Origin of the sequence: Desertibaculum subflavum, assembly GCA_003576705.1 — a bacterium.
Taxonomy (GTDB): Bacteria; Pseudomonadota; Alphaproteobacteria; order Ferrovibrionales; family Ferrovibrionaceae; genus Desertibaculum; species Desertibaculum subflavum.
The window spans coordinates 1-55,766 of record QOZS01000003.1 but is presented as its reverse complement, the minus strand read 5'-3'; the positions used below and the strand labels follow the sequence as shown (position 1 = coordinate 55,766).

General features: G+C 69.0%; 53 protein-coding genes and 1 tRNA gene (1 of these 54 running past the window's edge). 38 read left to right on the top strand and 16 right to left on the bottom strand.

Annotated features, from left to right (window positions below; all coding sequences use genetic code 11):
• A protein-coding gene (locus DT074_RS02420) for a glutathione S-transferase family protein (RefSeq protein WP_119418206.1) crosses the window boundary here: on the top strand, window positions 1–650 show its 3' portion. The gene continues 10 nt to the left of window position 1, outside the view; 650 of the gene's 660 nt are visible here — the last part of the coding sequence; its start codon lies off the left edge, out of view; it ends in the stop codon at window positions 648–650.
• Between the two features lie 27 nt (window positions 651–677).
• Here the strand turns inward: DT074_RS02420 and DT074_RS02415 are convergent, their stop codons facing one another.
• Window positions 678–1,457: a DUF4394 domain-containing protein gene (locus DT074_RS02415; RefSeq protein WP_119418205.1), complete on the bottom strand. Its 780-nt coding sequence runs from the start codon at window positions 1,455–1,457 to the stop codon at window positions 678–680.
• A gap of 218 nt (window positions 1,458–1,675) precedes the next feature.
• Between DT074_RS02415 and DT074_RS02410 the strand changes: the two genes are divergently transcribed.
• The 5 genes from DT074_RS02410 (at window position 1,676) to DT074_RS02390 (ending at window position 5,052) form a co-directional block, all read left to right on the top strand.
• On the top strand, window positions 1,676–2,251 hold the full coding sequence (locus tag DT074_RS02410) for a sigma-70 family RNA polymerase sigma factor (protein WP_119418309.1): 576 nt from the start codon (window positions 1,676–1,678) through the stop codon (window positions 2,249–2,251).
• A complete protein-coding gene (locus tag DT074_RS02405; protein ID WP_119418204.1) occupies window positions 2,248–2,967 on the top strand; it encodes an anti-sigma factor in 720 nt (239 codons plus the stop codon). The genes DT074_RS02410 and DT074_RS02405 overlap by 4 nt, the downstream gene beginning before the upstream one ends.
• Window positions 2,968–3,019: 52 nt before the next feature.
• Entirely contained in the window at window positions 3,020–3,928 is a 909-nt protein-coding gene (locus DT074_RS02400; RefSeq protein WP_119418203.1) for an LLM class flavin-dependent oxidoreductase, read from the top strand.
• A gap of 69 nt (window positions 3,929–3,997) precedes the next feature.
• A complete protein-coding gene (locus DT074_RS02395) occupies window positions 3,998–4,723 on the top strand; it encodes an SDR family NAD(P)-dependent oxidoreductase (protein WP_119418202.1) in 726 nt (241 codons plus the stop codon).
• 59 nt (window positions 4,724–4,782) lie between these two features.
• Entirely contained in the window at window positions 4,783–5,052 is a 270-nt protein-coding gene (locus tag DT074_RS02390) for a hypothetical protein (RefSeq protein ID WP_119418201.1), read from the top strand.
• Window position 5,053: 1 nt separating this feature from the next.
• Here DT074_RS02390 and DT074_RS02385 read toward each other — a convergent pair whose 3' ends face one another.
• Window positions 5,054–5,554 (bottom strand): DUF6306 domain-containing protein, encoded by a 501-nt coding sequence (locus DT074_RS02385; protein ID WP_119418200.1) that lies wholly within the window; start codon window positions 5,552–5,554, stop codon window positions 5,054–5,056.
• Between the two features lie 77 nt (window positions 5,555–5,631).
• Window positions 5,632–6,870 (bottom strand): aminotransferase class III-fold pyridoxal phosphate-dependent enzyme, encoded by a 1,239-nt coding sequence (locus DT074_RS02380; protein ID WP_119418199.1) that lies wholly within the window; start codon window positions 6,868–6,870, stop codon window positions 5,632–5,634.
• 95 nt (window positions 6,871–6,965) lie between these two features.
• Between DT074_RS02380 and DT074_RS02375 the strand changes: the two genes are divergently transcribed.
• A complete protein-coding gene (locus tag DT074_RS02375) occupies window positions 6,966–8,096 on the top strand; it encodes an LLM class flavin-dependent oxidoreductase (protein ID WP_119418198.1) in 1,131 nt (376 codons plus the stop codon).
• A 135-nt stretch (window positions 8,097–8,231) separates the two neighbouring features.
• Window positions 8,232–9,698 (top strand): M81 family metallopeptidase, encoded by a 1,467-nt coding sequence (locus DT074_RS02370; RefSeq protein ID WP_119418197.1) that lies wholly within the window; start codon window positions 8,232–8,234, stop codon window positions 9,696–9,698.
• A gap of 10 nt (window positions 9,699–9,708) precedes the next feature.
• Here DT074_RS02370 and DT074_RS02365 read toward each other — a convergent pair whose 3' ends face one another.
• On the bottom strand, window positions 9,709–10,569 hold the full coding sequence (locus DT074_RS02365; protein WP_119418196.1) for a metallophosphoesterase family protein: 861 nt from the start codon (window positions 10,567–10,569) through the stop codon (window positions 9,709–9,711).
• Window positions 10,570–10,618: 49 nt separating this feature from the next.
• Entirely contained in the window at window positions 10,619–12,013 is a 1,395-nt protein-coding gene (locus DT074_RS02360) for an amidase (RefSeq protein ID WP_119418195.1), read from the bottom strand.
• A 681-nt stretch (window positions 12,014–12,694) separates the two neighbouring features.
• Between DT074_RS02360 and DT074_RS02350 the strand changes: the two genes are divergently transcribed.
• Window positions 12,695–14,593 (top strand): pyrroloquinoline quinone-dependent dehydrogenase, encoded by a 1,899-nt coding sequence (locus DT074_RS02350; protein ID WP_119418193.1) that lies wholly within the window; start codon window positions 12,695–12,697, stop codon window positions 14,591–14,593.
• Here the strand turns inward: DT074_RS02350 and DT074_RS02345 are convergent.
• The 3 genes from DT074_RS02345 to DT074_RS02335 are packed head-to-tail and all read right to left on the bottom strand — an operon-like array spanning window position 14,563 to window position 17,387.
• Window positions 14,563–15,534, bottom strand: coding sequence for a LytR/AlgR family response regulator transcription factor (locus DT074_RS02345; protein WP_119418192.1), 972 nt, complete (start codon window positions 15,532–15,534; stop codon window positions 14,563–14,565). The genes DT074_RS02350 and DT074_RS02345 overlap by 31 nt on opposite strands.
• A 14-nt stretch (window positions 15,535–15,548) precedes the next feature.
• Window positions 15,549–16,313 carry an SDR family oxidoreductase gene (locus DT074_RS02340; RefSeq protein WP_119418191.1) on the bottom strand — a complete coding sequence of 255 codons (765 nt, stop codon included), beginning with the start codon at window positions 16,311–16,313 and terminating at the stop codon, window positions 15,549–15,551.
• A gap of 12 nt (window positions 16,314–16,325) precedes the next feature.
• Window positions 16,326–17,387 carry a TauD/TfdA family dioxygenase gene (locus DT074_RS02335; RefSeq protein ID WP_119418190.1) on the bottom strand — a complete coding sequence of 354 codons (1,062 nt, stop codon included), beginning with the start codon at window positions 17,385–17,387 and terminating at the stop codon, window positions 16,326–16,328.
• Window positions 17,388–17,466: 79 nt separating this feature from the next.
• On the opposite strand from DT074_RS02335, the gene DT074_RS02330 reads away from it, so the two are divergent.
• Window positions 17,467–18,240, top strand: a complete 774-nt coding sequence (locus DT074_RS02330) for an enoyl-CoA hydratase-related protein (protein WP_119418189.1) — start codon at window positions 17,467–17,469, stop codon at window positions 18,238–18,240.
• Here the strand turns inward: DT074_RS02330 and DT074_RS02325 are convergent.
• From DT074_RS02325 to DT074_RS02315, 3 genes are read right to left on the bottom strand one after another with little or no spacing between them, the layout of a single operon-like run.
• On the bottom strand, window positions 18,237–18,650 hold the full coding sequence (locus DT074_RS02325) for a PaaI family thioesterase (RefSeq protein WP_119418188.1): 414 nt from the start codon (window positions 18,648–18,650) through the stop codon (window positions 18,237–18,239). The genes DT074_RS02330 and DT074_RS02325 overlap by 4 nt on opposite strands.
• Window positions 18,647–20,188 carry a class I adenylate-forming enzyme family protein gene (locus DT074_RS02320; protein WP_119418187.1) on the bottom strand — a complete coding sequence of 514 codons (1,542 nt, stop codon included), beginning with the start codon at window positions 20,186–20,188 and terminating at the stop codon, window positions 18,647–18,649. Before DT074_RS02320 ends, DT074_RS02325 begins: the two co-directional genes overlap by 4 nt.
• A 57-nt stretch (window positions 20,189–20,245) precedes the next feature.
• On the bottom strand, window positions 20,246–22,942 hold the full coding sequence (locus DT074_RS02315; protein ID WP_119418186.1) for a bifunctional acetate--CoA ligase family protein/GNAT family N-acetyltransferase: 2,697 nt from the start codon (window positions 22,940–22,942) through the stop codon (window positions 20,246–20,248).
• Between the two features lie 313 nt (window positions 22,943–23,255).
• On the opposite strand from DT074_RS02315, the gene DT074_RS02310 reads away from it, so the two are divergent.
• The 19 genes from DT074_RS02310 (at window position 23,256) to ggt (ending at window position 44,105) form a co-directional block, all read left to right on the top strand.
• Window positions 23,256–23,750, top strand: coding sequence for an Hsp20/alpha crystallin family protein (locus DT074_RS02310; protein WP_119418185.1), 495 nt, complete (start codon window positions 23,256–23,258; stop codon window positions 23,748–23,750).
• A gap of 169 nt (window positions 23,751–23,919) precedes the next feature.
• Window positions 23,920–24,909, top strand: coding sequence for a YVTN family beta-propeller repeat protein (locus tag DT074_RS02305; protein ID WP_162914569.1), 990 nt, complete (start codon window positions 23,920–23,922; stop codon window positions 24,907–24,909).
• Window positions 24,910–24,913: 4 nt separating this feature from the next.
• On the top strand, window positions 24,914–25,684 hold the full coding sequence (locus tag DT074_RS02300) for a polysaccharide deacetylase family protein (RefSeq protein WP_119418183.1): 771 nt from the start codon (window positions 24,914–24,916) through the stop codon (window positions 25,682–25,684).
• The gene (locus DT074_RS02295) at window positions 25,681–26,658 is read left to right on the top strand and encodes a sterol desaturase family protein (protein WP_368744384.1); all 978 of its coding nucleotides are present in this window, start codon (window positions 25,681–25,683) and stop codon (window positions 26,656–26,658) included. The genes DT074_RS02300 and DT074_RS02295 overlap by 4 nt, the downstream gene beginning before the upstream one ends.
• On the top strand, window positions 26,645–27,433 hold the full coding sequence (locus tag DT074_RS02290) for an SPOR domain-containing protein (RefSeq protein ID WP_119418182.1): 789 nt from the start codon (window positions 26,645–26,647) through the stop codon (window positions 27,431–27,433). The genes DT074_RS02295 and DT074_RS02290 overlap by 14 nt, the downstream gene beginning before the upstream one ends.
• A 103-nt stretch (window positions 27,434–27,536) precedes the next feature.
• On the top strand, window positions 27,537–28,688 hold the full coding sequence (locus DT074_RS02285; protein WP_119418181.1) for an acyl-CoA dehydrogenase family protein: 1,152 nt from the start codon (window positions 27,537–27,539) through the stop codon (window positions 28,686–28,688).
• Window positions 28,685–29,755 (top strand): acyl-CoA dehydrogenase family protein, encoded by a 1,071-nt coding sequence (locus tag DT074_RS02280; protein ID WP_119418180.1) that lies wholly within the window; start codon window positions 28,685–28,687, stop codon window positions 29,753–29,755. The genes DT074_RS02285 and DT074_RS02280 overlap by 4 nt, the downstream gene beginning before the upstream one ends.
• 5 nt (window positions 29,756–29,760) lie before the next feature.
• Window positions 29,761–30,936, top strand: a complete 1,176-nt coding sequence (locus DT074_RS02275; RefSeq protein WP_119418179.1) for an iron-containing alcohol dehydrogenase — start codon at window positions 29,761–29,763, stop codon at window positions 30,934–30,936.
• 88 nt (window positions 30,937–31,024) lie between these two features.
• On the top strand, window positions 31,025–31,648 hold the full coding sequence (rnhB, locus tag DT074_RS02270) for a ribonuclease HII (RefSeq protein WP_368744383.1): 624 nt from the start codon (window positions 31,025–31,027) through the stop codon (window positions 31,646–31,648).
• Window positions 31,649–31,735: 87 nt separating this feature from the next.
• Window positions 31,736–31,811, top strand: a tRNA-Lys gene (locus DT074_RS02265).
• 136 nt (window positions 31,812–31,947) lie between these two features.
• Complete coding sequence (locus DT074_RS02260; protein WP_119418178.1) at window positions 31,948–34,845, top strand: glycoside hydrolase family 113; 2,898 nt, start codon at window positions 31,948–31,950, stop codon at window positions 34,843–34,845.
• Between the two features lie 250 nt (window positions 34,846–35,095).
• A complete protein-coding gene (locus DT074_RS02255) occupies window positions 35,096–35,845 on the top strand; it encodes an electron transfer flavoprotein subunit beta/FixA family protein (protein ID WP_119418177.1) in 750 nt (249 codons plus the stop codon).
• A 2-nt stretch (window positions 35,846–35,847) separates the two neighbouring features.
• Window positions 35,848–36,792 carry an electron transfer flavoprotein subunit alpha/FixB family protein gene (locus DT074_RS02250; RefSeq protein WP_119418176.1) on the top strand — a complete coding sequence of 315 codons (945 nt, stop codon included), beginning with the start codon at window positions 35,848–35,850 and terminating at the stop codon, window positions 36,790–36,792.
• Window positions 36,793–36,817: 25 nt separating this feature from the next.
• Window positions 36,818–37,690, top strand: coding sequence for a 3-hydroxybutyryl-CoA dehydrogenase (locus tag DT074_RS02245; protein WP_119418306.1), 873 nt, complete (start codon window positions 36,818–36,820; stop codon window positions 37,688–37,690).
• A 14-nt stretch (window positions 37,691–37,704) separates the two neighbouring features.
• Window positions 37,705–38,247, top strand: a complete 543-nt coding sequence (locus tag DT074_RS02240; protein WP_119418175.1) for a DUF924 family protein — start codon at window positions 37,705–37,707, stop codon at window positions 38,245–38,247.
• 112 nt (window positions 38,248–38,359) lie between these two features.
• Window positions 38,360–39,796, top strand: coding sequence for a polysaccharide pyruvyl transferase family protein (locus DT074_RS02235; protein WP_162914568.1), 1,437 nt, complete (start codon window positions 38,360–38,362; stop codon window positions 39,794–39,796).
• 4 nt (window positions 39,797–39,800) lie between these two features.
• Complete coding sequence (locus DT074_RS02230) at window positions 39,801–40,946, top strand: hypothetical protein (protein ID WP_119418173.1); 1,146 nt, start codon at window positions 39,801–39,803, stop codon at window positions 40,944–40,946.
• 31 nt (window positions 40,947–40,977) lie between these two features.
• Window positions 40,978–42,378, top strand: a complete 1,401-nt coding sequence (locus DT074_RS02225; protein WP_119418172.1) for a M20 family metallopeptidase — start codon at window positions 40,978–40,980, stop codon at window positions 42,376–42,378.
• Window positions 42,375–44,105, top strand: coding sequence for a gamma-glutamyltransferase (gene ggt / locus DT074_RS02220; RefSeq protein WP_368744382.1), 1,731 nt, complete (start codon window positions 42,375–42,377; stop codon window positions 44,103–44,105). Before DT074_RS02225 ends, ggt begins: the two co-directional genes overlap by 4 nt.
• Window position 44,106: 1 nt before the next feature.
• Here ggt and DT074_RS02215 read toward each other — a convergent pair whose 3' ends face one another.
• The 3 genes from DT074_RS02215 to DT074_RS02205 form a co-directional block, all read right to left on the bottom strand.
• On the bottom strand, window positions 44,107–44,727 hold the full coding sequence (locus DT074_RS02215; protein ID WP_119418171.1) for a cation efflux transmembrane domain-containing protein: 621 nt from the start codon (window positions 44,725–44,727) through the stop codon (window positions 44,107–44,109).
• Window positions 44,724–45,062 carry an ArsR/SmtB family transcription factor gene (locus DT074_RS02210; RefSeq protein ID WP_119418170.1) on the bottom strand — a complete coding sequence of 113 codons (339 nt, stop codon included), beginning with the start codon at window positions 45,060–45,062 and terminating at the stop codon, window positions 44,724–44,726. The genes DT074_RS02215 and DT074_RS02210 overlap by 4 nt, the downstream gene beginning before the upstream one ends.
• 68 nt (window positions 45,063–45,130) lie before the next feature.
• Entirely contained in the window at window positions 45,131–46,003 is an 873-nt protein-coding gene (locus tag DT074_RS02205) for an alpha/beta fold hydrolase (protein WP_162914567.1), read from the bottom strand.
• Window positions 46,004–46,142: 139 nt separating this feature from the next.
• Between DT074_RS02205 and DT074_RS02200 the strand changes: the two genes are divergently transcribed.
• From DT074_RS02200 to DT074_RS02170, 6 genes are all read left to right on the top strand, one after another.
• Window positions 46,143–47,123 carry an NAD(P)H-dependent flavin oxidoreductase gene (locus tag DT074_RS02200; protein ID WP_119418169.1) on the top strand — a complete coding sequence of 327 codons (981 nt, stop codon included), beginning with the start codon at window positions 46,143–46,145 and terminating at the stop codon, window positions 47,121–47,123.
• 163 nt (window positions 47,124–47,286) lie between these two features.
• Window positions 47,287–47,658, top strand: a complete 372-nt coding sequence (locus DT074_RS02195; protein ID WP_119418168.1) for a PRC-barrel domain-containing protein — start codon at window positions 47,287–47,289, stop codon at window positions 47,656–47,658.
• Between the two features lie 367 nt (window positions 47,659–48,025).
• A complete protein-coding gene (gene rfbC / locus DT074_RS02185) occupies window positions 48,026–48,583 on the top strand; it encodes a dTDP-4-dehydrorhamnose 3,5-epimerase (RefSeq protein WP_368744381.1) in 558 nt (185 codons plus the stop codon).
• On the top strand, window positions 48,580–49,629 hold the full coding sequence (gene rfbB, locus DT074_RS02180) for a dTDP-glucose 4,6-dehydratase (RefSeq protein WP_119418165.1): 1,050 nt from the start codon (window positions 48,580–48,582) through the stop codon (window positions 49,627–49,629). Before rfbC ends, rfbB begins: the two co-directional genes overlap by 4 nt.
• Before the next feature lie 53 nt (window positions 49,630–49,682).
• Entirely contained in the window at window positions 49,683–50,474 is a 792-nt protein-coding gene (locus DT074_RS02175; protein ID WP_119418164.1) for an SDR family NAD(P)-dependent oxidoreductase, read from the top strand.
• Window positions 50,475–50,505: 31 nt separating this feature from the next.
• Window positions 50,506–52,035, top strand: a complete 1,530-nt coding sequence (locus DT074_RS02170) for an AMP-binding protein (protein ID WP_119418163.1) — start codon at window positions 50,506–50,508, stop codon at window positions 52,033–52,035.
• Here DT074_RS02170 and DT074_RS02165 read toward each other — a convergent pair.
• Both DT074_RS02165 and DT074_RS02160 read right to left on the bottom strand, forming a co-directional pair.
• Window positions 52,032–52,424: a DUF3775 domain-containing protein gene (locus tag DT074_RS02165; RefSeq protein WP_119418162.1), complete on the bottom strand. Its 393-nt coding sequence runs from the start codon at window positions 52,422–52,424 to the stop codon at window positions 52,032–52,034. The genes DT074_RS02170 and DT074_RS02165 overlap by 4 nt on opposite strands.
• Window positions 52,425–52,495: 71 nt before the next feature.
• A complete protein-coding gene (locus DT074_RS02160; protein ID WP_162914566.1) occupies window positions 52,496–53,344 on the bottom strand; it encodes a glutathione S-transferase family protein in 849 nt (282 codons plus the stop codon).
• Between the two features lie 73 nt (window positions 53,345–53,417).
• Between DT074_RS02160 and mtgA the strand changes: the two genes are divergently transcribed.
• The 3 genes from mtgA (at window position 53,418) to DT074_RS02145 (ending at window position 55,687) form a co-directional block, all read left to right on the top strand.
• Window positions 53,418–54,089, top strand: coding sequence for a monofunctional biosynthetic peptidoglycan transglycosylase (mtgA, locus tag DT074_RS02155; RefSeq protein WP_368744380.1), 672 nt, complete (start codon window positions 53,418–53,420; stop codon window positions 54,087–54,089).
• 81 nt (window positions 54,090–54,170) lie between these two features.
• A complete protein-coding gene (locus DT074_RS02150; RefSeq protein ID WP_119418161.1) occupies window positions 54,171–54,518 on the top strand; it encodes a DUF7508 domain-containing protein in 348 nt (115 codons plus the stop codon).
• Between the two features lie 2 nt (window positions 54,519–54,520).
• Entirely contained in the window at window positions 54,521–55,687 is a 1,167-nt protein-coding gene (locus DT074_RS02145; RefSeq protein WP_119418160.1) for an acyl-CoA dehydrogenase family protein, read from the top strand.
• Window positions 55,688–55,766: the final 79 nt, after the last annotated feature.

The following is a 55,766-nucleotide window of genomic DNA, read 5'->3' as shown; positions in this document are numbered from 1 at the left end:
CGGCGACTCTCACCATCAGTTCCAAGAACTATTCGTCCTGGTCGCTGCGCGGCTGGCTGCTCTGCAGGATGGCGGGCATCGAGTTCGAGGAGCAGGTCAAGCCCTCGGACGACCCCTCCACCCGGGCCGAGCTGTTGCTGCTCTCGCCCTCCTTCCTGGTGCCCAAGCTGACGCATGACGGCATCGCCGTCTGGGACACGCTGGCGATCGGGGAATACCTGAACGAGATCCGGCCCGGGGCGGGCCTGCTGCCGGCCGACCGCGCGGCGCGGGCGCATTGCCGGTCGATCTGCGGCGAGATGCATTCCGGCTTCGCCAACCTGCGCTCGGCGCTGGCCATGAACCTCAAGGCGCGGCACCCGAAGTTCAAGGTCTGGGCCGGTGCCCAGGCCGATATCGACCGCGTCGCCACCATCTGGCGCGAATGCCTGACCAAGTACGGCGGGCCCTTCCTGTTCGGCGCGGCGCCGACCATGGCGGACGCCATGTATGCCCCGGTCTGCACCCGCTTCGTCACCTATGACGTGAAGCTCGACGGCGCCTGCGCCGAGTACTGCAAGCGCATCATGTCGCTGCCGCATATGCAGGAATGGATCAAGGCGGCCCAGGCCGAGCCCGACGAGGTGGAAGAGCTCGACGTCGAGTTCTGACCTCGGCCGCCCTCTCCTAAATCGCCGTCACGGCAGGATGGCGATGTCGCGCACCGGGCCGCCGAGGCCGGTGATCTTGCGGGCGCCCTTGGCGGCGCCGCTGGTCAGGTCCACCGCATGCAGCATGTCGCCGACCATCAGCCAGGCGGCGTTGCCGCCCTGCGCATCGGTCGCGATGTCGAAGCCGGCCAGCTGCAAGGTGAGCCCGAGCTTGCCCACCGCGTTCAGCACGCCGTCATTGGGCGGCGCCTGGCGGATCAGGCCGCCGATCGTCGCGTCGATGTCGTAGAGCGTGGTCGCCTTCGCGCCGGCGACCGAATTGGTATAGGCGCCGGCGACGATGTTCGGCGTCTCGCCCTTGTGCATGTCGGTGGCCGCGAAGGCGAGCCTGCCGTCGGTGACCGCCTTGCCGTCGTCCACGTTGACCCTGAGATTTGTGCCGTCGCTGCCCATCAGCCGGAGCCGGTCGGCCACCGGGTTGAAGTCGACCGTCGCCACCGCGCCGGCCGGCAAGGGGGTCGACAGCGTGCTCTTCTTGCTTGCCGCGCCGGTCTTCGCGTCGATGGTAGCAATGCTGCCATCGGCGAACACGCCGTAGAGCTGGCCGTCGGCCGGGCGCCGGTCGATGCCGAGCAGCCGGCCGCCGGGGCCGCTCACGCGCACGGTCGCCTTCACGGCGCCGGCATCGGTGTCGATCCAGGCCAGCGTGTTGTCGCCGGTCAGCGCGACCACCGTGGCGGCGGCGGCCGGGCCGGTCAGCAAACCGCCGGCGAGCAGAAGGGCGAGAGGGGTGAGACGCGAGATCATCCGGAAGCTCCCTTGAGTTTGGATGTGATCGTTGCGGACGCTGCCGGATAGCCGCCCCGAAAGCCGCCGGATGCGCCGCCGATTTCTTTTTCCGCACCCGCATCCGCCTCGATCCCCGATGCGTAACCAGCAGGAACAGGGCGGGTGTGCCAGGCGCGCCGCCGGCCGTTGGAATGCCAAGGAACGGTGACCTGGAAGGATCGATGCCGATGCCGGGCATGGCGTCCACGTTGCGGCCGGCGGCGACCGGCACGGCCACCGGGCCGGATCTGACGGCGCTGCTGCGCGGCTGCGCCGCCGGCGACCGCGCGGCCTTGCGCGCGCTGTACGACAGCGAAGCGCCGCGCCTGCTCGGCGTCGCATGGCGCATCCTGCGCCGGCGGGACATCGCGGAAGAGGCGCTGCAGGACACCTTCGTGCAGATCTGGACCCGCGCCGCCACCTTCGACCCGGCGCTCGGCAGCGCACGTGCCTGGATGTTCGCGGTGCTGCGCCACCGCGCGTTGCACATCCTGCGGCACAGCGCCCGCGAGGTGATCAGCGACGACGAGACCCTGTTCGAGCGCGCCGACGATGCGCCGGATCCGGAGGCGATCGTCAGCCGCCTCGCCGAAGGCGCTCGGCTGCGCCGCTGCCTCGAAGGCCTGGCGCCGGACCGGCGGCAGGCCATCGTGCTCGCCTATGCCGGCGGTCTGACGCATGGCGAGATCGCCGGCCGCATGGGGCGGCCGCTCGGCACGGTGAAGGCGTGGCTCCGCCGCTCGCTGCTCGCGCTTAAGGGGTGCATGCAATGAGCCCCGCTGCGACCGAGCGCGATCTTCTCGCGGCCGAATACGTCGCCGGCCTGCTCGACCAGGCGGAGATGACGGCGGTCGAGGCACGGCTGGCCGGCGAGCCGGCGCTGGCCGCGGCGGTCGCCGAATGGTGCGACCGCCTGGTCGCGCTCGACGACACCGCACTGCCGGCGCGGCCCGGTCTGCAGGTCTGGCACAATATCGAAGCAGCGCTCGACCGCCCCGTCACGCGGCCCGCCGCCAGGCCGTCGCTCAAGGCGCGGCTCGCCGGCCTCTGGGCCGATCTCGCCTTCTGGCGCGTGTCCGGTCTTGCCGGCGCCGCCGCGGCGCTCGCGCTCGCGGTTGTCCTGGCGCTGACCTTGGCGCGCGATGCGCGCGCGCCGACCCTGATCGCCGTGCTGGTCTCCGAGACCGGCCGCGCCGGCGCCGTCGTGCAGGTCTATGGCGACGGCAGCGCCGCGCTGCTGGCGCTGGAGCACGTGGCGGTGCCGGAAGGCCGCGCGCTGCAGGTCTGGACCAAGTGGAGCGATGCGCGCGGCCCGGTCTCGATCGGCCTCCTCGGCCGCGCGGCGAGCGCCCCGCTCGCAACCGCCGACCTCCCGGCGGCGCGGCGCGACCAGCTGTTCGAGATCACCTTGGAACCGGCCGCCGGTTCGCCCACCGGCCGCCCCACCGGCCCGATCCTCTACAAGGGCCTCGCCGCCGACCCGCTCTAGAAACCCTCGGCGCAAATCGGGCTAGACTGGCCTCCCTAGGGAGAGAAGAGCCATGCCCGACCAGAAACCCGCCGTCAGCCTTGCGGCCCTGCCCGGCCGCCGCCTCGCCACCTTGGAGATTGCCCGCCAGATCGAAGCACGCGGGTTCGCCGGCATCTACACGCCGTCCCTGCAGGACAACATGTCGCTCTGCCTCAGCCTCGCGCATGTGACCAAGACGATCCCGTTCGGCACCACCATCGCGCCGATCTATTTCCGCACGCCGCACGATTGGGGCCAGGCGGCGGCCTATCTGCACGAGGTGTCGGGCGGCCGGTTCCGCTTCGGCATCGGCGTCAGCCATGGCCCGACGCTCAAGCGGATCGGCGCCAATGCGGGCAAGCCGCTCGCCGATACCCGCAAGTTCGTCGAGGAGCTGCGCGCACTGCCGCGCATCGGCCAGCTGCCGCCGATCACGCTGGCGACCCTGCGGCAGAAGATGATCGCGCTTGCGGGCGAGATCGCCGAGGGCATGGTCTTCGCCAACGGCGCGCGCACCCATATGCAGGCCTCGCTTGGCGCGCTGCCGGGGGCGAAGCGCCGGGACCCGAATTTCTTCATCGGCTGCATGACGCCGACGACGATCTCCGACGATGTCGAGGCAGCCAAGGCGGTGAACCGGCGCACCTTGACCGGCTATGTGCAGCTGCCGAACTACCGCGAATACTGGAAGGAAGCCGGCTACGTGGAGGAGATGACGGCGATCGAGGCCGCCATCGCCAAGGGCGAGCTGGACCGCCTGCCGTCGCTGATGAGCGACAAGTGGCTCGCCGATGTCACCCTGTTCGGCCCGGCGGCCAAGGTGCGCGACGGCCTCGCTGCCTGGCGCGAGGCCGGCATCACCACGCCGATTTTGGTGCCCTCCTCGGTCGGCGGCAACCAGATGCAGGCGCTGGACGAAATGTTCCGCGCATTTGCGTAGGTAAGCCAAGAGCCCTCCCCCACGTTGCTTCGCAACGCGAGGGAGGGCTTGAAACAACGGAGTTGAATCATGTCCCTGATCCCCGATCTCAAGGGCCGCGTCGCGCTGGTCACCGGCGCCTCGCGCGGCATCGGCAAGGCGGTGGCGCTGGCGCTGGCCGAGGTCGGCGCCGATGTCGCGATCAACTATCGCCACCGCGGCGTGGAGGCGGCGTCGGTCGCGAGCCAGGTGCAGGCGCTGAGCCGCCGCGCCCTCAGCATTGCCGCCGACGTGTCGAACGGTCGCGAGGTCAAGCGGCTGGTCGAGCAGGTCACGGCCGAGCTCGGCCCCGTCGACATCCTGGTCAACAATGCCGGCATCGGCCCGCGCGCCGGGCTCGACGACATGACCGAGGCGATGTTCGACGAGACAATCGCGGTCAACCTCAAATCGGCCTTCCTCTGCTCCCAGGCGGTCTATTCCGGCATGCGCAGCCGCAAATGGGGCCGCATCGTCAACATCACCTCGGGCGCGGCGCGCGGCGCCGGCGCCATCGGGGCGCATTACAATGCGTCCAAGGCCGGGATGGAGGGGCTGACCCGCGGCTACGCGGCGCGCCTGGTCAAGGACGGCGTGACCGTCAACGCGGTCGCGCCCTCGCTGATCGATACCGAGATGATGGGCGATGCCAACAACGCCACTTTCGGCCGCCGCGGCAAGCCGGAGGAGGTGGCGCAGGCGGTGCTGCTGGTGCTGGGCAATCCCTACATGACCGGCCAGACGGTCGCGGTGAACGGCGGCCTTCACTTCAGCTGAAGCCGGATGTCAGCTGAAGGTTAACGCCGTCTTCACCATGTCGGGTGCAGGTTCCGGCCATGGAAGACCTGGCCCTGCTGGTGCTGATTCTGGTGCCGCCGCTCGGTTACGTGCTGGCGCAACGCGCTGCCCTGCGTTGGCAGGGCGGCTGGCGCCTGGCCGGCATGCTGCCGCTGGCCGGCTGGGCGCTGTGGACGCTGGTCTTTGCCATCGACGTGGCGCGCGACCCCACCTCGCACAACCTCCTGCCGTTCGAGATCCTGATCGGCGTGGCGCTCGCGCTCGGCTGGCTCGGCGCGGTGGGGCTCGGCAGGCGGCTGTTCGGCTGACCTAGTGCGAAACCGCCCGCGCCGCCTCGGCGCAGCGGGCGATGTTCACCTCGTGGCCGCGATGCATCTCGGTGAGGAAAGCGCGCAGCTCGGCGTCGCGGATCCGGGGCAGCATCTCCGCCACCTTGTCGGCCACCCAGCGCTGGCCCTTGTCCAGGAAGGCGAAGCGGGCCTGCCAGTCGGTCATCGTCATCGCCTTGTCGAAGAAGCGCCCGGTGGCGCCGCTCGGCTCGGCGCCGAGCTTGCGCACCGCCTTGGCGAGCCCGGCGACATAGCGCGCCTCGTCGCGCTGCACCTCGCCGAGGAAGGCGCCGTCGACGCCCGGTGCGCCCTCGCGCGCCCAGGCGAGCAGGGTCTTGGCGCCGGCCCGCTCGCTCTCGATCAACACGTTGAGGAGGGCCACCAGCTCGTCCTTCGGCATCTCGGGCGCGAACATGTAGCTCGGGTCCACCTCGTGCGCGCTGCAGGCGGGCGAGGCGAACGGCTTGCGTTCATCGCTCATCGCGCGTTTCTCCCGTTGTTCTTGCTTCGCATTATAGGGCGATGGCGGATAAAGGGCAGGCCGTGCGGCGAGACGCCTCAATCCCGGCCGAACTCGCGCTTCACCGCCGTGAACGCCTCGTCGGTCGCCGCTAGGGCGGCGTCGATATCGGCTTCCGTATGCGCGGCCGACAGGAACATGTTGTGCTGAGGATGCAGATAGGCGCCGCGCTTCAAGGCTTCCTCGACGAAGCGGAAGCCCTTGCGGCATTCCGGATCGTCCTCGAACAGCACCATCGGCATCTGCGCCGGCCCGGTCTGCCTGAGGCCCAGATTGTGCGACCGTGCCTGCTCGGCGAGGCCTTTGCGCAAACGCTCGCCCAGCGCCGCCATGCGGGGGATCGCGTCCTGCCGCTCCAGCAGCTCGAGCGTCTTCAGCGAGGCCGCCATGGCGCCAGCGCCGCACCAGAACGACCCGGTCATGAACTGGCCCGCAGCCGCTTCCCTCAGGCGATCCACGCCGGTGACCGCGGCGAGCGGATAGCCGTTGGCGATCGCCTTGGAGAAGGCGGAGAGATCGGGCCGCACGCCGACCGGCTCCCACGATCCGCCCATATGCAGCCGGAACCCGGCCCGCACATCGTCCAGGATCAGCACCGCGCCGGCCGTATCGCAAAGCGCGCGCGCCTTGGCGGCGAAGACCGGGTTCGGCAGCTCCTGGTCCTTGCCGTAATCGTGCTTGAACGCCGAGACGATGATGCCGGCGAGATCGCCTTCGACGGACCGCGCCGCCGCCTCCAGGCTCGCGATGTCGTTGTAGTCGTAGAGCACGAGATGGGCGCGATCCTCCGCCGTCACGCCCTGCGGATAGGGCGAGCACCAGGGGACCGAGCCATGATAGGCGCCGCGCGCCGCCAGGATCTTGCGCCGGCCGGTCGCCGCGCGCGCCAGGGTCACGCAGAAGGTGGTCGCATCGGTGCCGTTCTTCTGGAACAGCGCCCAATCGGCATGCGCGATGGTCGAGGTGAGCTTCTCGGCCAGTTCCACCAACCGCTCGGTCGGCCCGTCGGCGATGTCGGCGGCCTCGCGCTGGGTGTCGAAGGCAGCGTCGATCTCGCGGTTCCTGTAGCCGAGCACCATCGGTCCATAGGCGCACATGAAGTCGACATAGCGGTTGCCGTCGGTGTCCCACAGATAGGCGCCCTCGGCGCGGGCGAAGAATTGCGGATAGCCGGCCGGCAGGCGGCGCGTGCTCATATGGCCGTACATGCCGCCCGGGATCACCTTGGCGGCGCGTGCCTTCAGTGCCTGATCGTTGCTGCGTGCCGGCTCGCTCATCCCCTCGACCTCCCAACGCTTCCGCCGGCATACTAGCCGCAACCGGGCCAACCCGCCGCAGGCGAAAGACGCGGGAGGCCGATGGAGGAAATGCGATGAAGTTCTCGCTCTTCATGTACTGCACGATCGGCCGCAGGGCGGAGCTCGAGGGCGGCCTTGCCGGCCGCAAGCCCGAGCTCTACCAGCGCATGCTGGACGAGATCGCCGACTATGCGCGGCTGGCCGACGATGCCGGCTTCTTCGGCTTCGGCCATCCCGAGCATCACCTGCAGATCGAAGGCTTCGAGATCTCCAACGATCCGCGGCTGATGGGCATGTGGCTCGGCCGGCATACAAAGCGGCTCCGCGTCATCACCTGCGGCTTCGTCTCGACGACGCACAACCCGCTGCGCACCGCCGAGGACATCGCCACCATGGACCACATGCTGGGCGGGCGCTTCGGCGTCGGCCTGGTGCGCGGTTACCAGGCGCGCTGGGTCGAGAACTTCAAGATCCGCGGCGATCTCAACGCCGTCGGCCCGTGGAACAAGGACAGCCCGGCCGACGTGGCGAACCGGGAGTATTTCACCGAGTTCGTCGACGTGGTGGTGAAGGCCTTGAAGAGCGAGACCTTCAGCCACCGCGGCAAGTACTGGCAGTTCCCGCCGCCGGGTTTCGTCAACCCGCACGACCACCCGGTCTATCGCACCTATGGCAAGGGCGTGGACCCGCAAATGAATATCGCCGAGATCGGCATCGCGCCGCGCCCGCTGCAGACGCCGCATCCGCCGCTCTATGGCGGCTTCGCCGCCTCGATGCGCACCGCGACCTTCTGGGCGAAATACGGCGGCAAGCCGATCGTGCTGACCGACAACCTCGATTTCTACGGCCGCCTGGTCGAAGCCTATCGCGGCGAGGCGGAAAAGCACGGCACGAAGGTCGCGCGCGGCCAGGAGGCCGCCTGGGGCGGCATCTGCATCTGCGCGCCGACCGATGCGCAGGCCAAGGAATGGCTGCAGGACATGCTCTGGTTCTGGAACAGCTGGGCGGTGCCGTTCGGCCAGGGCCTGCCGGAACTGCTGGTCGGCTCGCCCGACACCATCTCGCGCCGCCTCGACGAGGTGAAGCAGCGCTTCCCGGATCAGGACGAGGTCGTGCTGCTGATCCCGCAGGGCATCCACACGCCCGACCAGATCCGCACCTCGCTCGACCTGATGGCGAAGCACGTGCTGCCGCGGTTCGCTTAGTATCTCTCCCTCCCCGCCGACCGGCGGGGAGGGCCGGGGTGGGGTTTGCGGCCGCGCGGTGCTGGCGGCAAACCCCCACCCGACCTCCCCCATCTGGCGATGGGGGAGGAGAAAAGAATCGGAGCCATCCCATCCATGAAAGTCTTCACCGCCACCCTCGGTACCGAGACCAACACCTTCGCCTCGCTGCCGACCGGCATGCAGATGTTCGAGGAGACCTGCCTCTATCGCGCCGGCAGCTACGGCGAGAAGGCGCCGATGTTCGGCGCGCCGCTGCAGGTCTGGCGCCGCCTCGCGGAGGCGCGCGGCTGGCAGGTGACGGAGAGCCTCTGCGCCTTCGCCCAGCCCGCAGGCAAGACGGTGCGGCGCGTCTACGAGGGATTCCGCGACGAGATCCTGGCCGACCTGAAAGCCGCTATGCCGGTCGATATCGTGCTGGTCTCGCTGCACGGCGCCATGGTGGCGGAAGGCTATGACGATTGCGAAGGCGACCTGCTCGCCCATATCCGCGCGGTTGTCGGTCCGAAGGTCAAGCTCGGGGCCGAGCTCGACCTGCATTGCCATATCTCCGACACCATGATGCAGAGCGCCGACGCGCTGGTCCTGTTCAAGGAATACCCGCATATCGATGTGCCGGAGCGCGCGCACGATCTCTTCAACGTCATCGCCGATGCGGCGGAAGGGAAGACCCGGCCCGTCATGGCCATCTTCGACTGCCGGATGATCGGCATCTTCCACACCACGCGCGAGCCGATGCGCGGCTTCGTCGACAAGCTCTCCGCGATGGAGGGCAAGGACGGCGTCCTCTCGCTCTCCATCGGCCACGGCTTCCCCTGGGGCGACGTCAAGGAGATGGGCAGCCGCATCGTCGCCATCACCGACGGCGACAAGGCCAAGGCGGAGCGGCTGGCCGCCGAGCTGGGCCGCGAGTTCTTCGCCATGCGCGACCAGACCCAGCCGCCCTATTTCTCGCTCGAAACCGCCATCGCCCGGGCGGCGAGCCACAACCAGAAACAGCCGATGGTGCTGGCCGACGTCTCCGACAATGCCGGCGGCGGCGCGGCGAGCGACAGCACCTTCATCCTCGACGCCATGCTGAAGCGCGGCATCAAGGACGCCGCCATCGCCATGTTCTGGGACCCGATGGTGGTGCGGCTGGCGAAAGAGGTGGGCGAGGGGGCGAGCTTCGACCTCCGCCTCGGCGGCAAGCTCGGCGCGCCCTCCGGTTCCCCGCTCGATGTGCACGCGACGGTGCTGAAGGTGGCGGAGGATGTGACGGTGGAATTCGGCGGCGCGCGCAAGGGCGTCGGCCATATCGGCGATGCGGTGGCGCTGGACGTCAACGGTATCGCGGTGGTGGTCAACACGCGGCGCACGCAATGCTCCTCGACCGACTGCTTCTCCAAGCTCGGCATCGATCCGTCGAAGAAGAAGGTCGTGGTGGTGAAGTCGATGCAGCATTTCCACGCCGCCTATGCGCCGATCGCGAGCGAGGTGCTCTACGTCGCTGCGCCCGGCGCCCTGGTGCCGGACTGGAAGCTGCTCCCCTACAAGAAGGCGAATACGCGGCAATGGCCGCTGGTCGTCGATCCCTTCGCCTGACGGGAAAGGGTCAGCCTGCCGCTTCGGTCGCGAACCAGCGCGGCTCGATCGGGCCGTAGGCGCCGGGGAAGTCGGCGATGTTCAGGGTGCGCACGCCGTCCACGCGCACGAAACGGCTGTCATGCCGTCCGTCGGCGTGCAGCCGGTGCTCGACGAAGCCGACTTCCTTGGTGCCGTAGCGCGGCTGGTAGGCATCCGGCAGCACGAAGGCGGTCGACGGCGCCCAGACATGGCGCGCGCCGCCGATCTCGGAGCTGCGGTACTGGTGCGTGTGGCCGGAGGCGATCAGCGCCGGCCGGCGCGGGCCCAGGGCGGCGAGCAGCCGCGCGCGCGGCGCGGGATTGAGGAAGCGCCCGCCGACCGTCGTCTCGTCCAGCGCCCGGTCGCAGAGCGGCTTGTGGATGAACAGCGCGATCTGGCGCTGGCCGGCGCCGGCCGCCGCCTCGGCGACGAAGCTGTGCTGCACGTCGGCGGCGGCGAGGTCGCTGCCGACGATCTGGGCGTTGACCGCGATCAGCCGCCAGCCCGGCAGGTCCATGCGCCACCAATCGGCGCCGAAATGCCGCTGCCAGCTTTCCTGCCGGTTCGGATCGACCGGGTGGTGGTCGCCGCTCGCGACCTCCTGGTTGTCGCCGACATCGTGGTTGCCGGGAATGGCACGCCAGCGAAGCCGGAGCGCCTCGTGAAAGCCGCGCGCCGCGGCAAGGTCCTCCTCGCGGCCGGCGCCGTCGAGCGACACGTCACCGGTATTGATCACCAGATCCGGCCGGGCCGCGCCCAGCGCGGCGGCGATGCCGCGGAAATTCTCGACGAAGTAGGGCTTCGTCAGGCTCAGATGCGTGTCCGAAATCTGCGCGATGCGGAACGTCATGGCCGCAATGCTAGCAGCACCGTGTTGCAGACCCGCGACTCGGCCGGCCTCATCTCGGCTCGGGCCAGGGCTTCAGCGGCTGCCGCAGCTTTTCCAAGGTGTGCGACAGGCGCAGCACGCCGCGGTCGTCGAACCGGCGGCCGACCACCTGCACGCCGATCGGCAGCCGGTCCCTGGTGAAGGTCCAGGGCACCGAGGCGGCCGGCTGCTCGGAGAAGTTCCAGGGCACGGTGAAGGCGATATGCGGCAGCGCGTCATGCGGGTCGTTGCCGGGCGCCGGCAGCTCCGCCTCGTAGGGCGGCACCGGCGAGACCGGCGAGATCAGGAAGTCGAAGCCGGCGAGCGCCTTCACCGCCGCCTCGCGCATCGCCTGCACCAGGTTATAGGCCACCATCACGTCGCGGCCGGAGAAGCTCTTCGCCCGGTACATGGACCATTCAAGGATGAAGGGCAGCAGCTTCTCGCGCTGCGCCGGCGACATGGCCGAGACATCGGCATGGCTGCGCGCCTCGAAGAAGCGGCAAGTGCCGTCCAGCATTTCCGGCGTCAGGAAGGACGCTACCTCGGTGATGCTGGCGCCGGCATCCGCCAGCGCCTGGGCCGCCGACTTGCACGCCGCCGCGACCTCCGGCTGCGGTGGCAGGCCACAGCCCATGGCCGGCAGGTAGGCGATGCGCAGGCCCTTGGGATCGAGGTCCAGCCCGTCGGCATAATCGACCGCTGCGTAAGGCAGGTTCATGAAGTCGCGGTCGTCGGGCCGCGACAGGATGTTTAGGAACAGCGCGCTGTCGCGCACCGTGCGCGTCATCGGCCCGGCGACGCGGCCCATGAAGGGCGGGCTGACCGGAATGCGCCCCAGGCTCGGCTTCAGCGCGAAGATGCCGCATTGCGTCGCTGGCAGCCGGACCGAGCCGCCGATATCGGTGCCGATATGCAAGGGCCCGTAGCCCGCCGCGGCCGCCGCGCCGGCGCCGGAGCTCGACCCGTTGGTGTTGCGGTCCAGCCGCCAGGGGTTCCGGGTGATGCCGTGCGCGGTGGAAAGCCCGGAGGACAGCATGCCGAAATCCGGCATGGTGGTCTTGCCGAGGATGACGCAGCCGGCCTCGCGGGTGCGGGCGGCGGCCGGCGCATCGGCCGGCTTCGGGCTGTAGTCGCCGGCGGCGGTGCCGATCGGCGCCGGGTCGCCCTTGGTATAGACGTTCTCCTTGATGGTGACCGGCACGCCATCGAGGCTGGACAGCGGGCGATGCGCCTTCCAGCGCGCCTCCGATTCCTGCGCCGTCCGCAGGGCGCTGTCGCGATGCACCAGGTACATCGCGTTGATTTTGGGCTCCCAGGCCTCGATCCGCGCCAGCACGGCCTTGGTGACCTCGACCGGCGAGACGGTGCCGTCGCGATAGCCGTCGTGCAGCTCGGCGGCGGTCAGGTCGTACAGTTCGGTCATCGATCGGAGCTCCTAGGTCGCGGAGGCGGGCGGAAGCCGGATGGTGCGCCGCCGGGGCCGGCGGGGCAACAAAGGTGGGGGCGGCTACCGGCCAAACGCAACGCGCCGGCGCCGCGCGCTCTCTCGGTTGCGGCGCATCTGTTCCCCGATATCTCGGCTCGCCGGCCGGACGCGGCGTATTTGTTCCGTGCCGATGCACGGCCGGCGCCGACGGCACGTCTGTACCGCGGCGCGTCTGTTCCCAGGCTGGGCGGATGCGGCGCATCTGTTCCCCGGCGCGGCGCGGCGCAAATCCGATCCGGCCACGCCGGCGGATCTGTTCCGCGGACATTGCCTCACGCCCGCGGCGCATTTGTTCCGCGCGGTGTCTCCCTCCGGCGGGCAGAGCGGCACACATGTTCCGGCGCATCTGTTCCCCATCGATCGGGCGGTGCGGGTCCTGCCCCACGCGCCCTGAATCCGCGCTCTCCGGGGCAGTTTCCTCGCCCAGTGGCTTGTGCAAATTATACAATTATTACTGATACAACGCAATATTTTCCTATATCAGGGAACTGAATCAACAGCTCACCCAACGCCCTGGTGTCGCCCGTCCCAGATTGCCGCCATTCGTCACCGGGGGCTGGCTTTCCGCGTCGGTTGCGGTTGCGCTGGCTTGTCGAACCTTTGTCCGGAGTCGAGGGAATGCTGCGGTGGTGCTGTCTGGTGGTGGGGATGCTGGCAGCGGCGGGGCCGGCCGGGGCCGAAGGCTGGCCGAGCTATGGCCGCGATCCGGGCGGGACCCGCTTTGCGCCGGACCGCCAGATCACCCCGGGCAATGTCGGCCGGCTCGAAATCGCCTGGACCCACCGCAGCGGCGATATGGGCGCCGGCTTCCGCGCCGCGGGCAAGGCCGCCTTCGAGGCGACCCCGGTGCTGGCCGCCGGCCGGCTCTATTTCTCGACGCCGTTCAACGTGATCGTCGCCGTCGACGCGGCGACCGGCGCGGAGGTCTGGCGGCATGACGCCAGGCCCGATCCGGGCCTCCGGTACTCCGAGGTCACCTCGCGCGGTGTCGCGGTCTGGGGCGATCCGGCGGCGCCGGGGCCCTGCGCGGCCCGCGTCTTCTCCGGCACGATCGACGGGCGGCTGGTCGCGCTCGACGCTGCCACCGGCAAGCCCTGCGCCGATTTCGGCCGGGGCGGCGCGATCGACCTGACCGAGGGCGTCAGGCTGCGCGACCGCGGCGACTACCAGACCACCTCGCCGCCGGCGCTGTTCGAGGATCTGGTCATTATCGGCTCGGCAATCGGCGACAACCGCGCGGTCGATCTCGAATTCGGCATCGTCCGCGCCTACGACGCCCGCACCGGCCGGCTCGCCTGGAGCTTCGACCCGATCCCGCGCACCGAGCCGGAGGCGAGCCGGCTCGGCTGGAGCGCCAAGGCCCGCGAGCAGACCGGCGCCGGCAATGTCTGGTCGATCATGTCGGTGGATGTCGAGCGCGGCCTGGTCTTCCTGCCGACATCGTCGCCGAGCCCGGATTTCTACGGCGGCGAGCGGCCCGGCGACAATCTCTACGCCAATTCCGTGGTGGCGCTGGATGCCCGCACCGGCCGCGTCGTCTGGCACCAGCAACTGGTGCGGCACGACCTCTGGGATTACGACGTGCCGGCGCAGCCGGTCCTGGCCGAGGTGACGCGCGAGGGGCGCCGCGTGCCGGCGGTGATCCAGGCGACCAAGATGGGCCTGCTGTTCGTGTTCCACCGCGAGACCGGCGCGCCCTTGTTCGAGATCGAGGAGCGGCCGGTGCCCGCCTCCGACGTGCCGGGCGAGGCGGCGGCGCCAACGCAGCGATTCCCGGTGAAGCCGCCGCCGCTCGTCTCCCACAAGGCGCTGGCGCCGGACGACGCGTTCGGCCTGACCTTCTGGGATCGTGGCAAGTGCGCGGAGAAGTTCGCGGCTTATCGCTCCGAGGGCATCTACACGCCGCCCTCGCTCAAGGGCACGCTCATGCTGCCCTCCTATGCCGGCGGCACCAATTGGGGCGGCATCGCCTTCGACGAGGCGCGCGGCATCGCCTTCGCCAACGTCAACAACGTGGTCGCGGTGGTGCGGCTGGTGCCGCAGGCGGAGGCGACGCGCGACCTGCCGGGCTACACGCCGCAGCGCGGCACGCCCTATGCGCTGAGCCGCGAGATCGTGACCTCACCCATCGGCATGCCGTGCAACGCGCCGCCCTGGGGCACGCTCGCCGCGGTCGACATGAATGCCGGCACGATCAAGTGGCAGGTGCCGCTCGGCACCACGCGCGACCTCGCGCCGTGGCCGTGGTTCGAGATCGGCGTGCCGAATTTCGGCGGGCCGATCGTGACCGCGAGCGGCCTCGTCTTCATCGCCGCCACCACCGACAATTATCTTCGCGCCTTCGACGCGGAGACGGGCAAGGAGCTGTGGAAGGGCCGCCTGCCGGCCGGCGGCCAGGCGACGCCGATGACCTACACGGCGAACGGCCGCCAGTTCGTCGTCATCGCCGCCGGCGGGCACGGCATGCTCGGCACCGACAAGGGCGACTACCTGCTCGCCTTCGCGCTGCCCAGGTGAAGGGAGACGTGCCAGTCGCGCGCCTGCGCGTGGCGCCGGCTGAGCGGCACGGCATCGCCGTTGCAGAGCCGGATCTCGCGCTCGCCCTCGGCCCCGCGGATCGCCGCGATCGCGTCCAGCCGTACGATGTGCGAGCGATGCGCGCGGGCAAATAGTTCAGGCGGCAGCGCCGCCTCGATCTCGCGCATGGTCGCGCGGTGCAGGAAGGCGCCCTGCGCGGTGACCAGGGTGGCGTAGTTGCCGGCCGCCTCGACGCGCAGGATTTCGCCCGCCGTTACGATCACGGTGCCGCGTCTGGTGTTCACCTCGAAGCTGACACTAGCCCTCTCCGCCCTCGAAGAGGGGGGAGAGGGTTGGGTGAGGTGGGGAGGATGCGGGTGGAAGTTGCGCACAAGCGCGACTGCGTCGCGCGCTTGCGGCTCTCGCGGAGAAGCGGCGCGCCCCACCTCTCCCAAACCCTCTCCGCCCCTGTGGGGCAGAGAGGGCTTCCAGTGCTGGTTGCTGTGAAGCGGGAAGCGGCGGTCGAACCAGTCGATGGTGGTGACGATCAGGGCATAGGCGGCGAGGTCCTTGCCGTATTCGCAGAGCAGCATGTCCGGCAGTGGCGCCGGCCGGTGGTCGATGCCGGCGGCGGCGAAGACGACATAACGGATCGCCAGCATGCCGAGCACGTGCAGGGCGGAGAAGACCATGCTGCCGCCGAGATGGCGCGCCAGCGCCGCGACGCCCAGCGCCGGCGGCCAGCGCCGCGCCACGCCGATCAGCAGCGGCACCAGCGCGAAGATGACGGCGACACTCGACACCTCCTCGGTGGCGAGCTTGAGGAACGGCCCGGACGCGCTCTCACTCTTCAGCGCGATGTTGTTCAGCGCCGCGAAGGCGAGCGGCGGCAGGAACAGCCAATGTGCCGGCAGGTTGGCGATGCGGAGATGACGCTGCATGGTCGCGCTCCCGGTCAGCGCCGCGCGAGGTCGGAGGCGCCGAGGATGATGCGGTTCCAGGTCGGGCTGATGACGATCTCGTTGACGCAGGCATGCGGCGGCATCTCGGCGACGAAGCGGATGGTGCGGCCTAGATCGTCGGCCTGCAGCATCCGGCCCAAGTCCTCCTTGGAGGGCGGCACCGGCCGGTTCTTCATGATCTCGGTCGCCGCCTCGCCCGGGCAGATGCAGCAGGCGCGGATGCCGTTCACGCATTCCTCGATATTGAGGCTGTTGGTCAGCGACACCACCGCATGCTTGGTCGCGTTGTAGGCCGGCCCGGTCATGTAGGTGTCGTAGCGCCCGGCCCAGGAGGAGATGTTGATGATCAGCCCGTCCTTGTGGGCGCGCATCGCCGGCAGCACCGCCTGGATGCAATAGAACATGCCGTTCAGGTTGACCTGCACCACATGCTCGAAGCCTTCCAGCGACACGTCGTTGAAATGCCGCTTCGGCAGGTTGAGCCCGGCCGAGTTGACCAGGATGTCGACATGGCGGTTGCGGCCATAGATGCGGTCGGCGGCCTTGATCACCGCCTCCTTGTCAGCGACGTCGAGCGGCTCCACCTCCACCGCGCCGCCATGCGCGACGATGTCCTCCGCCACCTGGTCCAGCACGGCGGCGCGCCGGCCCGACAGCACCACCGTCGCGCCCGCCGCCGCCAGCGCCTCCGCGCCGGCCCGGCCGATGCCGGTGCCCGCGCCGGTGACCCACGCCACCTTGCCGTCCAGTGTGCCCATGCCGCGTCTCCCTCAGACCGCTTCGAGCGGCGCGTTGAACTGGGTGCTCGGCAATACGATGCCGCCGCGATCGCCGGGTGTCACGCGGCCATAGCGCTGGGCATAGACCGGCGGCAGCGGCCGCGCCTCAAGCGGCGCGAGCCAGAGGCGGAGCAGATGGCGCTTCTTCTCCGGCTCGGGCCAGTCCTCGAAGCCGGTGCGGTCGTGCAGCAGGGTGTGGTTGTGCACCAGCTGCACGTCGCCGGGGCGGAACTCCATCATGAAATTGATCGCCGGATCGTCGGCGAGCGAGTCGAACAGGTCGAGCGCCTGCTTCAGTTCCGGCGTCAGGCGGCGCGCCTCGGGGAAGCGCTGCGCGCTGTCGATATACTGGCGCTGGTAGATGGTCGAGAGCCGACCCTCGTACCAGTTGAAGACCGGGATCTCGAAATAGGGCTTCTGGCCCGTCGGCACCTCGCCGCGCCGATCGGTGGCGAGCGGCTGGAACAGCAGCGCCGCCAGGTCGGGCCGCCGCTTGCGCATCTCGTTGAAGATGGTGACGGAGGAGACCAGCGCCGAAAGGCCGCCCCGCTTCGCCGTCTTCAGGCAGAGCAGGCCGACGATGTCGCAGCTGTCGGTGTGGAAGGTCTGGCGCTCGTGCGTCTGGTAGATGCGGACATTGGGGTCCTTCACGTCGAGGCCGAGATCCTGGACGTGGCCGAGCACATGGCCCTTGCCGTTCTGTGACCGCGCGCTGCCGAAATAGGCGCCGAGGCCGAAGAAGGCGGTCGCCGCCTCGCGCATCGACCAGCGCTCGACCGGCAGGCCGCGGATCACCGTGAAGCCGCAGCCGTCCAGCACGTCGGCGAGGACGCGGCCGAGCTTGGGCGCGAGCGTCGGCAGCGGGAAATCGGCGCGGGTGATGCGCGCGATATCGGCCTCGCGGGCGGCCAGCGGCCGTGTCGCGGCCTCCACTTCGGCCACTTCGGCGCGGGTAAGCGTCAGAATCCAGTCATCCCGCTTCGCCATCTCGGGCCCGTACCAGGCGGAAGGCCCTTGGATCGGCGGCGGCAAATCGGCAGTGGCAGCGCTCATATCGGGCGGTCCCTCGGGTTCTTTCATTGCAGCATAGCGCGCCCTGGTGCAGCCTTCCTCCTTTCGGGAGGGACCGGCAATGGGCTTTGTGAGATGCGAACGCGACGGCGATGTCGGCGTGATCACGCTGGACGACCCGTCCTCGCTCAATGCGATGAGCCCTTCGTTGATGGACGAACTCGCCGCGGCAATCGAGGCCGAGAGCGCGGACGGCGCGGCGCGCGCCCTGGTGCTGACCGGCGCCGGCCGCGGCTTCTGCTCCGGGCAGAACCTGAAGTCGCAAGAGAGCCTGGGCCCCGACCTGGTGGCCGGCGTGATGCGGCACTATTTCCCCGTCTTCCGCGGCTTACGCGAATGCCGGGTGCCGGTGATCGCCGCGGTCAACGGCGTCGCGGCCGGCGGCGGGTTCAGTCTGGCGCTGGCCTGCGACGCCATCCTGGCGGCGCAATCGGCGAGCTTCATCCAGGTGTTCAGCCGCATCGCCCTGGTGCCCGATCTCGGCTCGACCTGGACCCTGCCGCATCTGGTGGGGCGGCAGCGCGCGCTCTCGCTGATGCTGAGCAACCAGCCGCTGCCGGCCGCGGTGGCGAAGGAATGGGGCGTCGTGCTCGACGTGGTGGCCGACGAGCGTCTGATGGCGGAAGCGATGGGGCTTGCTCGCAAGCTCGCCGAAGGCCCGACACGGACGCTGGTCGCCACCCGCCGGCTGGTCGACGAGGGCATGGACAACAGCTTCGAGGCGCAGTTCCGCCGCGAGCTAGAAGTGCAGCAGGTGATCCGCCAGAGCCCGGATGCGAAAGAGGGCGTCGCCGCCTTCGTCGAGCGCCGCAAGGCCCGCTTCACCGGCCGTTAGCCGCTGTTCGGATAGCCGCCGCGGCCGCTTGCCACCAGCTGTCCCGCGGCGTCGTAGACGAAGGCCTCGGCGGTGGAGAGCGTGCGGCCGAGCTTCAGCACCCGCGCCCGCACCGTGAACGGCGGCTTCGTCGCCGGGCGGTGGTAGTCGACATGCATATAGGCGGTGCCGCTCGGCTTGCCGCCCTGGGCGTAGACCGCCTGCAGGCCGGCGAGGTCGATCAGCGCGCCGAGCACGCCGCCATGCACCAGCGGCACCGGCTGCTTGCGGCTGACCAGCTCGTCGCGCCAGGGCATGCGGATCTCGAGCCATTCTTCGCCGAGCGCGGTCAGCTCGAGGCCGAGCCAGGCATGAAAGGGCGAACGCGTCAGGCGGGCGGCGACGTCGTCGTGCGGCGGCTTCGCGCTCATGCGCCGGAAACCCTGCGGTCGCGCCCGGCCCAGTAGGGATCGCGCAGCGCCCGGCGCTTGATCTTGCCGACCGGCGTCTTCGGCAGGGCCTCGGTCGAGACCACGACCTTGCCGGGCTTCTTGTAGGAGCCGAGGCGCTCGGCGCAGAGCTCGGCGATCTCCGCCTCCGTCACGGCCGCGCCCGCGCGCACGGTGACATGGGCACAGGGCGTCTCGCCCCAGCGCTCGTGCGGCACGCCGAACACCGCGCATTCCACCACGTCGGGATGATCGGTGATGACGTTCTCGAGCTCGGCCGGCCAGATGTTGTAGCCGCCGGAGATGATCATGTCGTCGGCGCGGTCGAGCATGTAGAGGTAGCCGTTCCGGTCGAGCCGGCCGATATCGCCGGTCTTGACCCAGCCGCGCACGATGCGCTGCGCGGTGGCTTCCGGGTTGTTCCAGAATTCCTTCATCTGCCCGTCGGTCTTGGCGACGATCTCGCCCGCCTCGCCGACCGGCACCGGCCGGTCGTTCTCGTCCCAGATCTCGAGCTGCGCGAAGGGCAGCGGCATGCCGCAGGCGCGGAGCGGCTGCGAGCCAGGCACATCCGACGCGAACCACTGCCGTGGTCCCATCATGGCGACGGGTAGCACTTCGGTCTGGCCATAGCCCTGGAACAGGGCGTCGCCGAAGATCTCGCGCGCCTTCAGCGCCGTGTCGTCGGCGATCGGCGCCGCCGAGACCAGCATGCATTTCATCTTCGACCAGTCGCGTTGCCTGATGCCGGGCAGCTGGTTGATCACGTTCAGCATGGTCGGCACCATGAACATGTAGCCGATCGGTTCCTTCTCCATGATCTCGACCGTCTCGGCGGCGTCGAAGCGGTCGACCAGCACGTTCGAGCCGCCGCCCATCCAGATCGGCACGAAGAGATAGCCGGAGCCGTGGCTGATCGGCCCGACGTGCAGGCATTTGTCGCCCGGCTCGACCGGCGGATAGAGGTAGAACCAGTCGCGCCCGGCCGCGAGCCAGGCGCGATGCGTATAGGCGACGCCTTTCGACTTGCCGGTGGTGCCGCCGGTGTGGCGGATGATGTAGTTGTCCTCCGGATCGATCGGCACCTCGGGATCGATCTCGGATTGCGCGGCGAGCCAGGCCTCGTAGCCGCCGTCGCGCACGAAGATGCGCTCGAGCGCGGGGAGCTCGCGGTCGAGGCCCTCCACTTCGCCCAGGTATCTCTCGTCGACGATCAGCACCCGCGCACCGGTATGGCCGGCCATGTGGTGATGCGCCTCGCGGCTGTTGCGCGGATAGAGCGGCACGCGCACCAGGCCGGCGATGGCGGCGCCGAGGAACAGGTCGGCGGCTTCCAGCCGGTTGTCCTCCAGGCTCGCCACCCGGTCGCCCTTCTGCAGGCCCATCGCGATCAGGCCGTTGGCCATGCGGATGCCGCGCGTCCAGGCCTCGGCGAAGGTCAGCCGCCGGTCGCGATGCACCACTGCCTCGCGGTCGGCATAGAACTGTGCCGACCGGCGCATCAGCGTGCGCACGTCCATCGATTTCCTCCCAAGAGCTTCTCGCGGCAGAGGTTAGCGCAAGGCGCGCGCGCCTCGCTACGCCGCCCTGGAAAGATCGAGCGAGACCTCGATCACCGACATGTCGTCGGGCAGCGAGCGCTCGCGGAAGCCGAGATCGGCGGCGATGCCGAGCATGGTGACGTTCTCGCGCAGCACGTGGCCGTACAGGCGGCCGATGCCGCGCCGCCGGGCATAAGCGATGATCTCGCGCATCAGCACATAGCCGAGGCCGTGCCCCTTCAGGTCCGAGCGGACCATGATGGCGTATTCGGCGGCGGTCAGATCCGCATCCGCGGCCAGGCGCACCACGCCGGCAAGCTCCCCCTCGCTGCCGGCTGCATCCTGCTGAAAGGCGAGAAAGGCCATCTGGCGCGCATAATCGATCTGGGTCAGCCGCGCCGCGTCCGCCTTCGACAGCTCGCGCATCTGAGTGAGAAAGCGCAGACGGATGTCGTTCGGCGTGCACTGCGACAGCATGGCGCGGATCTTCGGCTCGTCTTCCGGCCGCACCGGACGCAGCAGATAAGCTGCACCATCGGAATCGCGGATGGTGTGCGCGAGCTCCCGCGGGTAGGGCGAGATGGCGAGCGGCGGCCGCTTCACCTCGGAGACGCGGACGCGGGCGTCGAGTGCCAGCACACCCTTCTCGGAGGCGAGCAGCGGGTTGATGTCGAGCTCGCGGATTTCCGGCACGTCGACGACGATCTGCGACAGGGCCAGCAGCGCGCCGACCACGCCATCCAGGTCCGCGGCGGGCCGGTCGCGGTAGCCGGCGAGCAGCCGGGCGACGCGCGTCTCCTGGATCAGAGCCCGCGCCAGCAGCGGGTTGAGCGGCGGCAGGCCGATGGCGCGGTCGGCCACCACCTCGACCTCGACGCCGCCCTTGCCGAACAGCAGGAACGGGCCGAACACGGCGTCGTCGCCGATGCCGAGGATCAGCTCGTGCGCCTCGCGCCGCGGCGCCATCAATTGCACCAGGAAGCCGTCGATCCGCGCCTCGGGCTTGAGCGCGGCGATGCGGGTCTGCATTTCCCGCGCCGCGGCCTCCACCTCCTGCGGGCTGCGCAGGCCGAGCCGCACGCCGCCGATATCGCTCTTGTGGCTGATATCGGGCGACAGGATCTTGAGCGCCACCGGGCCGTTCATCTCGGCGGCGATCCGCGCCGCCACGTCCGGCGTGACCGCGGTCGCCGTGCGCACCACCGGCACGCCATAGGCCTCCAGCAAGGCCAGCGCTTCGGCCTGGGTCAGCCCGGTGCGGCCATCGCGCAGCACCTTCTCGATCAGGTCGCGCGCCCTGGTCGCCGCATCCGCCGGCACTTCCGGCCAGACCGGCGGCATCTGCATCAGCAGCTCCTGGTTCCGCCGGTAGCGATAGAGGTGCATGAAGGCCGCGACCGCCTGGTCCGGCGTCTGGAAGCTCGGCACGCCGGCCTTGGAAAACATGGCGCGGGCCTCGGCCGCGGAGCCCTCGCCGACCCAGCAGGTGACCAGCGGCAGGCGGTTCGCCTCGGCCTCGGCCAGCACCGCCTTGGCCACCGCGGCGCCGTCGGTGACGGCGGTCGGGCAATGCACGACCAGCACCGCGTCGTGCGACCGGCTCGGTGCCAATGCCCGCAGTGCCGCGACATAGCGGTCCGGCGTCGCGTCGCCGATGATGTCGACGGGATTGCCGTGCGACCAGGTGCGCGGCAGGGCCTGGTCGAGCGCCGCCACTGCCGCTTCATCCAGCGTCGCCAGGCGGCCGCCGGAGGCTTCCAGCGCTTCGGCGGCCAGCACGCCGAGCCCGCCGCCATTGGTCAGGATGGTCAGCCGGTTGCCGCGCACCGCCGACCTGCCGGCCAGCGCCTCCGCCGCCTCGAAGAACTCGGTCAGGTTGTGCACGCGCAGCATGCCGGCGCGGGCGACGGCGGCATCGAACACCGCGTCGCTGCCGCCGAGCGCGCCGGTATGCGACTGCGCGGCGCGGGCGGAACCTTCGAAGCGGCCGGTCTTCATCACGATCACCGGCTTGGCGCGGGCCGCGGCGCGGGCGGCCGACATGAACTTGCGCGCATCGGTCACAGCTTCGAGGTACAGCAGGACGGCGCTGGTCGAGGCATCGGTCGCGCACCAGTCCAGCATGTCGCCGGCATCGACATCGGCGCTGTCGCCGAGCGACAGGATGGCGGAGAAGCCGATGCCGTGATGCGTTGCCCAATCGACCATGGCGGTGACGATGGCGCCGGATTGCGACAGCAGCGCCAGCTTGCCGGGCCTGGCCGGCACCGGGCCGAAGCTCGCATTCACCCCGGCGAGGGGCGCGAGCAGGCCGAGGCAGTTCGGCCCGACGATGCGGAGCGTCGCGGTGCGGGCCGCCTGCAGCATCGCCCGGCGTCTTGCCATCCCGGCATCGCGCTCGGGACCGGGCTGGCCTTCGCCGAAGCCGGCCGTGATCACCACGGCGCCGCGGGTGCCGGCCTTGGCCAGTTCGCCGATCAGGCCCGGCACCGTGTCGGGCGGCGTGCAGATCACCGCCAGGTCGGCCGGCAGGGGCAGCCTGGCGACCGAGGGATAGGCGGGAATGCCGGCGATGTCTTTGGCCTCGGGGTGCACGGCGTAGAGTGGCCCCTGGAACCCGCCCTGCCCGAGATTGCGCGCCATCACCTGGCCGAGCGAGCCCGGCCGGCGGCTGCCGCCGATCAGCACGATCGAGCGCGGGCGGAAGAAGGCGTCGAGATTGCGGATCGACATTCGGAGACCCTGAAGGTGTGCCCGTTCTCCCCGGCGGGCCGCGGCTACGACGATGCTAGCGGATCATTCTTCGGCGTGGACTGCAATCGCCCTCGCCCGGCACCGGGGCAGCGCGGGGCGCAGGAACCAGCGCGGCATGGCCGGCCTCGTGCCGGCGGCGCAGAACCGCCAGCTCCATCAAGTCGAGAAAAGCGTCCTCACGCAGGCGCGGTTTTGATCGGAATCAAGGCGGCGACAGCGCCCCGCGGGCAGTCTTCACGCCGTGGCCCGGGATGCGGCCAAGGCGATTTGCGCCAGCGTGCGGAGGATCACCATGAGCTTGAAATCCATATTGCCGAGCTTCGCCCGGCCAACCGAGCTCGAACGGGGCGGCAATCCGTTCTTCAGTCTGCAATCGGAGATCAACCGGATGTTCGACGATGCCTTCCGTGGCTTTCCGTCCGGCGCCTCCATCAGCGGGCTCGACAAAGTGCTGTCGCCGGCGATCGACGTGAAGGAAACCGAACAGGGGCTCGAAGTCTCCGCCGAGTTGCCGGGCATCGAGGAAAAGGATCTCGACGTCTCCATCGTCGAGGACCTGCTCACCATCAAGGCCGAGAAGAAGCAGGAGCAGAAGAAGGAGGAGAAGGGCTACTACATGATGGAGCGGAGCTACGGCACGGTCAGCCGCTCGATCCGCCTGCCCTTCGCCGCCGATCCGAGCAAGGTCAGCGCCACCTTCGACAAGGGCGTCCTGAAGATCGCCGTTCCGCGCCCAGCCGAGGAACAGGCCAAGGTGCGCAAGATTCAGGTCAAGCCTGCGGCTTAATTCTCCCCTGGGTTGCTGCAGGTCTTGGGGGCGGCCCGAGCCGATCGGGCCGCCCCGCTTCATTTCGCCTCAGGCGCAGGCGCCTTGGCGGATACCTTTCGGAAAGCATAGAAAGCGTAGATATATTGCCGAGTCGCAACGATTCGGGGCGACCCGAAGGACCATGACAATGCGTATCGCCCGCCATGCGGCGCTCGCCGCCGCCTTGCTGATTCAGGGCCTCATCGCCGCGCCGGCCCAGGCCGGCCTCGCCATCGTGCTGAATTCCGGCGAGGACACCTACAGCCTGATCGACACCGACACCTACAAGGAGATCGGCAAGAAGCCGGTCGGGCGCGAGCCGCATCACCTGATGCTGACGCCGGACAAGCGCGACCTGCTGATCGGCAACGCTGTCGGCAACGATCTCGTATTCGTCAATCCGGCGACCGGCGACGTCATCAAGCGCCTCGACCAGATCGCCGATCCCTACCAGCTCGGCTTCACGCCGGACCGCAAGTGGTTCGTCACCGCGGCGCTGCGGCTCGACCGCGTCGATGTCTACGACGCCAAGGCGATCGGCGAGCGCAAGCTCACCCTCGTGCACCGCATCCCGATCAAGACGATGCCGAGCCATCTCGCCTTCGCCGCCGACAGCCGGCGCGTCTTCGTCACGCTGCAGGATGCAGGCTCGGCGGCGGCGATCGACATCGTCGACGGCAAGATCCTGTGGCAGGCGAAGGTCGGGCCGGATGTGGCCGGCCTGTGGCTCGCGCCCAAGGGCGACAAACTGTTGATCGCCGTGATGGGCAGCGATCACCTCGCGGTGGTCGACACCAAGGACGGCAAGGTGCTGGACAAGATCGTCACCGGCAAGGGCACGCACCAGCTCTACGAGGACAAGGGGCGCGGCCTGCTCTATGTCACCGCGCGCGTCGACAACACGATCGCGGCGGTGGACACCACGACGTTCAAGGTGACGCGGGTCTACAAGGTCGGGCCAGGCCCCGATTGCATGGAGATCTTCCGCGGCGGCAAGGAGCTCTGGTACACGGCGCGTTGGGCCAAACGGGTCGAGGTGCTGGATCTGGAGAGCGGCAAGGTGATCAAGAAGATCCCGGTCGGTCGTTCGCCGCATGGCATCCATCTGCATCCCGACGCGAAGACCGCGAGCCGTTGAGCCGATGCGGCGCCTCGCCGGCATCGCTCTGCTCGTGCTGCTGCCGGGCCTCGCCCTGGCGGAGCCAACCTGCGCGCCGGCCAAGCGCCTGTACCTGACCATCGACACCGGCAGCATGCGCGACGGCGACCACATCGCCCAAGTGCTGAACAAGCGCGGCGTCAAGGCGACCTTCTTCCTCGCCGACGAGAAGACGGTGCAGGGCGACAAGTCGCTGGAGGACGGCTGGGCGCCGTTCTGGAAGGCGCGCGTCGCCGAGGGCCACGCCTTCGGCAGCCACACCTTACGCCACTGGTACCTGCGCGAGGACCGCGCCGACGGCACCATCCGCTACCAGGGCAAAGGCAAGGGCGAGGTCGAGCACCTGACCAAGGCGGCGTTCTGCGTCGAGCTGAAGGCGCCGGCCGAACGGTTCAAGGCGATGACCGGCGCCACCATGTCGCCGATCTGGCGCGCGCCGGGCGGCAAGACCACGCCGCGCGCCATCGAATGGGCCAAGGCCTGCGGCTTCCCCGAGCATGTCGGCTGGAGCCCGGCGGGCTTCCTCGGCGACGAGCTGCCCTCCGACAAGTATCCGAACAAGCTGCTGCTCGAGCGCGCGCTCGCCAATATCAAGGGCGGCGACATCCTGGTCATGCACACCGGCATCTGGTCGCGCGCCGAGAACTTCACCAATATCCTCGATCCCCTGGTCGCCGGCCTGCAGCAGAAGGGCTTCTGCTTCGCCACCCTGCTGGAGCGCGCGGCGCCGAAGCAGCCGAGGCCCGCCTCGTGATCGGCGATATCGAAGCCTGGCTGTTCGAGACGCTGGTGCAGCCGGCGATCTTCGAGCTGGGCCTGATGGCCTATATCGAGGACGCCTTCACCTGGACCCAGTTCGCGCTCTGGGGCGTGATCCAGATCGCCGTCATCTACCTCGTCTGCCGGCCGCTCGAAGCCTGGCGACCGGTCGAGCCCCGCGCCGACGGCGCGGCGATCCGCACCGACGTGATCTACACCCTGCTGCAGCGGCTCGGCGTGCTGCCGTTGCTGTTCTTTGTGCTGTTTACCCCGCTTTCGGCGTGGTTCGACGGATTGCTGCGCGATGCGGGCTATGTGCCGCGCACCATCGACCAGTGGGTTCCGGCGCTGGCGGGCATGCCGCTCGTGACCTTCCTGATCTATGCGCTGGTGCTGGATTTCGCCGAGTACTGGCGGCACCGGCTGCAGCACGGGCTGAACTGGTGGTGGGCGCTGCACTCGCTGCACCACGACCAGCGCCAGATGACGTTGTGGTCCGACAACCGCAACCACGTGCTGGACGACGTGACCCAGGCGATGTGGATGGGCGCGGTGGCGCAGCTGATCGGGGTCGAGCCGGGCACCTTCCCGCTTCTGGTGCTGCTGTTCGGCCTGGTCGAATCGCTCAGCCATGCCAATGCGCGGATCGCCTTCGGCCGCTTCGGCGACCGCATCCTGGTCAGCCCGCGCTTCCACCGCGAGCACCATGCCATCGCCTTCCGACCGGGCGAGCCGGCGCGGGCGTGCAATTTTGCTGCGCTGTTCCCGCTCTGGGATATGTTGTTCGGCACCGCCCGATTCGACGGTCGCTTCGCGGCGACCGGCGTGGAGGGGCGGACCACGCCGGAAGCGATCGGCCGCGGCTGGCTGATGCAGCAATGGCTGGGCTTCGGGCGCTTCCTGCGGGCGCTCGTGCCGGCGCGCGGAGCGGACCGCACCGAAGGGGGACGGCAGCATGAAGGGGCTTAGGCTGATATTGCTGGCAGGCGCCGGGTTGGGGCTGGCCGCCTGCGCGGGCCCGGTGGTGCTGGGCATCAATATCGGAACCGCGACGACCATCGGTTCCGTCGCCTCGACCGCGGCCACCGGCAAGGGGCTCGGCGAGCATGCGGTCTCGGCGGTGGTCGAGAAGGACTGCCGCCTGATCGAATCGATTGTCCGCAAGGACCGGGAATTCTGCGAGGAGTACGGCTCCCCGGCGCAGAAGGAGGATTTCACCGGCGTGGCTTCCTGGTTCGAGCCGCCGGAGGAAGCGCCGCCCACCATGCTGGCGGAAGTTTCGCCCGCGGCGGGCGCCGATATCGCGGTGGACAAGCCGGAAGCGGAGACGGCGGCCGCCCGCGCCGTCGAAGCGGTGACGATCGAGCCGGTGCCGACCGTGGCGATCGCACCGCCGACCACACCCGCCCTGTCGGCGGATCAGGCGGTGCCGGCGCGCCGCACATCGCTCGCCGCGGCGCCCCCGCCGCCCAAGGCCAAGCCCGCCGCGCAGATCGCGGCGACCGGACCGTTCTCCGTGCAGGTCGGCAGCTATGCCAATCCGTCGATGGCCGAGTCCTTCGCGCGCAAGCTGCGCGCCGACGGCTATCGTATTCAGGTCAGCCGCACGCGCGGGCAGGGGAAGAAGATGTGGACGGTGGTGCATATCACCGGCTTCCGCGATGCCGCCGCGGCCGAACGCGCCGCCGCCGCCATCGCCCGCGAGCATGACGCACAGCCCAGGGTCATTCTGACCCGCGCCTGACGCACAGGTTCCGCCGCTGCCTTTACCCCCTATCGCCCCGCCTTCATAATCCGGCGCACAACGACAAGGCCCAGTTGCGGCCAGTGTGCCCGGAGGAAGGCCCATGCAGCATTTTCGGTTCGACCTGAACGACCTGCCGCCAGAGGTGCGGCACCTGCGCGACGAGGTGCGCGGCTTCCTGCGCGACAATCTCGCGGGCTACCCTTCCGCCAAGCGGGCGCAATCGTGGTCGGGCACCGATCCCGAATTCAGCCGCAAGATGGGCCAGGCCGGCTATATCGGCATGACCTTCCCCAAGCAGTATGGCGGCGGCGAGCGCAGCGCGCTCGAGCGCTATGTCATGCTGGAGGAGATGCTCGCGGCCGGCGCGCCGGTCGCCTATCACTGGGTGGCCGACCGGCAGTCCGGTCCGCTCTTGCTGCGCTACGGCACCGAGGAGCAGCGCCAGAAGATCCTGCCGCAGATCTGCCGCGGCGAGGCGGGCTTTGCCATCGGCATGAGCGAGCCCGATTCAGGCTCCGACCTCGCCTCGATCCGCACCAAGGCGGAAAAGGTCGATGGCGGCTGGAAGGTGACCGGCACCAAGATCTGGACCTCGGGCGCGCATCGCGCCGAGTACATGATCGCGCTGTTCCGCACCAAGTCGGACGTGAACGACAAGCACGAGGGCCTGTCGCAATTCGTTATCGACATCAAGGCCACCAAGGGAATGACGGTGCGCCCGATCCAGCAGATCACCGGCGAGCCGCATTTCAACCAGGTTTATTTCGACGGCGCCTTCGTCCCCGACAACGCGCTGGTCGGCAAGGAAGGCCAGGGCTGGAAGCAGGTGGTGGCCGAGCTCGCCTTCGAGCGCAGCGGGCCGGAGCGCTATATGAGCTCGATCGAGCTGCTGCTGCTCGCCATCGAGGAGGCGCGGCGGTCGTCCGACCCGCGCATCCGCGCCGGGCTCGGCCGGCTGATCGCGCATTTCGCGACGCTCAGGCAGATGTCGCTCTCGGTCGCCAAGATGCTGCAGGCCGGCGCCGATCCGGCGCTCGAGGGCTCGGTGGTGAAGGATCTCGGCGCCCTGTTCGAGCAGGAGATGCCGGATATCTGCCAGCAGCTGTTCGACCAGGAGCCGGCGGTCGAGGGCGGCTCCGACTTCCAGCAGGTGCTCGCGTACCTCACGCAGATCTCGGTCTCGTTCTCGCTGCGCGGCGGCACGCGCGAGATCCTGCGCGGCATCATCGCCCGGGGGCTCGGCCTCAGATGAGCGACAACAGCGATCTCCGCGACATCCTCACCGACTCTATCGAGGGTCTGCTCGCCGATCTGGTCACCAAGGAAGTGCTGGCGGCAGCCGAAACCGGCACCTGGCCGGCCGATCTCTGGCGCAAGATCGAGGACCAGGGCCTGACCCTGCCGCTGGTCGGCGAGGCGGGCGGCGGCATCGCCGCCGGCTGGCACGACGTGTTTCCGATCATCCGCGCCGCCGGGCGGCATGCGGCGCCGGTGCCGCTGCCGGAGACCATCCTCGCGGCGTACCTGCTCGACCGCGCCGGCCTCAAGGTGCCGGAAGGCCCGCTCACCGTCGCGATTCCCCGCGCCGGCGAGGCGCTGCAGCTGCGCCGCAACGGCACGAAATGGCAGCTCAGCGGCACCGCGAGCCGCGTGCCCTGGGGCATCCGCTGCCGCCACGCCGTGGTGGTCAGCCGCGATGCCGAGGGCGTGCGTGTCGCGCTGGTCGACACCGGCAAGGCGCAGGCCGAGGCGGGGCAGAACATCGCCCGCGAGCCGCGCGACACCCTGCGCTTCGCCAATGTGGAGCCCGATGCCGTGGGCGATGCCGAGAGCAGCATCGCCGCCGACACGCCGCTCTTCCTCGCCGCCATGCTGCGCGCGGCGCAGATTGCGGGCGGGCTCGACAAGATTCTCGACACCACGGTCGAATATGCCGGGACCCGGGTGCAGTTCGGCCGGCCGATCGGCAAGTACCAGGCGATCCAGTTCCAGCTCGCCGCGGCCGCCGGCCAGTCGGCTGCCTCGGGCCTGGCGGCGGAGGTGGCGTTCCGCGCCGCGACCTTGCAGGCCGATCCGCGCTTCGAGATCGCCTGCGCCAAGGCGCGGGCCAGCGAGGCGGCGCAGACGGGCACCTCGGTCGGCCATCAGACGCATGGCGCCATCGCCTTCACCTACGATCACAATCTGCACTTCTCGACCAAGCGCGTATGGTCATGGCGTGCCGAATACGGCTCCGCCGGCTACTGGCAGCAATGGATCGGCGATCTGTTTGCGGCGCCGGGTGCGCCGCCGCTCTGGGGGTATCTGACCGCGAGGTAGAAGGCATGGCCGCGTCGCAGGGGGTGTCGCAGGGTCTCTATCGCCAGTATGCGATCGAGCGCGTGGTGCACGGGGTTCCGGCCGAGAAGGCGGTGCCGCTGGAGGCGGAGCGGCTCGGCGCGACGAAGGTCTTCGTGGTCTCGACCAAGTCGCTCGCCCGCAACACCGATGCGGTGGAGAAGATCGCGGCCGGGCTGGGCGCGCGCTTCGCCGGCAAATTCGACGACGTGCCGGCGCATACGCCGCGCGAGGCGGTGATCGCCGGCGCGGCGGCGGCACGGGCCGCCGGCGCGGACCTGATCGTCGCGGTCGGCGGCGGCTCCGCGATCGACGGCACCAAGGCGATGCTGCAGGCGCTCTGGCACAACGTGACCGATACCTCCGGGCTCGACACGCTCACCGGCCGCGGCCGCGCCGAGCCGACCGGGCGCAATGACGGGCGGCTCCGCATGATCGCCGTGCCGACCACGCTCTCGGCCGCCGAATTCACCTATTTCGCCGGGGTGACCGATGCGGCCAAGGGCATCAAGCAATCCTTCTCCGATCCCTTGATGATCCCGCGCACGGTGATCCTGGACCCGGCGATCACCGTGCACACGCCGATGCGGCTCTTCCTCGGCACCGGCATCCGCGCCGTCGATCACGCGGTGGAGCGGTTCTGCTCGCTGGTCCGCCATCCGTTCTCGGATGCGACGGCGCTCGAGGCGCTGCGGCTGCTGGGTCGCGGCCTGCCGGCGGTGCAGAAGGACCCGAGCGACATCGCAGCCAGGCTCGACTGCCAGCTCGGCGCCTGGATGTCGATCTATGGCGGCATGGCCGGCGTGCCGGTGGGGGCGAGCCACGGCATCGGCCATGTGCTGGGCGCACATGCCGGCGTGCCGCATGGCGAGACCAGCTGTGTCATGCTGCCCTCGGTCATGCAGTGGAATCGCGGCGTCAACTTCGAGGAACAGCTGCGCGTCGCCCGCGCCTTCGAGCGGGCCGACGACGATGCCTCCGGCGCCGTGCGCGACCTGGTCGCTTCGCTCGGCCTGCCGACGCGGCTCCGCGATGTCGGCGTCAGGCGCGAGGATTTCGGCGTGATCGCCGAGAAGTCGATGCACGATCACGCGGTGAAGACCAATCCGCGCCCGGTGGAGAAGCCGGCCGATGTGGTGGAGATCCTCGAACTCGCCTGGTGACCGGGCGGCGCGCGGCGGGCAGAATCCCTGCGGTCCAGGAAGACCGGGCCGAGTCGCGCATTCTGACGATTTGATTTCGGGGGAAGAGGTGCCGAAGCCGAGCTTCGCTTTCGAGCGCCGCATGGAGGGGCCGGTCTGCGGCGTGGACGAGGCAGGCCGCGGCCCGCTTGCCGGGCCGGTGGTCGCCGCCGCCGTCATCTTCCACAAGCCACGCGCGCCGAAGGGGATCAACGATTCGAAGCTGGTCCCGGCGGAGCTGCGCGAGACCTTGTTCGACGCCATCTCGGCCAGCGCCACGGTCGGCATCGGCATCGCCAGCGTCGAGGAGATCGACGAGATCAACATCCTGCGGGCGACCTTCCTCGCCATGCGCCGTGCCGTCGCGGCACTGCCAAGCTTGCCTCGACATTTGCTGATCGACGGGAACATGGCGCCCGATCTCGGCTATCCCGCGACCGCCATCGTCAAGGGCGACGGGCTCAGCCTGTCGATCGCCGCCGCCTCGATTATCGCCAAGGTGACGCGCGATCGCATCATGCGCGACCTCGACGTGCCGCATCCGGGCTATGGCTTCGCGCAACACAAGGGCTATGGCACGCCGGCGCATCTCGATGCCATCGCGCGGCTGGGGCCGAGTCCGGTGCATCGCCGCAGCTTCGCGCCGTTCCGCCAGGGCGCGCTGCCGCTTGAAACCGGGGCCGGCTTCCCCTAAAGAGTGCCTCCCTCGACAGGCCGCAGGGCCCGTTGGCGGGCCGGCTTGCGCTCGATCGTTGGATCGCAGGCTTTTTCCGGTGGGATTGGGCGCATAGCTCAGTTGGTAGAGCAGCTGACTCTTAATCAGCGGGTCCAAGGTTCGAATCCTTGTGCGCCCACCATTCCACACCGGGTTGCAGCGAACTTGTGACGGGTTGCGCGTTGCGCGGGATTCCACGCCGCCATCCGCTCTAACCAATCATTATGATCTGCCGGGCTAGGACGGCGGCATTGTTTTAGTGCTGTTGAGAGTTCCCCATGACCGGATCCTTTCAGTACCAGGGCTTTGGCTATGCCTCCTGGTGGAACGGCGGGTTTGCCGCGCTGGCATCTGCACAATCGCTCGACGAGATCGCCGGCACCAATGCCAACTCGGTTGCCATCACCGCTTCCCACTACATCGCCTCACGCGCATCGTCGAACATCTATGCCGACCCGCTGAAGACGGAGAGCCTCGCGAACGTCGCGGCGGCGATCGACGATGCCCATGCGCGCGGCCTGACCGTTCTGCTGAAGCCGCATGTCGATGCCGTCGATGGCACGCAACGCACCCAGCTCGCGCCGGCCGATCCGGCCGCCTGGTTCGCCGACTACAAGCAGATCCTGCTCGACTATGCGGCGATGGCCGAGGCGCATGGCGTCGAAATGATTTCGCTCGGCACCGAGATCGACGGCCTGACCGGCCCCGCCTACCGCGACCACTGGGTCGACATCGTCCAATCGGTCCGCGCCGTCTATTCGGGCAAGCTGACCTATGGCGCCAATTGGGATGGCGCGGGGCAGGTCTCATTCTGGGACCAGCTCGATTTCGTCGGCGTCGACGGCTACGTGCCGCTGTCGCAAGCGACGCAGGGCTCGCTCGCCGATTTCGTCGCGGGCTGGACTTCGGTGCCAGCCGACAGCTACTTCAACGCCATCTTCGAGGGCCAGTCGCCGGTCGACTACTACCATCAGCTCAGCCTGCAGACCGGCAAGCCGCTGCTCTTCACCGAGCTCGGCTATCGCAGCCTGGACCGCGCGGCCGCGAACCCCGGCGACAGCTTCATGGCCGGCAAGGCCGACGCGCAGGAGCAGGTCGATCTCTACAACGCCTTCTTCCACGTCTGGTCGCAGCAGGGCGACTGGTTCAAGGGCATCTATGCCTGGCACTGGTCGGCCTCGGCCTCGCCGCCGGCGCAGACCGACTACCAGGTCGAAGGCAAGCCGGCCGAGGCCGTGATCGACCGGTGGTTCGGCGGCGAGACCCCGGCGCTCGATCTGGCGGTCAAGCACCGCTACCTGATCGCCACGACCGGCGACGACACGCTGATCGGCGGCATCGGCAACGACACGCTGGACGGCAACGGATCGGTCTGGGGCGACGACCTGGCGGGCGGCACCGGCGACGACCTGATCTATATCCGCGGCGCCTATGATCACGTGCTGGAGCTCGACGGCGGCGGCATCGATACGATTCGGACCAACCTTTCCGCGTACACGCTGCCGGACTATGTCGAGAACCTCGCCTATATCGGCAGCGGCAGCTTCGCGGGCACGGGGAACTGGCTCGCCAACACGCTGCTCGGCGGCGCCGGGCGCGACACCTTGAGCGGGGCGAGCGGCGCCGACACGATGAAAGGCGGCCTCGGCAACGACACCTACTATGTCGAGAATCCCGGCGACGTGGTGATCGAGGCGACCAACGGCGCCGCCGGGGGCTGGGACGTCGTCTACAGCAACCTGAGCTTCAGCCTCGGCACCCATGCAGAGGAACTGGTGCTCACCGGCACGGGCAATTTCAGCGCCACCGGCAGTGGCCTGAACAATCGCCTGACCGGCAATGGCGGGCACAACAGGCTAGACGGCGCCGGCTCGACCGCCGGCGATACCATGACCGGCGGCGCCGGGAACGACACCTATGTGGTCCGCAACGTGCGCGACCGGGTGATCGAAACCAATGCCCAGGGCGGCGATGCGGGCGGTGTCGATCTGATCGAGACGACGTTGAAGATCTTCGACCTGGCCAAGGCGCCCTATGTCGAGAATCTCACTTATCTCGGCGCGGATGCCTTCCGCGGCTACGGCAACACGCAGGCCAACCTGATCGTCGGCGGCGCCGGCAACGACGTGCTGTACAGCGTCAAGGGCATCGGCGACGACACGCTGATGGGCGGCGCCGGCGACGACATGTATGTCGTGCGCGGCGCCGGCGACCGGGTCTACGAGGTGGCGGGCGACGGGTTCGACACCATCCGCACCGACCTCGCGAGCTTCACCCTGCCGGGCCATGTGGAGAGCCTGTTCTATACCGGCAGCGGATCGTTCTCCGGGCGCGGCACCAGCGCCGGCGACCTGCTGACCAGCGGTGCCGGCAACGACACGCTGGACGGCTGGATCGGCGCCGACACCATGAAGGGCGGCGGCGGCAACGACGTCTACTACGTCGACAACGCCCTCGACGTGGTGAGCGAATGGATCAACGGCGGGCGCGATACGGTCTACAGCAGCGTGACCTATGCGCTGCCGGACAATGTCGAGGATCTCGTCCTGCTCGACACGTGGAATCTATCGGCCACCGGCAATGGCCTGAGCAACCGTCTGGTCGGCAATGCCGGCGCCAACACGCTCGACGGGCAGGGCGCAAGCGGCGGCGACACGCTGATCGGCGGCGCCGGCAACGATACCTATGTCGTCAACTCGGCCAAGGACAAGGTGGTCGAGACCGATGCCTATGGCGGCGATAGTGGCGGCGTCGACGTGGTGCGCACCGGCCTCGCGAGCTTCGATCTCGGCCAGGCCGCCCATGTCGAGAACCTGGTCTATACCGGCAGCGGCAGCTTCCACGGCACCGGCAATGGCGGCGCCAACCACATCGCCGCCGGGGCCGGCAACGACACGCTGGATGGCGGCGGCGGCGCCGACCTGTTGAAAGGCGGCTTCGGTGCCGACACCTTCGTCTTTGCCAAGGGTGAGGCCCAGGGCGACGTGGTGCTCGACTTCTCCGTGGCCGAGGGCGACCGGCTGCAGCTCCTGGGCTATGCCGCCTGCTCGACTATCGAGCGGGTGGCCGGCAGCTGGGTCGAGTGGCAGATCGTCGATGCAGCTGACTCGAGCGTGGAGGTTGTCCGCTTCTCCACAGCGCCGGCCCTCACGGCCGATGACTGGCATTTCGGCTGACCGGTGCGGCAACCACGGGTTGTGCATTGGAATCGCCGCGGCATCAGCCTGCAGCAAGGTCTTCGCGGCGCGGCCCGCGCTGCGCTGCGGCAGACTGCTCAAGGTCTCATCAAGTCGGTTCGTTGACACTCAATTTCCCGACTCATATTGTGCACCGCCACAAAAAGGGGGTGGCAGGGGAGCGGGGCGTGGAAGGCGCCCTGGCGGAGCCCTGCCTTAGGCCCCAACACCAGCGGGAGAAGCCAGGCTCATGAAGGTACTCGTCGCGGTCAAACGCGTCGTCGACTACAACGTGAAAATTCGCGTGAAACCGGACAAGACCGGTGTCGATCTCGCCAACGTGAAGATGTCGATGAATCCGTTCGACGAGATCGGGGTCGAGGAGGCGATTCGCCTGAAGGAGGCCGGCAAGGCGACCGAGATCGTGGCAGTCTCGATCGGCCCGGCCCAGGCGCAGGAAACCATCCGCACCGCCCTCGCCATGGGTGCCGATCGCGGCATCCTGGTGAAGACCGACGAGGAGGTGCAGCCCCTCGCGGTGGCCAAGATCTTCAAGGCCCTGGCCGATGCGGAGAAGCCGGGCCTCTTCATTCTCGGCAAGCAGGCGATCGACGACGACAGCAACCAGACCGGGCAGATGCTCGCGGCCCTGCTCGGCTGGCCGCAGGCGACCTTCGCTTCCAAGCTGGTGGTCGGCGACGGCAGCGCCAGCGTGACGCGCGAGGTGGATGGCGGCCTGATGACGGTCGAGATCAAGCTGCCGGCGGTGATGACCACCGACCTGCGCCTGAACGAGCCGCGCTATGCCAGCCTGCCCAACATCATGAAGGCGAAGAAGAAGCCGATCGACGAGAAGAGCCCGGCCGATCTCGGCGTCGACATCGCGCCGCGCCTCAAGGTGCTGAAGGTGGAGGATCCGCCCAAGCGGCAATCCGGCCGCAAGGTGAAGGACGTGGCCGAGCTGGTGCAGGCGCTGCGCAACGAGGCGGGAGTTATCTGATCATGGCGGCTCTTGTCATTGCCGAACACGACAACGCGAGCCTGAAGAAGGCGACGCTCCACGCCGTTTCCGCCGCGGCCAAGGCCGGCGGCGATGTGCATGTGCTGGTGCTGGGCCAGGGCGCCAAGGGTGCCGCCGACGCGGCGGCCAAGGTGGCCGGTGTGTCCAAGGTGCTGCTGGCTGATGGCCCGGCCTATGCCAACATGCTGCCGGAGAACGCCGCCCCGGTGATCGCCGAGCTCGCCAAGGGCTATTCCCATGTGCTGGCGCCGGCCACCACCAACGGCAAGAACGTGATGCCGCGCGTCGCCGCGCTGCTCGACGTGGCGCAGATCAGCGAGGCGATCGAGATCGTCTCCGCCGACACTTTCGTGCGGCCGATCTATGCCGGCAACGCCATGGCGACGGTGCAGTCGGTCGACCCGATCAAGGTGATCACCGTGCGTGCCACCGGCTTCCCCGCCGCGGCGGCGGAAGGCGGCTCGGCCGCGGTCGAGAACGTGGCGGCCAAGGATCCGTCCGACCTCTCCAAGTTCGTCGGCCAGGAGCTGTCGAAGTCCGACCGGCCGGAGCTGACTTCGGCTCGCGTCGTGATCTCCGGCGGCCGCGGCATGCAGTCGGGCGACAATTTTCACCTGCTGGAGAAGGTCGCCGACAAGCTCGGCGCCGCCGTCGGCGCCAGTCGCGCGGCGGTGGATGCCGGCTTCGTGCCGAACGACTACCAGGTCGGCCAGACCGGCAAGATCGTGGCGCCTGAGCTCTACATCGCCGTCGGCATCTCCGGCGCGATCCAGCATCTGGCCGGCATGAAGGACAGCAAGGTCATCGTGGCCATCAACAAGGACGAGGAAGCGCCGATTTTCCAGGTCGCCGACTACGGTCTGGTGGGCGATCTGTTCAAGGTAGTGCCGGAGCTCGAGCAGGAGCTCGGCAAGCTCGGCTCATGATCCGGACGGGACAGCCCTCGCGATGATGATCAAGAAGATTGGCGTCGTTGGCGCCGGCCAGATGGGCAACGGCATCGCCCATGTTTGCGCCCTTGCCGGCTTCAACGTGGCGCTGATCGACATCAAGCAGGACCAGCTTGATGCCGCGCTCACGGTCATGGGGCACAACCTGGACCGCCAGGTGGCGCGCCAGAAGATCAGCGAGCGCGAGAAGGCGGAGACGCTGGCCCGCGTGCAGCCCTCGATGTCGCTGGAGGCCCTGGCCGATTGCGATCTGGTGATCGAGGCGGCGGTCGAGGACGAGCAGGTCAAACGCAAGATCTTCCAGCAGATCTGCCCGGTGCTGCGCAAGGATGCGCTGGTCGCCACCAACACCTCGTCGATCTCGGTGACCCGGCTGGCGGCTTCGACCGACCGGCCGGAGCGGTTCATGGGCATGCATTTCATGAACCCGGTGCCGATGATGCAGCTGGTCGAGCTGATCCGCGGCATCGCGACCGAGGAGAGCACCTTCCGCGAGATCCGCGAGCTGGTCGTCAAGCTCGGCAAGACGCCGGCCAACGCCGAGGACTTCCCGGCCTTCATCGTCAACCGCATCCTGCTGCCGATGATCAACGAGGCGATCTATACGCTCTACGAGGGCGTCGGCTCGGTCGAATCGATCGACACGGCGATGCGGCTCGGCGCCAACCACCCGATGGGCCCGCTGCAGCTTGCCGATTTCATCGGCCTCGATACCTGCCTCTCGGTCATGCAGGTGCTGTACGAAGGCCTCGCCGATTCCAAGTACCGGCCGTGCCCACTCTTGGTGAAGTATGTCGAGGCCGGCTGGCTCGGCCGCAAGACCAATCGCGGCTTCTACGATTATCGCGGCCCGGCGCCGGTCCCGACCCGCTGAGCCGCACGGCCGGCATGCGGCCCGAAGACGTCCTCAATTTCTGGTTCGACGCGGCGAACAAGCCCTTCTGGTTCGAGAAGAACGACGCGTTCGACGCTGACGTGACGACGCGGCTTTGGCCGCTCCGCGACGCGGCCATGGCCGGCAAGTGCGCCGATTGGACGGCGACTCCCGAAGGCTCGCTCGCGCTCGTGATCCTGCTCGACCAGGTGCCGCGCAATTGCTGCCGGGGCACGGCGGCGGCCTTCGCCAGCGATGCGGCGGCACGGGGGGTAGCGCGTCAGGCGATCGATCGCGGCTTCGACCGCCATTTCGACGACGAGTATCGGTTGTTCTTTTACCTTCCGTTCGAGCACGCGGAGGATGTCGGCGCCCAGCTGCTCTCGGTGGCGCTGTTCGCCGCGCTGCCGGGCCGGGCGGAATGGCTCCGCTATGCCGAGCGGCATGCCGAGATCATTGCCCGCTTCGGCCGCTTTCCGCACCGGAACAAGGCCTTGGGGCGGGTTTCGACGGCGGCCGAGATCGCCTTCCTGGACGAGCCGATGTCGAGCTTCTGAGCCCGGCAATGGATTGGATTTTCGGGGTTTCCCGTCAATCCTTAATGCGATCCTAACGTTTCCGACCGAAGGTGCGGGCCTCGTTCCACCAGCGCTTCCGGAAGGGCGCCGCATGCTCATCGGCCAGGTTGAAACCTACACTTCTGACATGATCGCCGGCTGGGCGTTCGACGACACCAAGCCCAACGAGCCGGTCTTCGTCGACGTGAAGATCAACGGTGAGCCGGTGGCGCGGTTGCGCGCCAGCCTGCCGCGGCTGCAGGCCCAGGGCCGCGCCAACGGCTTCGTCTTCATGCTCCCGCCGGCGCTGACCGCCGGCAAGCGGCGCGTCACCGTCGCGGTCGAGTTCGCCGAGGGCGGCGCGACGCTCGGCAACAGCCCGCGCCAGATGACGGTCAACCGGCCGTCGCGCCGGGTCGTCTGCTTCAGCCCGGCGGGCCGTGTGGTGCATCACGACGACGTGCTCGCCTACCAGCGCAATCCGAAGGACCATATCGAGCGCTACAGCAATTCCGGCGACTGGATGGTGTACGACAGCTCGCTCAAGCTGCTCTCGTTCGGCGAGCTGCACATCACCAACATCTTCGAGTGGGACGACAAGGAGGTCGACCTGCTCAATGCGGAATACGACTACTGCTTCCTGCGCGGCTCCAACTTCATCCATGACGGCGTGGACTGGCGCGACCTTGCAAGCCTGCTCAAGAAGCTGAAGATCCCCGCCATACCCTTTTCGGTCGGCGCGCAGGCGCCGGAGCGCAAGAAGATCGAGCTGTCGCCGAATTCCCTGGAAGTATGGAAGGCCTTCGCCGATCACTGCGCCACCATCGGCGTGCGCGGCACCTACACCGCCGAGGTGATGAACGATCTCGGCATCAAGAATGTCGAGATCATCGGCTGCCCCAGCTTGCTGCGGCACAACAACCCGTTCCTGCGCGTCAATCCGAAGCCGTGGAGCGAGATCAAGCGCGTCGCCTTCAACCTGCGCCGCGAGGTGTCGCCGGCCTATGCCAACAATGTGGGCCGCTATCTCGACATCCAGAAGCGGATGATGCGCGAGCTCGACCGGCAATTCGACCTGACCGTGACCTGCCACGGCGAGACGGCGGAGAAGGTGTTCTACTTCAAGGACAAGGAGCTGCTGCCCAAGCACCGGGCCGAGCTGTTCAAGAGCGGCTGGTTCGAGAGCGAGAGCGATCCGCTGGTGAAGATCTACGAGGAGCGGCTGTTCTACAACGTCGACGTGCCGGAATACGACCGCATGATCGCCGACAAGGACCTCGCCATCGGCTTCCGCGTGCACGGCAACCTGCCGGCGATGGCGAACGGCGTGCCGGCGATCTGCGTCGACTACGACACGCGCTCGCGCGAGCTGGCCGACTCCTACGACATCCCGACCTTGACCATGGACGAGATCGAGGCGAAGCCGCTCGACGAGCTCTATAGCCCCGAGCTGTTCGACCGCTTCAACCGCAACCTGATCCACAACTACCGGCGCATGCGCGACTTCCTCGACCGCAACGGCATGTCGCACAACATGCTGCCGGTCTGAGGCGATGCGCTGGGCGGCATTCGCCGCCCTTCTTCTCGCCAGCGCCGCGGCCGCGGAGCCGCGGCTCGCGCTCGAAAGCGAGACGGCCGAACCGGTCTTCCTGCACCGGCGCGATGCCTGCGAGCAGAGGGACGTCCCCGACACGCCGGCGCGCGCCTGGCGCGGCGCCGACGGCAATGTCAGCCTGGTCGCCAGCCACGCGGTCAACCGGCGCATGGTCGGGCCGAGCCTCGACCGGGTGAAGCAGGATTGCGCGGTGATCTATCGTGGCTCCGGCCGCGACCGGCCCGAGGCGCATGACGACCGCAGCTGGATCTCGGCCACCTACACCCTGGACGGCACGACCATCCACGCGCTGCTGCACAACGAGTTCCATGGCCAGCACCGGCCGACGCTGTGTCCGGCTGCGAACTACAGGGCCTGCTGGCGCAACTCGATCACAGCCGCCGCCTCGGGCGATGGCGGCGCCAGCTTCCGCTTCGACGGGCTGGTCGCCGGCCTGCCCTATCGTTTTCGCGGCGATGCGGGACGACCGACCGGCATCTTCGGGACATCGAACATCTTCAAGCACGACGGGCGGTATTACGTCTTCGTCTGGGCCGACGGCCTGGAGGCGCAGCCGCGCGGCGCCTGCCTGCTCCGCACCGAACGGCTCGGCGACGCGCGGAGCTGGCGCGCCTTCGACGGCACCGGCTTCGGGGTCCGCTTCGCCGATCCCGATCGCGAGGACGCAATCGACCCGGCCCGCCATGTCTGCGCGCCAGTCGCGCCGCAGGCGCTGGCCTCCACCGTGCGCAGCGTGGTCTGGCACGCCGCCTCGAAGCGCTGGATCGCCATTCAGTCGATGGCTCGCCGCACCGCGCCTGATGCCGTGCCGACGGTCGGCATCTGGTGGACAAGCTCCGCCGATCTGCTTCGCTGGTCGGCGCCGCGCCTGCTCTGGGCGACGCCGCTGCTGACTCATCTCGATTGCGGCCGGACGGAGGCCGTCTACTACCCGGCGCTGCTCGACCCGGGCAGCGACAGCCGGAATTTCGAGACCGTCGGCGACCGCGCCTGGCTCTACGTCACGCGGCTCAATCTCGAAGGCTGCCGCATCACCTGGAACCGCGACCTGGTGCGGCTGCCGGTGCGCATCGCCGCGGATTGACGGCCCGGCCCCGGCAGCGGAGCATGGGCCTATGCAAGAGAAGTCCGGCCGCGACGCGGCCATCGCCCGTGCCCTCGCCGCCTTCGACGATGGCCGGTTCCTCGCCGATCTGGAACGCCGGATCGCCATTCCGACCGAAAGCCAGAATCCGGAGCGCCGCCCGGTGCTGCGCGCCTATCTGGAAGACGAGATGCGCCCGTCCTTCGAGCGGCTCGGCTTCAAAGTCTCGGTGCATCCGAACCCGAAGCCCGAATTCGGCCCCTTCCTGATCGCCGAGCGGATCGAGGATCCGGCGCGGCCGACCGTCTTCACCTATGGCCACGGCGACGTCATCCGCGGCCAGGACAACGAGTGGCGCGAAGGTCTCGCGCCGTGGCGCATCACCCGCGAAGGCGACCGGCTCTATGGCCGCGGCACGGCCGACAACAAGGGCCAGCATTCGCTGAACATGGCGGCGCTGGAAGCGGTAATAGGCGCGCGCGGCAAGCTCGGCTTCAACGTCAAGGCGCTGATCGAGACGGGGGAGGAGACCGGCTCGCCGGGCCTGAACGAGTTCTGCGCCGCGCAGAGATCGGCGCTCAAAGCCGATGTGCTGATCGCCTCCGACGGGCCGCGCGTCACGCCGACGCGGCCGACGCTCTTCCTCGGCACCCGCGGCGCGTTCAACTTCGATCTCACGCTCGAATACCGCGAAGGCGGCCATCATTCCGGTAATTGGGGCGGGTTGCTCGCCAATCCGGGCGTCGTGCTGGCGCATGCCATCGCCAGCATGATCGGCCCCAAGGGCGAGATCCTGGTGAAGGATCTGCGGCCGGCGCCGATGGCGAACTCGGTGCGCGCCGCGCTCGCCGATATCGAGATCGAGGGCGGCGAGGACGGGCCGAGCATCGACGCGTGGTGGGGCGAGCCCGGCTTCACCGCCCCGGAGAAGGTCTATGGCTGGAACACGCTGGAAGTGCTGGCCTTCAAGACCGGCAATCCCGACCGGCCGGTCAACGCTATACCGCCGCGCGCCTCGGCGCATTGCCAGCTTCGCTTCGTCGCCGGCTGCGACCCGGCGACCTTCGTTCCCGTCATTCGCGCGCATCTCGACGCGCATGGCTTCCCGGCGGTGCAGGTGACGCAGTCCCGCGCGGAGGTCATGAACGCGACGCGGCTCGATCCGGAGCATCCCTGGGTGCGCTTTGCTGCCGCATCGATCGGCAAGACCACCGGCAAGAAGCCGGCGATCCTGCCCAATCTCGGCGGCTCGCTGCCGAACGATGTGTTCAGCGACACGCTCGGCCTGCCGACCGTGTGGGTGCCGCATTCCTATGGCGCCTGCTCGCAGCACGCGCCGAACGAGCACGCGCTCGCTTCGCTGCTGCGCGAGGGGCTCGCCATGATGACCGGCCTGTTCTGGGACCTCGGCGAGCGCCCCTGGCCGGCATGATGCGTCTTTGCGCGCTGGCGTTGCTGCTGGCCGCCGGCACGGCGGCGGCGCAGCCGCGCGAGACGCAGCCGGAAGCCGCCACCGGCCGCACGGCGCAGCGTCCGGCGGCCGTTGCGACGAAGCACATGGTGGCCGCCGCGAATCCGCACGCGGCGGCCGCCGGCCTCGCCATCCTGCGCGCCGGCGGCAGCGCCGCCGATGCGGCGGTCGCGACGGCGCTGGTGCTCAACGTGGTGGAGCCGCAATCCTCCGGCCTCGGCGGCGGCGGCTTTCTGGTGCATTTCGATCCCGCCAGCGGGGACGTCGTCACCTTGGACGGCCGCGAGGCGGCCCCCATGGCGGCGAAGCCCGACCGGTTCCTCGACCCGCAGGGCCGCCCGCTCGGCTTCCCCGCGGCGGTGGCGAGCGGCCGCTCGGTCGGCGTGCCTGGCCTGCCGGCGCTGCTGGCGGAGGCGCATCGCCGCTTCGGCAAGCTCGCCTGGCCCGAGCTCGCGGCGCCGGCCATCCGGCTGGCGGAGGAAGGTTTCGAGGTCTCGCCGCGCCTCAACGGCCTGCTCGCCAAGCTCGGCGCCGATCGTGCGACGCCGGCCATGCGCACGGTCTTCTTCGAGGCCGATGGCACGCCGAAGGCGGTCGGCACGCGGCTGGTCCAGCCGGCGCTCGCCCGCAGCTTGCGCATCTTCGCCGCGGAAGGGCCGGAACCCTTCTATCGCGGCGCCATCGCGCGCGACATCGTCGCGGCGGTGGCCGGCGCGGCCGATCCGGGCGACCTGACGGCGCAGGATCTCGATGCCTATCGCGCCGTCGAGCGCCCGCCGGTCTGCGGCACCTACCGCGCCCATTCGATCTGCGGCATGGGCCCGCCGTCATCCGGCGGCGTCGCCATCCTGCAGATGCTGCGCTTGCTCGAGTCGCACGATCTCGCCGCGATGCAGCCGCCCAACCCGATGACGGTGCATCTCTTCACCGAGGCGGGCCGGCTCGCCTTCGCCGACCGCGCCCGCTATCTCGCCGATCCGGACAAGGTGCGGGTGCCGCTGCGTGGGCTGCTCGATGCCGGCTATCTCGCTGGCCGCGCGGCGCTGATCCGGCTCGATGCCTCTCTCGGCATGGCGCCGCCCGGCGATCCGCCCTGGCGCGAGGGCCGCTACGCGCCGGATCCGACCGCAAGGATGACCGGCACCACGCATCTCTCCGTGATCGACGGCGAAGGCCGCGCCGTGGCGCTGACCGCCAGCATCGAACAGGCCTTCGGCACGCGGCTGATGGCGGCCGGGTTCCTGCTCAACAACGAGCTGACCGATTTCGCCTTCGCGACCGAGCGCGACGGCGTGCCCGTCGCCAACGCGCCGGGGCCGGGCAAGCGGCCGCGCAGCTCGATGGCGCCGACCGTCGTGCGCGATCCGGAAGGCAAGCTGCGCCTGGTGGTCGGCTCGGCCGGCGGTGCCGCCATCATCAACGATGTCGCCAAGGTGCTGATCGGGGTGATCGATTGGGGTCTCGACCCGCAGGCCGCCATCGCCTTGCCGAACCGCGGCAGCCGCAACGGGCCGACCGAGTACGAGGCGGGGACCGCTCTCGAGCTGGTCCGTCCGGCACTGGAAGCACTCGGCCACACCGTTCGCCCGGTGGAGTCGGTGAGCGGCCTGCATGCCGTCGCCGTGCAGGACGGGCGCCTCATCGGCGGCGCCGATCCGCGGCGCGAAGGCGTCGCGCTCGGCGATTGAATCAGGCGGGGACGCGCAGCTCCTGCAGCGCGTGCCGCGTCACCTGCACCGACGAAGTGAGGGCGAGCGCCGCCATCGCCCCGGCGACGATCAGGTCGGGCCAGCCCGCGCCGGTGCCGAACACGCCGAGCGCCGCCGCCAGCACCGCGATGTTGCCGAGCGCGTCGTTCCGTGTGCAGAGCCAGACCGAGCGCATGTTGCTGTCGCCCTCACGGTAACGATAGAGCAGCAGCGCCACGCCGATGTTCACGGCCAGGGCCGCGGTGCCGACCACACCCATGGTCATCGGCTCCGGCACCACGCCGGTCGCCAGGTTGAACGCGGCCTGGCCCAGCACCCAGATGCCGAAGGCCGCCATGCTGGCGCTCTTCACCAGGCTCGCGCGCGCACGCCAGGCGAGTGCCATGCCGAGCACGGCGAGGCTGACGGCGTAGTTGGCCGCATCGCCGAAGAAGTCGAGCGCGTCGGCCTGCAGCGAGACCGAGCCGGCGGCAAGGCCGGCCGCCAGCTCGACCACGAACATCGCCGCGTTGGCGATCAGCGCGACCCACAGGATCAGGCGATAGCGGTCCGAAGAGGGAGGCGGGCCGTGGTCATGGCCATGATCGCAACAGGCGCTCATGCGTCCTCCTCGTCGTGCGGCTCGGCCACATGCTCCAGCATGTCGCCGATCACGCGCCGGATATGCTCGTCGGCGGCGACGTAGAAGACGTGCCGGCCCTGCCGCGTCGCCCGCACCACGCGCGCGGCGCGCAGCAGGCGCAGATGGTGACTGACCAGCGACGGGCTGAGCGAGAGCTGGTCGGCGATATCGCCGACCGTCACCGGCGTGCCGAGGCAGGTGATGACGATGCGCAAGCGGCTGGCATCGCCGAGCAGCCGGAACAGGTCGGCCAGCTGCGGCGCGTGATCGTCACGCGCCGGGGCGGGCTGGTGAAACGGAACTATCTTCCTCATGCCTGATCATATGAACATCTATTCATATGTTTGTCAAGAGGAGCTCGCGACCTTTTCGCAGGCCGGGCTCAGCGGAGCGCTTCGAGACGGGGAATCAGGGCCAGCAGATAAGCGTTGAAGGCCGGGGCGTCCTCGTACTGCACCCAATGGCCGGCGCGCGGGAACAGGTAGACATGCGCCTCCGGCTTCCGCGCGGCCAGCAGGGCAAGTCTCTGGTCCATGTGGGGATGGCAGGTGGCATCGCGCTCGCCCCACAGGAAGGCCATCGGCGCCTTGATCGCCGGTAGGTCGCGGGCGAGCGAATCGCCGAGCGAAAGCGGCGGGCTCGCCACCTTGGCGCGGGCCACGTTCCTGATCTGCAGATGCACGGCGAGGTCGTCGATATTCGCCCGGTCGGCGAACATGAGGCCGGCCAGGTTCTCGCGCTGCAACGCCGCGACATCCGCCGCCGTCATCGCCTTTTCGGCCTTGCGCACCAGGCGCGGCTGGCCGCGCGGCAGGCCGAGGCCCGCGGTGCCGACCACGGTGAGCGAGGCGACCAGCTCCGGCCGCGTCGCCGCGACATGGCCGGACAGCATGGCGCCGAAGGAGAAGGCGACGATATGCACCGGCCGGCGCAGGCCGGGCAGCGCGGCAAGCCCGTCGGCGATGATGCGGGCGAGGCCGGCCACATTGTGCGGCTTGGGCGGTGCGTCGGAATCGCCGAGGCCCGGCAGGTCGCCGGCCCAGACGTCATGCGCCTTGCCGATCACCTCGACATTGCGGATCCAATGCGCCCAGGAGCCGTAGCCGCCATGCAGGAACACGACCGGCGTGCCGCCGACACCGCGGTCCCAATGGCGCCAGACCATGTGGCCGGCCGGGGCGGGGGTGCGATGGAGCGTGGCGCGGGAAGCAATATCCGCCTCGATGGCGGCGGGGTCGGAAAGCGGGGCATTCATGCGGGATGCGATTCTCTGAACAGCTCGAAACGGCACAAGGCAGTGCGAATTCTGCCGCGACAGGAGCGCGCTTGACAGGGGGCAATGAAGCCGGCCCGATGCGCGCCGACAAGCAACCAACGGTCCATTGAGGGGGAACATGCTCAAGACGCGTTTCACCGAGCTGCTCGGCATCCAGCATCCCATTGTCCAGGGCGGCATGCAGTGGGTCGGGCGGGCCGAGCTCGCCTCCGCCGTCTCCAATGCCGGGGGCCTCGGCATCCTGACCGGCCTGACCCAGCCGACGCCGCAGGCGCTGAAGGACGAGATCGCCCGCTGCCGGCAGATGACTGCGAAGCCGTTCGGCGTCAACCTCACCATCCTGCCCAGCCTGAAGCCGATCCCGCATGACGAATACGCCCAGGCGATCATCGATTCCGACATCAAGATCGTGGAGACCGCCGGCTCCAACCCGGCCAAATACATCGGCATGTTCAAGCAGGCCGGCGTCAAGGTGCTGCACAAATGCACCGCCGTACGGCACGCGCTGACCGCGGAGCGGCACGGCGCCGACGTGATCTCGATCGACGGCTTCGAATGCGCCGGCCATCCGGGCGAGGACGACGTGCCGAACCAGATCCTGATCCCGGCCTGCGTCGACAAGGTGAAGATCCCGGTGATCGCCTCCGGCGGCTTCGCCGATGGCCGCGGCCTCGCCATGGCTCTCGCCATGGGCGCCGAGGGCATCAACATGGGCACCCGCTTCATGGCGACGAAAGAGGCGCCGATCCACGCCAATGTGAAGCAGAAGATCGCCGAGGCCGGCGAGCGCGACACCGCGCTGATCTTCCGCAGCCTTCGCAATACCTCGCGCGTGTTCAAGAACAAGATCGCGGAGGAAGTGGTGCGGATCGAGCGCGAGAAGGGCCCGGCGATGAAGATCGACGACGTCGCCCATCTCGTTTCCGGCGCGCGCGGCCGCACCGTCTACGAGGAAGGCGACACTGATCTCGGCATCTGGTCGGCGGGCATGGTGGTGGGCCTGATCCACGATGTGCCGAGCTGTCAGGAACTGGTCAGCCGCATCGTGCGCGAGGCGGAGGAGATCATTCGCGGCAGACTCGAAAAGATGATTGCCTGAGCCGTAAGTCGGTCCCTTTCGGAACTGGCCCGCGCCGCGATGGCGCGGGCCGTTTTCGTTTTGCATCAGTGACATGGCCGGGTGGCCTGCAACCCTTTCCACGCTGGGACGTTGCGGAGGGCGATGGACCGCGCCCCCGTTCACAGCGTGGAGGAGAGTGCAAATGATGTACGATTCGGTGAAGGAAACCAGCCGCCTGATCTCGGCTGACAAGGTCGAGGGCACCAATGTCTACAACGGGACGGGCGACAAGCTCGGCTCGATCGACAACGTCATGATCGACAAGCAGACCGGCAAGGTCGCCTACGCCATGATGTCGTTCGGCGGCTTTCTCGGGCTCGGCGAGAAGTACCATCCGCTGCCCTGGAGCCTGCTGAAATACGACACCGGCAAGGGCGGCTATCTGGTCAATCTCGACAAGCGCACGCTCGAGGGTGCGCCGATGTACGGCGAGAACGACACGATCAACTGGGAAGACCAGGCCTGGGGCAAGAAGGTGCACGACTACTACGGCGTGCCGCCCTATTGGTACTGAATCCCGCTGCCTTCAGATCGCCATGAGGGGGACGCATTGGCGTCCCCCTTTTCGGCGAGCCTCTCCCGGCTGATCGAATTTTCCGGAGCCAGTATGCGTGACGGCGATTCCTCGCCCGAGTCCCCGACCGTCATCGCGACGGAATTCGGCCCCCTGGTCCTGACCCGGGCGATGGCCTTCGATGGGGACGACGAGCAGCCCCGTCCGAGCGCGTCCGAGGCAACGCGCCGGGTGCGTGGCCGTATCCGTCCCCGGCCGGCTTCTGTCTGAGGCCGGTAAGGTTTCCGTCCGTTAAGACCTTCGCGAGCGAGATCGGGCATGCTGAACGCTGCTAATATGGCGGCGGGCGGCAGGGATGTTTTTCAGCGTGACACCGATCGCAGGTCCGATCGAGCTCAAGCCGAAGCGCTTCGGCGATGCGCGCGGCTGGTTCACCGAGAGCTGGAACCGCGAAACCTTCAAGCGCGGGACCGGTTTCGACCGCGCGTTCGTGCAAGACAACTTTGCCCATTCGGCACGGCGCGGCACCTTGCGCGGCCTGCATTTCCAGGTGCCGCCTTCGGCCCAGGGCAAGCTGATCCAGGTGGTGCGCGGTTCGGTCTTCGACGTGATCGTCGATCTGCGCCGCGATTCCGCCACCTTCGGCCGCCACCATGCGGCCACTCTCACCGCCGAGGGCGGCGAGCAGCTCTGGGTCCCCGAAGGCTTCGCCCACGGCTACTGCACGCTCGAGGACGACACGCTGGTGTTCTACAAGGTCACCGTCTTCTACGATCCCACCGCGGATCGCGGCCTCGCCTTCGACGATCCGGCACTGGGTATCGACTGGCCGGTGCCGGCGGCCGAGCTGACGCTGAGCGACCGCGACCGGCAGCATCCGAAGCTGGCCGATCTGGCGCCGATCGACTGGACGCCGCGCGGATGAGCGTGCTGGTCACCGGCGGTGCCGGCTTCATCGGCTCGGCCCTGGTGCGCGGCCTGATCCGCGACGGCGAGCGCGTCGTGACCGTCGACAAGCTCACCTATGCCGGCAGCCGCCTGAACCTGGCCGAGGCCGACCGGGCCAACACGCACAGCTTCGTGCAGGCCGATATCGCCGATGCCGCCGCCATGGCCGCGGTGTTCCGCGAGCATCGGCCGCAGCTCGTGATGCATCTCGCCGCCGAGAGCCATGTCGACCGCTCGATCGACGGCCCGATGCCCTTCGTGCAGACCAACGTGATCGGCACGGCGACCATGCTGGAGGCGGCGACGGCGCATTGGCGCAAGCTGCCCGAGAGCGAGCGCGAGGCGTTCCGCTTCCTGCACGTCTCCACCGACGAGGTCTATGGCGAGCTCGACCAGACCGGCCTGTTCACCGAGGCGAGCCCGTATCGCCCTAACTCGCCCTATTCGGCGAGCAAGGCCTCGGCCGATCACATCGTGCGCGCCTGGGGCCGGACCTATGGGCTGCCGGTCCTGATCACCAACTGCTCCAACAATTACGGCCCCTATCAGTTTCCGGAGAAGCTGATCCCGCTGATCGCGCTGAACGGCCTCGACGGCAAGAAGCTGCCGGTCTACGGCCAGGGCCTGCAGGTGCGCGACTGGCTGCATGTCGACGACCACGTAAGCGCGCTCCGCCTCGTCGCCGCCAAGGGAGGCCTCGGCGAGACCTACCTCGTCGGCTCGCGCAACGAGCGGCGCAATATCGACCTGGTGCGGCAGGTCTGCGCGATCCTCGACAAGCTGCACCCCGTCGGCGCGCCGCATGACCGCCTGATCAGCTTCGTGACCGATCGCCCCGGCCATGACGCGCGCTATGCGATCGATCCGTCCAAGCTGGAGCGCGAGCTTGGCTGGCGGCCGGCCATTGCGTTCGATGCGGGCCTCGAAGCGACCGTCGCCTGGTATCTGAAGCACCGCGACTGGTGCGCCGCGGTCGCGCCGGCGACGGCGCGCGACCGTATCGGACTCGCCACCGCCTCTTGATCCGGGGCGCCGGGTGCCGATGATCGGCGCAAGGCGAACGGCAGGAGCGCGGCATGGATCTGGAACTCACCGGCAAGACGGCACTGGTCAGCGGCTCGACCGCCGGCATCGGGCTCGCCATCGTCAAGGGCCTGGCGCGCCAGGGCGCCACTGTCTGGCTGAACGGCCGGACCCAGGCGCGGGTCGACGCGGCACTGGCCGAGGTGCGCAAGGCTGTCGGCGGCGCCAAGGTCGGCGGCATCGCGGCCGACGCGGCGACCGCCGAAGGCTGCCGCGCCATCGCCGCCGCGCTGCCGGAGGCCGACGTGCTGGTCAACAATCTCGGCATCTACGAGCGCGCAGTGTTCGAGGAGATCGGCGATGCCGACTGGCAGCGCTTCTTCGACGTCAACGTGATGAGCGGCGTGCGCCTCACCCGCCACTATTTGCCGGCCATGCGCCGCAGGAATTGGGGCCGCATCGTCTTCGTCTCCAGCGAGAGCGCCACCCATATCCCGCCCGACATGGTGCATTACGGGATGAGCAAGACGGCGCAGGTGGCGATCGCCCGCGGTGTCGCGGAGACCCTGGTCGGCACCGGCGTCACCGTGAACTCGGTCCTGCCCGGCCCGACCCGGGCGGAGACGATGGAGAAGCGCCTCGCTGCCGCCCGGGCGGAGGGCAAGTCGGAGGCCGATTTCGAGCGCGAGTTCTTCGACCAGCGGCGGCCGAGCTCGCTGATCAGGCGCTTCACCACAACCGAGGAGGTGGCCAACATGGTGTGCTACGTCTGCAGCCCGGCGGCGTCGGGCACCACCGGCGCGGCGCTCAGGGTCGAGGGCGGCGTGGTGCGCGCGATCTTCTAGCGCCGCGAACGAGGGTTGGGAGGAAGCAACAATGAACTTCGCCGAGCAGCTCGTGCGCGCCGGCCGTACCTTTCCGCGCCAGCCGGCGGTCTCGCTCGGCGCCCGCGTGGTCCATGACTATGCCGCCCTGGCGATGCGTGCCGCGCGGATCGCCGGCGGCCTGCGCGCCCGCTTCGGCCTGAAGGCCGGCGACAATGTCGCCATCGTGATGTGGAACGCGCCGGAATATGTGGAGGTGCTGTACGGCATCTGGCAGGCCGGTCTCGCCGCCGTCCCGATCAACGCCAAGCTGCACGCCAAGGAGGTGGCCTGGATCCTGGAGAACTCGCAGGCCAGGCTCTGCTTCGCCAGCGCCGACATCGCCGAGGCACTAGCCGGCGAAGTGGCGCCGGGCCTCGAGGAGATCGTGGTGCCCGGCACACCGGCCTATGCGCGACTGCTGGACGCCGATGCGGCGGCGATGGTGCCGCGGTCGCCGGACGACCTCGCTTGGCTGTTCTACACCTCCGGCACGACGGGCCGGCCGAAGGGCGCCATGCTCAGCCACGGCAGCCTGCTGGCGCAGACGGTCAACTACTTCGCCGATGTGGATCAGATTCTGCCGCAGGACTGCATCGTGCACGCAGCGCCGATGAGCCACGGTTCCGGCTGCTACGGCCTGCCGCATGTCGCCAAGGCGGCCAACCAGGTGATCCCGGAATCCGGCGGCTTCGATCCGGCGGAGACGCTCGCCCTGATCGGGCGCTGGCCCGGCGCGTCGTTCTTCTTCGCGCCGACCATGGTCTATCGCCTGGTCAATGCGCCGGAGATCGGCGATGCCGATACCGCCAACCTGAAGGCGATCATCTATGGCGGCGGGCCGATGTATGTCGCCGACCTGCAGAAGGCGCTCGCTGTGCTGGGGCCGAAGCTGGTGCAGATCTACGGCCAGGGCGAGGCGCCGATGACCATCACCGGCCTGCCGAAATGGATGCACGCCGACAGCTCGCATCCGCGCTACCTGGAGCGGCTCGGCTCCGCCGGCTACGCCCGCACCGATGTGGAGGTGATGGTGGCGGACGCGGAGGACCGCCCGCTACCGCCCGGCGAGATCGGCGAGGTGCTGGCGCGCGGCGCCGTGGTCATGCAGGGCTACTGGCGCAACCCGGAGGCGACGGCGGCGGCGCTCCGCGGCGGCTGGCTGCATACCGGCGACCTGGGCAGCTTCGACGAAGACGGCTTCCTGACGCTGAAGGACCGTTCCAAGGACATGATCATCTCCGGCGGCACCAACATCTATCCGCGCGAGATCGAGGAGGTGCTGCTGCGCCATGAGCGGGTGGCGGAGGTCTCGGTGGTCGGCCGGCCGCATCCCGATTGGGGCGAGGAGGTGGTCGCCTTCGTGGTCGCGGCGCCCGGCGCGACCTTGAGCGAGGCCGAGCTCGACCGGCTCTGTCTCGACAACATCGCCCGCTTCAAGCGGCCGAAGGCTTATCGCTTCGTGGCGGCGCTGCCGAAGAACAATTACGGCAAGGTGCTGAAGACCGAGCTCCGAAAGGAGTTCGGCGTGAAGCAAGGCTAGTCCTCGCCCTCGCAGGACAGGCCGAGCATGTCGAGGCCTTCCTCCAGGTGGTCGCCGAGCAGCGGCATGCCGGTGAGATAGCGCGCAGGGTTGCTGCGGTTGCGCTCGGTCGCCTCCGCCAGCGCCTCCTTCCACTCGTCGGCGGTGAAGTCGCCGCGGCCGAGCCAGCACAGCGCGATCAGCTCGTTGCGCTCGTCGACGTTGAGGTCGTTGATGGCGGCCACCAACTCGTCATAGGTCGGATTGCTGCGCCGTGCCTCCAGGATGGCGACGTCCTGGTCCTCGGTATCGGCAGCGTCGGAATCCGGATCCTCCGGCGCCATCTCGGCGTCGAATTCATGCGCCTTCTGGACGATGTAGCAGACCTTGTGCAGCGGGATCGTCAGCATCGCCTGTTCCTGTCGCGGCTTGATCTGGAATCACTTATGGCGGTCGCCGGCTTCGACAACCTTGACTCAGGTCAGCCATAGCGAACCTCGCCTTCGGTATCGGCACGGGCGGCGCGGTGCCGTCGATAGATGTCATGTGCCCAGGCGATGGCGGGGTGCGCCGCGACACGACCGAGCGTCTTCTCCAGCTCCGGCGGGCAGGGACGCGGCCGGGCCATGGGCGAATCCGGCGGGTCGACGATGGTCGCCAGCATGGCGGCGGCGGTCAGATCGGCGACCGTGAAGCGATCGCCGACCAGATAGCCGGTCGCGGCGGTCGCGCCGGCGACGAAATCGAGCGCCTCGTCGAGCGCGCGCTCGCCATCCGCCACCGATGCCGGCCCGGCAATGCCGTTGCCCTTGCGGATCAACCCCCCGGCGAGCGGCAGCATGCCCTGATAGAGCCGGCGCATCGCCCAGGGCTTGGCCTGGCCGAACAGGTCGGCCAGATAGCCGGGATGTCGCATCAGCGCGTCGAGCAGGAAGCGCCGCATGCGCGGGCCCCAATCGTCGTCGAATCGCGCCTCGATCGCCTTCGCCTGGGCGCGCAGCTGCGGATCCGTCGGGAACAGGGCCGGGGCCGGCCAGCGGCGCTCGATTTCCTCCAGCAGCCGCGCCGAACCGGCGATCCAGGCACCGTCGAAGCCGATCGCCGGCGTCGCCGTCTGCCCGGTCAGCCGGCGCATGCGTCCGAGATGGGGGCCCGGCAGCAGGCTCACGCGGCGATGCGGCACGCGTTTCAGGTCCAGCGCCCAGCGGACTTTCTCGTTGTAGGGCGAGAAGCGGAACTGCATCAGTTCGACGGCAACGGCACCCTGCCTCCCCAAGCCGGCGCCCGAGTCTAGCGCATCGGCGGCGAATCCGATGCTAGGCTCCGGCATCGACCAGCCAGCCGTCGCGAGCCTGCCCCCTTGAGCAAGTCCCCCGTGAGCACGTCCCCGTGAGCCCTCCCGCGTGATCCGCAAGATCGGCCGCCCGTTGCGGCGCATCGCCCTGATCGCGGTCGGCCTGCTCGCGGCGCTGATCCTGCTCTACCGCTTCGTCGATCCGCCGTTGACGCCGCTGATGCTGATCCGGCTGGTACAGGGCGACGGCCTGCGGCACAGCGCGCGCCCGCTCGCCGCCATCGACCGCGACCTGCCGCGCGCGGTGATCGCGGCGGAGGACAACCGCTTCTGTCGCCATTGGGGCATCGACTGGAGCGCGGTCGGCGAGGCGCTGGAGGATTTCGACGAGAAGGGCCGGCTGCGCGGCGCTTCGACCATCACCATGCAGGTGGCGCGCAACCTGTTCCTGTGGCCGGGCGGCGGCTTCCTGCGCAAGGCGGTGGAAGTGCCGCTCGCCGTTGCCATCGATCTCGCCTGGCCGAAATGGCGCATCATCGAGGTCTATCTCAACATCGCCGAATGGGGCCCCGGCACGTTCGGCGCCGAGGCGGCGGCGCGGCTGCATTTCGGCAAGCCGGCGGCGCGGCTGACCCGGCGCGAGGCGGCGCTGCTCGCCGCCATCCTGCCCTCGCCGCGCCATTGGTCGGCGGGGCGCCCCAGCGCCTATATCGAGCGCCGGGCCGGCATCATCGCCGGCCGGATCGACAAGCTCGGCGGCTGGCTCGACTGCCTCGACTGATGGCCACGCGGCAATCACGGTTGCGATTGTCACGGCAGCCGCTTCCGGCGGACGTCGCGCTTCTCTAAGCTCGGCCGCCAAATGCAGCTCCGGCTGAACAAACCTTGGGAGGAACTGACGCCCGGCGCGGTCGGCCGCGTGACCGCGACGCTCGGCGTGTTCCAGATCGCCGATGCCGCGGGCCGCGTCCTCTATATCGGCTATGCCGGCGGCAAGGCGCCGTTCGGCCTGCGCGGGCGCCTCGGCGAGGAGCTGAAGCGCCGCGGGCCGGGGCACCGCTTCCGCCTCGAGGTCAACATGCAGTACCTGACCCGCTGGCAGGAGCTGCTGATGCTGCACCAGGCCGATCACGGCGCGCTGCCCGATGGCAATGCCGAGGACCGCCCGCGGCGGCTCGGACGGCTCGGACCCTGGCCCAAGGAAGGTTGAACATGGATTTCGAGCTCTCGTCCGAGCAGGAGCTTCTGGTCCAGCAGGTGCGCCGCTTCGTCACCGAGGAGATCCTCCCCGTGGAGGCGACGCTCGATCCCGACGCAGCCGAGCTGCCGGCCGCCGATCAGGCGCGGCTGATCGAGAAGACCAAGGCGATGGGGCTCTACGGCCTCGACATCCCGGCCGAGTTCGGCGGACCGGAGATCGACATCACGACGCGCACCCTGCTGGCGATCGAGATGGCGCAGCACCGCGCCGGGCTCTATGTGCCATGCTACGGCACCTTCGGCGGCGCCGGCCTGGCCCAGCTCTACGAGGCGAACGCCGACCAGAAGGAGCGCTATCTCTTCCCCACCTTGCGCGGCGAGAAGCGCGGCTTCTTCGGCCTGACCGAGCCGTCCGGCGGCAGCGACCCGGCCCGCGCCATCAAGACGCGGGCGGTGCGCGACGGCAATGGCTGGCGCCTCACGGGCACCAAGATCTTCATCTCCAATGCCGACAAGTCGGAATACGGCATCGTCTTCGCCCGCACCGACCCGGCCAAGGGCCGCGAAGGCATCACCTGCTTCATCGTCGATACCGACATGGAGGGGTTCAGGGTGCGGCGGATCGTGCACACGCTCCGCTCCGCCCACTACGCCACCGAGCTCGAATTCGACGGCTGTTTCGTGCCTGACGGCAATGTGCTGGGCGAGGTGAATAAGGGCTTCGCCATCGCCAACGACCGCCTGTCGCGCCAGCGCATCCCATATGCGGCAGGCTGCATCGGCGTCGCCATCGCGGCGAACCGGATGGCGATCGAGTGGGCGAAGCAGCGTGAGACCTTCGGCGCCAGGCTTTCCGACCGGCAGGCGATCCAGTGGATGCTGGTCGACAACGAAATCGACATCCGAACCAGCCGGTATTTCACCCTGGAAGCCGCCGAGAAGGCGCGCAAACGCGAGCCGTTCCGCACCGAGGCGGCGATGGCGAAGCTGATCGCCTCCGAGGCCGGCGGCCGGGTGGTCGACCGCTCGATGCAGATCTTCGGCGGCATGGGCATGACCAAGGACCTGCCGCTGGAGCGCTGGTACCGCGAGATGCGCATCCGCCGGGTCGGCGAGGGACCGTCCGAGGTCCAGCGCATGGTCATCGCCCGCGAGATCATCAGCGGCAGCCTCGGCTGAGCCGGCGGCGCATCTGTTCCGCGGCGTGTTTGTTCCCCCAGCTCGTCGTACCCGGGCTCGATCCGGGTACCCATGACGC

Coding starts and splice junctions, on each gene's coding strand:
- DT074_RS02415 (WP_119418205.1), bottom strand. CDS start 1,457: ATGATCTCGCGTCTCACCCCTCTCGCCCTTCTGCTCGCCGGCGGTTTG.
- DT074_RS02410 (WP_119418309.1), top strand. CDS start 1,676: ATGGCGTCCACGTTGCGGCCGGCGGCGACCGGCACGGCCACCGGGCCG.
- DT074_RS02405 (WP_119418204.1), top strand. CDS start 2,248: ATGAGCCCCGCTGCGACCGAGCGCGATCTTCTCGCGGCCGAATACGTC.
- DT074_RS02400 (WP_119418203.1), top strand. CDS start 3,020: ATGCCCGACCAGAAACCCGCCGTCAGCCTTGCGGCCCTGCCCGGCCGC.
- DT074_RS02395 (WP_119418202.1), top strand. CDS start 3,998: ATGTCCCTGATCCCCGATCTCAAGGGCCGCGTCGCGCTGGTCACCGGC.
- DT074_RS02390 (WP_119418201.1), top strand. CDS start 4,783: ATGGAAGACCTGGCCCTGCTGGTGCTGATTCTGGTGCCGCCGCTCGGT.
- DT074_RS02385 (WP_119418200.1), bottom strand. CDS start 5,554: ATGAGCGATGAACGCAAGCCGTTCGCCTCGCCCGCCTGCAGCGCGCAC.
- DT074_RS02380 (WP_119418199.1), bottom strand. CDS start 6,870: ATGAGCGAGCCGGCACGCAGCAACGATCAGGCACTGAAGGCACGCGCC.
- DT074_RS02375 (WP_119418198.1), top strand. CDS start 6,966: ATGAAGTTCTCGCTCTTCATGTACTGCACGATCGGCCGCAGGGCGGAG.
- DT074_RS02370 (WP_119418197.1), top strand. CDS start 8,232: ATGAAAGTCTTCACCGCCACCCTCGGTACCGAGACCAACACCTTCGCC.
- DT074_RS02365 (WP_119418196.1), bottom strand. CDS start 10,569: ATGACGTTCCGCATCGCGCAGATTTCGGACACGCATCTGAGCCTGACG.
- DT074_RS02360 (WP_119418195.1), bottom strand. CDS start 12,013: ATGACCGAACTGTACGACCTGACCGCCGCCGAGCTGCACGACGGCTAT.
- DT074_RS02350 (WP_119418193.1), top strand. CDS start 12,695: ATGCTGCGGTGGTGCTGTCTGGTGGTGGGGATGCTGGCAGCGGCGGGG.
- DT074_RS02345 (WP_119418192.1), bottom strand. CDS start 15,534: ATGCAGCGTCATCTCCGCATCGCCAACCTGCCGGCACATTGGCTGTTC.
- DT074_RS02340 (WP_119418191.1), bottom strand. CDS start 16,313: ATGGGCACACTGGACGGCAAGGTGGCGTGGGTCACCGGCGCGGGCACC.
- DT074_RS02335 (WP_119418190.1), bottom strand. CDS start 17,387: ATGAGCGCTGCCACTGCCGATTTGCCGCCGCCGATCCAAGGGCCTTCC.
- DT074_RS02330 (WP_119418189.1), top strand. CDS start 17,467: ATGGGCTTTGTGAGATGCGAACGCGACGGCGATGTCGGCGTGATCACG.
- DT074_RS02325 (WP_119418188.1), bottom strand. CDS start 18,650: ATGAGCGCGAAGCCGCCGCACGACGACGTCGCCGCCCGCCTGACGCGT.
- DT074_RS02320 (WP_119418187.1), bottom strand. CDS start 20,188: ATGGACGTGCGCACGCTGATGCGCCGGTCGGCACAGTTCTATGCCGAC.
- DT074_RS02315 (WP_119418186.1), bottom strand. CDS start 22,942: ATGTCGATCCGCAATCTCGACGCCTTCTTCCGCCCGCGCTCGATCGTG.
- DT074_RS02310 (WP_119418185.1), top strand. CDS start 23,256: ATGAGCTTGAAATCCATATTGCCGAGCTTCGCCCGGCCAACCGAGCTC.
- DT074_RS02305 (WP_162914569.1), top strand. CDS start 23,920: ATGCGTATCGCCCGCCATGCGGCGCTCGCCGCCGCCTTGCTGATTCAG.
- DT074_RS02300 (WP_119418183.1), top strand. CDS start 24,914: ATGCGGCGCCTCGCCGGCATCGCTCTGCTCGTGCTGCTGCCGGGCCTC.
- DT074_RS02290 (WP_119418182.1), top strand. CDS start 26,645: ATGAAGGGGCTTAGGCTGATATTGCTGGCAGGCGCCGGGTTGGGGCTG.
- DT074_RS02285 (WP_119418181.1), top strand. CDS start 27,537: ATGCAGCATTTTCGGTTCGACCTGAACGACCTGCCGCCAGAGGTGCGG.
- DT074_RS02280 (WP_119418180.1), top strand. CDS start 28,685: ATGAGCGACAACAGCGATCTCCGCGACATCCTCACCGACTCTATCGAG.
- DT074_RS02275 (WP_119418179.1), top strand. CDS start 29,761: ATGGCCGCGTCGCAGGGGGTGTCGCAGGGTCTCTATCGCCAGTATGCG.
- DT074_RS02260 (WP_119418178.1), top strand. CDS start 31,948: ATGACCGGATCCTTTCAGTACCAGGGCTTTGGCTATGCCTCCTGGTGG.
- DT074_RS02255 (WP_119418177.1), top strand. CDS start 35,096: ATGAAGGTACTCGTCGCGGTCAAACGCGTCGTCGACTACAACGTGAAA.
- DT074_RS02250 (WP_119418176.1), top strand. CDS start 35,848: ATGGCGGCTCTTGTCATTGCCGAACACGACAACGCGAGCCTGAAGAAG.
- DT074_RS02245 (WP_119418306.1), top strand. CDS start 36,818: ATGATCAAGAAGATTGGCGTCGTTGGCGCCGGCCAGATGGGCAACGGC.
- DT074_RS02240 (WP_119418175.1), top strand. CDS start 37,705: ATGCGGCCCGAAGACGTCCTCAATTTCTGGTTCGACGCGGCGAACAAG.
- DT074_RS02235 (WP_162914568.1), top strand. CDS start 38,360: ATGCTCATCGGCCAGGTTGAAACCTACACTTCTGACATGATCGCCGGC.
- DT074_RS02230 (WP_119418173.1), top strand. CDS start 39,801: ATGCGCTGGGCGGCATTCGCCGCCCTTCTTCTCGCCAGCGCCGCGGCC.
- DT074_RS02225 (WP_119418172.1), top strand. CDS start 40,978: ATGCAAGAGAAGTCCGGCCGCGACGCGGCCATCGCCCGTGCCCTCGCC.
- ggt (WP_368744382.1), top strand. CDS start 42,375: ATGATGCGTCTTTGCGCGCTGGCGTTGCTGCTGGCCGCCGGCACGGCG.
- DT074_RS02215 (WP_119418171.1), bottom strand. CDS start 44,727: ATGAGCGCCTGTTGCGATCATGGCCATGACCACGGCCCGCCTCCCTCT.
- DT074_RS02210 (WP_119418170.1), bottom strand. CDS start 45,062: ATGAGGAAGATAGTTCCGTTTCACCAGCCCGCCCCGGCGCGTGACGAT.
- DT074_RS02205 (WP_162914567.1), bottom strand. CDS start 46,003: ATGAATGCCCCGCTTTCCGACCCCGCCGCCATCGAGGCGGATATTGCT.
- DT074_RS02200 (WP_119418169.1), top strand. CDS start 46,143: ATGCTCAAGACGCGTTTCACCGAGCTGCTCGGCATCCAGCATCCCATT.
- DT074_RS02195 (WP_119418168.1), top strand. CDS start 47,287: ATGATGTACGATTCGGTGAAGGAAACCAGCCGCCTGATCTCGGCTGAC.
- rfbB (WP_119418165.1), top strand. CDS start 48,580: ATGAGCGTGCTGGTCACCGGCGGTGCCGGCTTCATCGGCTCGGCCCTG.
- DT074_RS02175 (WP_119418164.1), top strand. CDS start 49,683: ATGGATCTGGAACTCACCGGCAAGACGGCACTGGTCAGCGGCTCGACC.
- DT074_RS02170 (WP_119418163.1), top strand. CDS start 50,506: ATGAACTTCGCCGAGCAGCTCGTGCGCGCCGGCCGTACCTTTCCGCGC.
- DT074_RS02165 (WP_119418162.1), bottom strand. CDS start 52,424: ATGCTGACGATCCCGCTGCACAAGGTCTGCTACATCGTCCAGAAGGCG.
- DT074_RS02160 (WP_162914566.1), bottom strand. CDS start 53,344: ATGCCGGAGCCTAGCATCGGATTCGCCGCCGATGCGCTAGACTCGGGC.
- DT074_RS02150 (WP_119418161.1), top strand. CDS start 54,171: ATGCAGCTCCGGCTGAACAAACCTTGGGAGGAACTGACGCCCGGCGCG.
- DT074_RS02145 (WP_119418160.1), top strand. CDS start 54,521: ATGGATTTCGAGCTCTCGTCCGAGCAGGAGCTTCTGGTCCAGCAGGTG.